The 57,671-nt window shown below is 64.8% G+C and carries 46 protein-coding genes (1 of these 46 running past the window's edge); 35 read left to right on the forward strand and 11 right to left on the reverse strand.

The features are described 5' to 3' along the window. Nucleotides 1-39: 39 nt before the first annotated feature. The 3 genes from aat (at nt 40) to infA (ending at nt 1,805) form a co-directional block, all read left to right on the forward strand. Complete coding sequence (aat, locus tag RAC97_RS19765; protein WP_379671503.1) at nt 40-720, forward strand: leucyl/phenylalanyl-tRNA--protein transferase; 681 nt, start codon at nt 40-42, stop codon at nt 718-720. 55 nt (nt 721-775) lie between these two features. Next, nucleotides 776-1,483 (forward strand): arginyltransferase, encoded by a 708-nt coding sequence (locus tag RAC97_RS19770; protein WP_375097610.1) that lies wholly within the window; start codon nt 776-778, stop codon nt 1,481-1,483. Between the two features lie 103 nt (nt 1,484-1,586). Continuing rightward, on the forward strand, nt 1,587-1,805 hold the full coding sequence (gene infA / locus RAC97_RS19775; protein WP_002553999.1) for a translation initiation factor IF-1: 219 nt from the start codon (nt 1,587-1,589) through the stop codon (nt 1,803-1,805). 85 nt (nt 1,806-1,890) lie between these two features. On the opposite strand, the gene clpA is transcribed toward infA, so the two are convergent. Together clpA and clpS are read right to left on the reverse strand one after the other, a co-directional pair. Further along, nucleotides 1,891-4,161: an ATP-dependent Clp protease ATP-binding subunit ClpA gene (clpA, locus tag RAC97_RS19780; RefSeq protein ID WP_375097609.1), complete on the reverse strand. Its 2,271-nt coding sequence runs from the start codon at nt 4,159-4,161 to the stop codon at nt 1,891-1,893. Between the two features lie 30 nt (nt 4,162-4,191). Further along, a complete protein-coding gene (gene clpS / locus RAC97_RS19785; protein ID WP_375097608.1) occupies nt 4,192-4,554 on the reverse strand; it encodes an ATP-dependent Clp protease adapter ClpS in 363 nt (120 codons plus the stop codon). A gap of 228 nt (nt 4,555-4,782) precedes the next feature. Between clpS and cspD the strand changes: the two genes are divergently transcribed. After that, entirely contained in the window at nt 4,783-5,034 is a 252-nt protein-coding gene (gene cspD / locus RAC97_RS19790) for a cold shock domain-containing protein CspD (protein WP_375097607.1), read from the forward strand. A 66-nt stretch (nt 5,035-5,100) separates the two neighbouring features. Here cspD and icd read toward each other — a convergent pair whose 3' ends face one another. Further along, entirely contained in the window at nt 5,101-6,357 is a 1,257-nt protein-coding gene (gene icd, locus RAC97_RS19795) for an NADP-dependent isocitrate dehydrogenase (RefSeq protein WP_375097606.1), read from the reverse strand. Nucleotides 6,358-6,806: 449 nt separating this feature from the next. On the opposite strand from icd, the gene RAC97_RS19800 reads away from it, so the two are divergent. The 10 genes from RAC97_RS19800 (at nt 6,807) to RAC97_RS19845 (ending at nt 18,920) form a co-directional block, all read left to right on the forward strand. Then, on the forward strand, nt 6,807-9,032 hold the full coding sequence (locus RAC97_RS19800; protein WP_375097605.1) for an NADP-dependent isocitrate dehydrogenase: 2,226 nt from the start codon (nt 6,807-6,809) through the stop codon (nt 9,030-9,032). A gap of 191 nt (nt 9,033-9,223) precedes the next feature. Then, nucleotides 9,224-9,664 carry an NUDIX hydrolase gene (locus RAC97_RS19805; RefSeq protein WP_375097604.1) on the forward strand — a complete coding sequence of 147 codons (441 nt, stop codon included), beginning with the start codon at nt 9,224-9,226 and terminating at the stop codon, nt 9,662-9,664. 58 nt (nt 9,665-9,722) lie between these two features. Next, on the forward strand, nt 9,723-10,847 hold the full coding sequence (gene mnmA / locus RAC97_RS19810) for a tRNA 2-thiouridine(34) synthase MnmA (RefSeq protein ID WP_375097603.1): 1,125 nt from the start codon (nt 9,723-9,725) through the stop codon (nt 10,845-10,847). Then, nucleotides 10,844-11,470, forward strand: coding sequence for a high frequency lysogenization protein HflD (hflD, locus tag RAC97_RS19815; RefSeq protein ID WP_375097602.1), 627 nt, complete (start codon nt 10,844-10,846; stop codon nt 11,468-11,470). Before mnmA ends, hflD begins: the two co-directional genes overlap by 4 nt. Before the next feature lie 197 nt (nt 11,471-11,667). Continuing rightward, a complete protein-coding gene (purB, locus tag RAC97_RS19820) occupies nt 11,668-13,038 on the forward strand; it encodes an adenylosuccinate lyase (RefSeq protein WP_375097601.1) in 1,371 nt (456 codons plus the stop codon). Nucleotides 13,039-13,120: 82 nt separating this feature from the next. Further along, the gene (locus tag RAC97_RS19825; RefSeq protein WP_375097600.1) at nt 13,121-14,287 is read left to right on the forward strand and encodes a JmjC domain-containing protein; all 1,167 of its coding nucleotides are present in this window, start codon (nt 13,121-13,123) and stop codon (nt 14,285-14,287) included. Beyond that, a complete protein-coding gene (locus RAC97_RS19830; RefSeq protein WP_375097599.1) occupies nt 14,280-14,705 on the forward strand; it encodes a GNAT family N-acetyltransferase in 426 nt (141 codons plus the stop codon). The genes RAC97_RS19825 and RAC97_RS19830 overlap by 8 nt, the downstream gene beginning before the upstream one ends. Nucleotides 14,706-15,013: 308 nt before the next feature. Next, entirely contained in the window at nt 15,014-16,966 is a 1,953-nt protein-coding gene (locus RAC97_RS19835; protein WP_375097598.1) for a DNA topoisomerase III, read from the forward strand. A 240-nt stretch (nt 16,967-17,206) separates the two neighbouring features. Further along, nucleotides 17,207-18,037: an alpha/beta fold hydrolase gene (locus RAC97_RS19840; RefSeq protein ID WP_375097597.1), complete on the forward strand. Its 831-nt coding sequence runs from the start codon at nt 17,207-17,209 to the stop codon at nt 18,035-18,037. Between the two features lie 103 nt (nt 18,038-18,140). After that, nucleotides 18,141-18,920 carry a TSUP family transporter gene (locus tag RAC97_RS19845; RefSeq protein ID WP_375097596.1) on the forward strand — a complete coding sequence of 260 codons (780 nt, stop codon included), beginning with the start codon at nt 18,141-18,143 and terminating at the stop codon, nt 18,918-18,920. On the opposite strand, the gene nudC is transcribed toward RAC97_RS19845, so the two are convergent. Then, nucleotides 18,888-19,718: an NAD(+) diphosphatase gene (gene nudC / locus RAC97_RS19850; protein WP_375097595.1), complete on the reverse strand. Its 831-nt coding sequence runs from the start codon at nt 19,716-19,718 to the stop codon at nt 18,888-18,890. The genes RAC97_RS19845 and nudC overlap by 33 nt on opposite strands. A gap of 28 nt (nt 19,719-19,746) precedes the next feature. After that, the gene (locus tag RAC97_RS19855) at nt 19,747-20,559 is read right to left on the reverse strand and encodes a crotonase/enoyl-CoA hydratase family protein (RefSeq protein WP_375097594.1); all 813 of its coding nucleotides are present in this window, start codon (nt 20,557-20,559) and stop codon (nt 19,747-19,749) included. Nucleotides 20,560-20,711: 152 nt separating this feature from the next. Here RAC97_RS19855 and nhaB point away from each other — a divergent pair, with 152 nt between their 5' ends. The 12 genes from nhaB to sodC all read left to right on the forward strand — a co-directional run bounded on the left by nhaB (nt 20,712) and on the right by sodC (nt 32,663). Further along, a complete protein-coding gene (nhaB, locus tag RAC97_RS19860) occupies nt 20,712-22,214 on the forward strand; it encodes a sodium/proton antiporter NhaB (protein ID WP_375097593.1) in 1,503 nt (500 codons plus the stop codon). Nucleotides 22,215-22,351: 137 nt separating this feature from the next. Then, a complete protein-coding gene (locus RAC97_RS19865) occupies nt 22,352-22,774 on the forward strand; it encodes a nuclear transport factor 2 family protein (RefSeq protein WP_375097592.1) in 423 nt (140 codons plus the stop codon). Next, nucleotides 22,771-23,523 carry an SDR family NAD(P)-dependent oxidoreductase gene (locus tag RAC97_RS19870; protein ID WP_375097591.1) on the forward strand — a complete coding sequence of 251 codons (753 nt, stop codon included), beginning with the start codon at nt 22,771-22,773 and terminating at the stop codon, nt 23,521-23,523. The genes RAC97_RS19865 and RAC97_RS19870 overlap by 4 nt, the downstream gene beginning before the upstream one ends. Nucleotides 23,524-23,530: 7 nt before the next feature. Beyond that, nucleotides 23,531-24,778: an NAD(P)/FAD-dependent oxidoreductase gene (locus RAC97_RS19875; RefSeq protein WP_375097590.1), complete on the forward strand. Its 1,248-nt coding sequence runs from the start codon at nt 23,531-23,533 to the stop codon at nt 24,776-24,778. Beyond that, nucleotides 24,775-25,590 (forward strand): DUF1365 domain-containing protein, encoded by an 816-nt coding sequence (locus RAC97_RS19880; RefSeq protein ID WP_375097589.1) that lies wholly within the window; start codon nt 24,775-24,777, stop codon nt 25,588-25,590. Before RAC97_RS19875 ends, RAC97_RS19880 begins: the two co-directional genes overlap by 4 nt. After that, nucleotides 25,562-26,815, forward strand: coding sequence for a class I SAM-dependent methyltransferase (locus tag RAC97_RS19885; RefSeq protein WP_375097588.1), 1,254 nt, complete (start codon nt 25,562-25,564; stop codon nt 26,813-26,815). Before RAC97_RS19880 ends, RAC97_RS19885 begins: the two co-directional genes overlap by 29 nt. Further along, the gene (locus RAC97_RS19890) at nt 26,812-27,321 is read left to right on the forward strand and encodes a DUF2878 domain-containing protein (protein WP_375097587.1); all 510 of its coding nucleotides are present in this window, start codon (nt 26,812-26,814) and stop codon (nt 27,319-27,321) included. Before RAC97_RS19885 ends, RAC97_RS19890 begins: the two co-directional genes overlap by 4 nt. A 19-nt stretch (nt 27,322-27,340) precedes the next feature. After that, on the forward strand, nt 27,341-28,303 hold the full coding sequence (locus RAC97_RS19895) for an MBL fold metallo-hydrolase (RefSeq protein ID WP_375097586.1): 963 nt from the start codon (nt 27,341-27,343) through the stop codon (nt 28,301-28,303). Between the two features lie 93 nt (nt 28,304-28,396). Then, nucleotides 28,397-28,825 carry a DUF2231 domain-containing protein gene (locus RAC97_RS19900; protein WP_375097585.1) on the forward strand — a complete coding sequence of 143 codons (429 nt, stop codon included), beginning with the start codon at nt 28,397-28,399 and terminating at the stop codon, nt 28,823-28,825. Further along, nucleotides 28,822-30,114, forward strand: a complete 1,293-nt coding sequence (locus tag RAC97_RS19905; protein ID WP_375097584.1) for a PQQ-dependent sugar dehydrogenase — start codon at nt 28,822-28,824, stop codon at nt 30,112-30,114. The genes RAC97_RS19900 and RAC97_RS19905 overlap by 4 nt, the downstream gene beginning before the upstream one ends. A gap of 146 nt (nt 30,115-30,260) precedes the next feature. After that, nucleotides 30,261-31,613 (forward strand): glycerol-3-phosphate transporter, encoded by a 1,353-nt coding sequence (gene glpT, locus RAC97_RS19910; RefSeq protein WP_375097583.1) that lies wholly within the window; start codon nt 30,261-30,263, stop codon nt 31,611-31,613. Nucleotides 31,614-32,144: 531 nt separating this feature from the next. Further along, a complete protein-coding gene (gene sodC / locus RAC97_RS19915; RefSeq protein ID WP_375097582.1) occupies nt 32,145-32,663 on the forward strand; it encodes a superoxide dismutase [Cu-Zn] SodC in 519 nt (172 codons plus the stop codon). Nucleotides 32,664-32,675: 12 nt separating this feature from the next. Here sodC and RAC97_RS19920 read toward each other — a convergent pair whose 3' ends face one another. The 3 genes from RAC97_RS19920 to gnd are packed head-to-tail and all read right to left on the reverse strand — an operon-like array spanning nt 32,676 to nt 36,999. Further along, a complete protein-coding gene (locus RAC97_RS19920) occupies nt 32,676-34,475 on the reverse strand; it encodes a glycoside hydrolase family 15 protein (RefSeq protein ID WP_375097581.1) in 1,800 nt (599 codons plus the stop codon). 38 nt (nt 34,476-34,513) lie between these two features. Then, nucleotides 34,514-36,019 (reverse strand): glucose-6-phosphate dehydrogenase, encoded by a 1,506-nt coding sequence (gene zwf / locus RAC97_RS19925; protein ID WP_375097580.1) that lies wholly within the window; start codon nt 36,017-36,019, stop codon nt 34,514-34,516. Beyond that, nucleotides 36,016-36,999, reverse strand: a complete 984-nt coding sequence (gene gnd / locus RAC97_RS19930) for a phosphogluconate dehydrogenase (NAD(+)-dependent, decarboxylating) (RefSeq protein WP_375097579.1) — start codon at nt 36,997-36,999, stop codon at nt 36,016-36,018. Before gnd ends, zwf begins: the two co-directional genes overlap by 4 nt. 199 nt (nt 37,000-37,198) lie before the next feature. On the opposite strand from gnd, the gene RAC97_RS19935 reads away from it, so the two are divergent. From RAC97_RS19935 to RAC97_RS19975, 9 genes are all read left to right on the forward strand, one after another. Then, nucleotides 37,199-37,366 carry a DUF6026 family protein gene (locus RAC97_RS19935; RefSeq protein ID WP_375097578.1) on the forward strand — a complete coding sequence of 56 codons (168 nt, stop codon included), beginning with the start codon at nt 37,199-37,201 and terminating at the stop codon, nt 37,364-37,366. A gap of 89 nt (nt 37,367-37,455) precedes the next feature. After that, nucleotides 37,456-37,911, forward strand: coding sequence for an SgcJ/EcaC family oxidoreductase (locus tag RAC97_RS19940; protein WP_375097577.1), 456 nt, complete (start codon nt 37,456-37,458; stop codon nt 37,909-37,911). 535 nt (nt 37,912-38,446) lie between these two features. After that, nucleotides 38,447-40,006: a glycogen synthase GlgA gene (glgA, locus tag RAC97_RS19945; protein ID WP_375097576.1), complete on the forward strand. Its 1,560-nt coding sequence runs from the start codon at nt 38,447-38,449 to the stop codon at nt 40,004-40,006. 15 nt (nt 40,007-40,021) lie between these two features. After that, nucleotides 40,022-41,764, forward strand: a complete 1,743-nt coding sequence (treZ, locus tag RAC97_RS19950) for a malto-oligosyltrehalose trehalohydrolase (RefSeq protein WP_375097575.1) — start codon at nt 40,022-40,024, stop codon at nt 41,762-41,764. Continuing rightward, nucleotides 41,761-43,830 (forward strand): 4-alpha-glucanotransferase, encoded by a 2,070-nt coding sequence (malQ, locus tag RAC97_RS19955; protein WP_375097574.1) that lies wholly within the window; start codon nt 41,761-41,763, stop codon nt 43,828-43,830. The genes treZ and malQ overlap by 4 nt, the downstream gene beginning before the upstream one ends. Next, nucleotides 43,827-46,622 (forward strand): malto-oligosyltrehalose synthase, encoded by a 2,796-nt coding sequence (locus RAC97_RS19960; protein ID WP_375097573.1) that lies wholly within the window; start codon nt 43,827-43,829, stop codon nt 46,620-46,622. Before malQ ends, RAC97_RS19960 begins: the two co-directional genes overlap by 4 nt. After that, on the forward strand, nt 46,619-46,909 hold the full coding sequence (locus tag RAC97_RS19965) for a DUF2934 domain-containing protein (RefSeq protein WP_375097572.1): 291 nt from the start codon (nt 46,619-46,621) through the stop codon (nt 46,907-46,909). The genes RAC97_RS19960 and RAC97_RS19965 overlap by 4 nt, the downstream gene beginning before the upstream one ends. Nucleotides 46,910-47,009: 100 nt before the next feature. Continuing rightward, complete coding sequence (gene glgX / locus RAC97_RS19970) at nt 47,010-49,163, forward strand: glycogen debranching protein GlgX (RefSeq protein ID WP_375097571.1); 2,154 nt, start codon at nt 47,010-47,012, stop codon at nt 49,161-49,163. A gap of 465 nt (nt 49,164-49,628) precedes the next feature. Beyond that, nucleotides 49,629-50,702: an autotransporter domain-containing protein gene (locus RAC97_RS19975; protein WP_375097570.1), complete on the forward strand. Its 1,074-nt coding sequence runs from the start codon at nt 49,629-49,631 to the stop codon at nt 50,700-50,702. 125 nt (nt 50,703-50,827) lie between these two features. On the opposite strand, the gene glgB is transcribed toward RAC97_RS19975, so the two are convergent. The 3 genes from glgB to RAC97_RS19990 all read right to left on the reverse strand — a co-directional run. Then, nucleotides 50,828-53,038, reverse strand: a complete 2,211-nt coding sequence (gene glgB, locus RAC97_RS19980; RefSeq protein ID WP_375097569.1) for a 1,4-alpha-glucan branching protein GlgB — start codon at nt 53,036-53,038, stop codon at nt 50,828-50,830. 162 nt (nt 53,039-53,200) lie between these two features. Continuing rightward, nucleotides 53,201-56,512, reverse strand: a complete 3,312-nt coding sequence (gene treS, locus RAC97_RS19985; RefSeq protein ID WP_375097568.1) for a maltose alpha-D-glucosyltransferase — start codon at nt 56,510-56,512, stop codon at nt 53,201-53,203. A 135-nt stretch (nt 56,513-56,647) separates the two neighbouring features. Further along, a protein-coding gene (locus tag RAC97_RS19990) for an alpha-1,4-glucan--maltose-1-phosphate maltosyltransferase (RefSeq protein ID WP_375097567.1) crosses the window boundary here: on the reverse strand, nt 56,648-57,671 show its 3' portion. 995 nt of this gene lie beyond the right edge of the window; only the last 1,024 of its 2,019 coding nucleotides appear in the window; its start codon lies off the right edge, out of view; the stop codon is at nt 56,648-56,650.

A 57,671-nucleotide genomic window follows, 5' to 3' on the forward strand; every position in this document is an offset into this window, starting at 1 on the left:
GCCATGCTCCCCCCCCCCCCCCACACCCGCCCGAAGACCATGCCCACCTGGCTGACCCGCGACTCACTGACCTTCCCTCCCCTGGAAAAAGCCCTGCACGACCCCAACGGCCTGCTCGCTGCGGGCGGCGACCTGAGCGCCGATCGCCTGGTGCAGGCTTATCGCCACGGCTGCTTCCCCTGGTACCAGGATGGCCAGCCGATCCTGTGGTGGTCGCCCGACCCGCGTACGGTGCTGTTCCCTCAGGAGCTGCACGTCTCGCGCTCGCTGGCCAAGCTGATGCGCCAGGGCCGCTACAAGGTGAGTTTCGACACCGACTTCGAAGGCGTGATCGCCGCCTGCGCCGCGCCACGCGACTATGCCGACGGCACCTGGATCACCGACAGCATGCGGGCCGCCTACTGCGAATTGCACCGACGCGGCATTGCCCATTCGGTGGAGGTACGTGAAGAGGGCGAGCTGGTTGGCGGGCTTTATGGCCTGGCCATGGGCCGCCTGTTCTTTGGCGAATCGATGTTCAGCCGTGCCGACAATGCCTCCAAGGTTGGCTTCGTGACGCTGGTACAGCACCTGCAGCAGGCCGGGTTCGAGCTGATTGACTGCCAGATGCCCACCAACCACCTGCACAGTTTTGGCGCCCGCGCCATCAGCCGCGCACGCTTTGCCGAGTACCTCGCCCGCCACCTCGACCAGCCTTGCAACGTCGCCTGGGTTCGCTAGGCGAGTTTCCGGAGCTGGCTTACACTTAAGGCAAAGTCTCACCGAGGGGTTGATCATGACAGAGCTGGCGCGGTTGAAGTTCTATGCCACTCAACCCCACTCCTGCAGCTACCTGCCGGACGAGCAGGCGACCACGCTGTTTCTCGACCCCAGCCAGCCGATGGATGTGCACGTGTACGCCGATCTCTCGGAAATGGGCTTTCGCCGCAGTGGCGACCACCTCTACCGCCCCCATTGCCAGAACTGCAATGCCTGTGTGCCTGCACGCATTCCGGCCGCACGCTTCATCCCCAACCGCCAGCAACGACGCATTCTCAAGCGCAATGCCGACATCACCGTGAGCGCCGTGCGCCCGGCATTCAAGGAAGAATACTTCGAGCTTTACCGCCGCTATATCGAACAGCGCCACGCGGACGGCGACATGTACCCTCCGAGCCGCGACCAGTTCTCCACCTTCCTGGTGCGCGACCTGCCCTTCTGCTGGTTCTACGAGTTCCGCCTCGAAGGCCGCCTGCTGGCAGTGGCGGTATGCGACCTGCTGCCCAACGGTCTGTCGGCGGTCTACACCTTTTACGAGCCTGACGAGGAACGTCGCAGCCTGGGCCGCTATGCCATTCTCTGGCAGATCACCGAGGCCCTGCGCCAGAACCTCGATGCCGTTTATCTCGGCTACTGGATCAAGAACTGCAAGAAGATGAACTACAAGACCCAGTACCGTCCCATCGAACTGTTGATCAACCAGCGCTGGGTCAGCCTCAATTGAAAGCATTGGCTTGAAACACAATTTTCGGGCATAATCCACGCCACTTTTTTTGCCCGGTGCAGTCGTGCGTCGGGTCATCACTGGATACCGAGGGCTTTACTGCATGTCGAAAGAAGACAGCTTCGAAATGGAAGGCACTGTCGTCGACACCCTGCCCAACACCATGTTCCGCGTGGAGTTGGAAAACGGGCACGTCGTTACCGCGCACATCTCCGGCAAGATGCGCAAGAACTACATCCGTATTCTCACTGGCGACAAGGTCCGCGTCGAACTGACGCCGTACGACCTGAGCAAGGGCCGCATCACCTACCGTGCGCGCTAAGCTCAAGCCATGAAAAAGCCCGGCCAATGTGCCGGGCTTTTTCATGTGAAGAAACAGCAAGGGCCGCAAAAGCGACCCTGCTTCTTCAAGCCACTTCTGCCGTGGTCTCGAAGTCGAACACCAGCTCGCCATCGCGCAGGTCGACGTGCACCACACCGCCATGCTCGGACAGCTCACCGAACAGGATCTCTTCGGCCAACGGCCGCTTGATCTTGTCCTGGATCAGCCGCGCCATTGGTCGCGCGCCCATCTGCACATCATAGCCCGAGCTCGCCAGCCAGCCGCGCGCGGCATCGCTGACTTCCAGCAGCACACGCTTGTCTTCCAGCTGCGCCTGCAGTTCGATAAGGAACTTGTCGACGATGCTCTTGATGGTTTCGTGGCTCAGGCGGCCGAACTGGATGATGGTATCCAGGCGGTTGCGGAACTCCGGCGTGAAGCTCTTGCGGATCACCTCCATGGCGTCCGAGGCGTGGTCCTGGTGGGTGAAACCGATCGAGGCCCGCGCGGCGGTTTCGGCACCGGCGTTGGTGGTCATGATCAGGATCACGTTGCGGAAGTCCGCCTTGCGCCCGTTGTTGTCGGTCAGGGTACCGTGGTCCATCACCTGCAGCAGTAGGTTGAAGACTTCCGGGTGGGCCTTCTCGATTTCATCGAGCAGCAACACGCAATGCGGCTGCTTGGTGATGGCCTCGGTCAGCAAGCCGCCCTGATCGAACCCGACGTAACCTGGAGGCGCACCGATCAGGCGCGAAACCGTGTGCCGCTCCATGTACTCGGACATGTCGAAGCGCACAAGCTCAACGCCCAGCGCCTTGGCCAACTGCCGCGCCGCCTCGGTCTTGCCCACCCCGGTAGGGCCGGCGAAGAGGAACGAACCGACTGGCTTGTCCGGCGCTTTCAGGCCTGCACGAGACAGCTTGATGGCCGTGGCCAGGGAATCGATCGCCTGGTCCTGACCGAACACGGTCAGCTTCAGGTCGCGCTCGAGGTTGCGCAGCAGTTCCTTGTCGGAGCTGGTGACGTGCTTGGGCGGAATACGCGCGATCTTGGCGACGATGTCCTCGACCTGCGGCACGTCGATACGCTTGACGCGATTGGCCTCCGGCTGCAGGCGCTGGTAGGCACCCGCCTCGTCGATCACATCGATGGCCTTGTCAGGCATGTGCCGGTCATTGATGTAGCGGGCTGCCAGCTCGGCGGCAGCGCGCAGGGCCTCATCGCTGTACTCGATATTGTGGTGGCTCTCGAAACGCCCCTTCAGGCCGCGCAGGATGCCAACGGTGTCCTCCACCGACGGCTCGGTGACGTCGACCTTCTGGAAACGCCGCGCCAATGCGCGATCTTTCTCGAAGATGCCGCGGAACTCCTGGAAGGTCGTTGAGCCGATGCAGCGAATATCCCCGGACGACAGCAGCGGCTTGAGCAGGTTGGACGCATCCATGACGCCGCCGGATGCCGCACCCGCACCGATGATGGTGTGGATCTCGTCGATGAACAGGATCGCCTGCGGGCGTTTTTTCAGCTCGCCGAGCAGCGCCTTGAAACGTTTCTCGAAGTCGCCGCGGTACTTGGTGCCGGCCAGCAGCGCCCCGAGGTCCAGGGAGTAGACCACGCTCTGGGCGAGCAAGTCCGGCACCTGCCCGTCGACGATGCGCTTGGCCAGGCCTTCAGCGATGGCGGTCTTGCCGACACCTGCCTCACCCACCAACAGCGGGTTGTTCTTGCGACGACGCGCCAGAATTTGCGCGACGCGCTCGACTTCCTGCTCGCGCCCGACCAACGGGTCGATACGCCCAGCACGGGCCAGCTCGTTCAGGTTGCTGGCATAGGCATCCAGCGGGTTGCTCGACGAGGACGCTTCTGCGCCTTCATCGTCCTGCATGTCCTGGTCGCTTTCACTGTGCGAGCCATGGCCCGGCACCTTGGAAATACCGTGGGCGATGTAGTTGACCACATCGATACGCGCCACGCTCTGCTGCTTGAGCAGGAACACGGCCTGGCTTTCCTGCTCGCTGAAGATCGCCACCAACACATTGGCGCCGGTCACTTCACGCTTGCCGGAACTCTGCACATGGAACACCGCACGCTGCAGAACCCGCTGGAAGCCCAGGGTTGGCTGGGTCTCGCGGTCCTCATCGTGCACGGGAATCAGGGGGGTGGTGGAATCGATGAACTCCTGCAGGTCATGCTTGAGTTTGTCGAGATTGGCGCCACAGGCGCGCAGAACGGTCGCGGCAGCCTCATTGTCAAGGAGTGCCAGCAGCAGATGCTCGACGGTCATGAACTCATGACGCTTCGAGCGGGCCTCCTTGAAGGCAAGATTGAGGGTGACTTCGAGCTCGCGGTTTAACATAGCTTCACCTCATACCCAAGTGGTCGGCGATTAACCGTCCTTCTCGATTTCACAGAGTAGCGGATGCTGGCTTTCCCTGGCGTATTGGTTGACCTGCATGGCCTTGGTCTCGGCGATGTCACGGGTAAACAATCCGCACACTGCCCGCCCTTCGGTATGGACGGTCAGCATGATCTTGGTCGCCAGCTCGCGGTTCAGATTGAAGAACGTCTCGAGCACTTCGACGACGAAATCCATCGGGGTGTAGTCATCGTTGAACAAAACCACCTTGTACATCGGTGGAGCCTGCAGGATCGGCTTGGCCTCCTGCACCGCCAGACCTGCGCCGTCGTCCTGATCGGACTGCGGGCGATCCTGATTGAATGTTAGACGAATCTGCCTGAGTGCATGCATGGAAAGAATTTCATCATATCGATAGGTTAAGGTTATGAGTTGGCCCCGAGGTCGCTATCGGCGCGACCGCCGCATGACCTTGACTATCGGCAAAACGGTGTTACAACCAATAAGAGCCCACCGTGGTCGATAAAGATCCGCGCAGTCAACCAGATTTTTCGCAAGGTTCGTATGCGGATGAAGTGGATGATACTCCAGTGATGGAGTCCTTTGCAGAGGGACATAAGGATGGCGAGCGGTAAAGTCAAGTGGTTCAACAATGCCAAGGGCTATGGATTCATCAACGAAGACGGTGATACCGAAGACCTTTTTGCCCACTACTCTGCCATTCAGATGGAGGGTTACAAGACCCTCAAGGCCGGCCAGCCCGTGACCTTCGAGATCATCCAGGGCCCGAAAGGCAAGCATGCGGTAAACATCAGCAATGCCGGCGCCGCACACACCCCGGCACGCACTGCGACCAGCACCGCGCAAGCCTGACACCGTCCCTCGACGGTATGAAAGCAACCGGCCAGCCCTTCGGGGCTGGCCGGTTTCGTTTTGACCCTACATATGCTTGATCATCTCGTCGCCAAAGCCCGAACTGCCCACAAGCTTCGCGCCCTCCATCAACCGCTCGAAGTCGTATGTCACGGTCTTGGCGGCAATCGCGCCATTGGTGCCCTTGATGATGAGGTCCGCCGCTTCGGTCCAACCCATGTGCCGCAGCATCATCTCGGCGGAGAGGATCACCGAGCCCGGGTTGACCTTGTCCTGCCCGGCGTACTTGGGCGCCGTGCCGTGGGTCGCCTCGAACATCGCCACGGTATCGGACAGGTTGGCCCCTGGCGCGATGCCGATGCCACCGACTTCCGCCGCCAGTGCGTCGGACAGATAGTCGCCGTTGAGGTTGAGCGTGGCAATCACGTCGTATTCGGCCGGGCGCAGCAGGATCTGCTGGAGCATGGCGTCGGCGATGGCGTCCTTGACGACGACCTCGCGGCCAGTCTTGGGGTTCTTGAAGGTCATCCAGGGCCCGCCGTCGAGCAACTGGGCACCGAACTCGTCGCGCGCCACCTCGTAGCCCCAGTCCTTGAAAGCTCCTTCGGTGAATTTCATGATGTTGCCCTTGTGCACCAGGGTCAGCGACTCGCGGTCGTTGTCCACCACGTACTGCAGGGCCTTGCGCACCAGGCGCTTGGTGCCCTCGCGGGACACCGGCTTGACGCCTATGCCACAGTCCTGGTCGAAGCGGATCTTGGTGACGCCCATTTCCTCCTTGAGGAACTTGATCACCTTGTTCGCCTCAGGCGAGCCGGCCTTCCACTCGATACCGGCATAGATGTCTTCCGAGTTTTCACGGAAGATCACCATGTCCACATCGCCTGGTTTCTTCACCGGGCTCGGCACACCCTGGAACCACAGCACCGGGCGCAGGCATACATAGAGGTCGAGCTGCTGGCGCAGGGCAACGTTCAGGGAGCGAATGCCACCGCCCACCGGCGTGGTCAGCGGCCCTTTGATCGACACGACATAGTCGCGCACCGCATCCAGGGTTTCCTGCGGCAGCCAAGTGTCCTGGTCATACACCTGGGTGGCCTTTTCCCCGGCGTACACCTCCATCCAGGCGATCTTGCGCTTGCCGCCGTAGGCTTTATGCACGGCCGCATCCACCACCTTGATCATCACAGGGGAGACATCCACGCCGATGCCGTCGCCCTCGATGTAGGGGATGATCGGGTTGTCGGGAACGTTGAGCGAATGGTCGGCATTGACGGTGATCTTGGCACCATCCGTCGGAACCTTGATTTTCTGGTATCCCATGCTTGCACTACTCCGCTTTCGGGTGTGGTTGGACATCATGCGATCCACTGAGCCTAAACCACATCCGCCGACCTGCAAGCCAGGCACTGCCCCAGCCGTGCCCCATAATGGCGCACCTGCGGCAACGCGCCGCATTGCAGCTAAATCTTTGGTCTTATAAGGGCCTCGATATCACTTGGCCTTGCTGATTAGCCCAAAGGGTTTGGTATACTCCGGCGCTGACCGCAGGGTCATCGGGGCGAACCCTTGGAAAATGCGGCTCGCCCTCGGCCACGAAGGCCACCAAGCCTGGTTTGTTACCGCACTCCAGCACTTTGACGCTCGACTGATGCATCCACCATCACCGCTCGCAGCCTCTCGACCATCCGCTCATGGCGTCGCCAGGGCGAAGCGCCTACCCTGCGCACCTCGAGACTCGAGTACGCTCAGCACATAGAGAGTTAACCCGCATGCCCACCCGTTCCAAGATCATCTACACCTTCACCGACGAAGCCCCCGCCCTCGCCACCTACTCGCTGCTGCCGATCATCGAAGCCTTCACCGCTTCGGCTGACATCGCCGTCGAAACCCGCGACATCTCCCTGGCTGGCCGTATCCTCGCGGCGTTCCCTGAGCAACTGGGCGCAGAGAAGCAGGTAGGCGATCACCTGGCGGAACTGGGCCAACTGGCCACCACTCCTGAAGCCAACATCATCAAGCTGCCGAACATCTCCGCTTCGGTTCCACAGCTGAAGGCGGCGATCAAGGAACTGCAAGGCAAGGGCTTCAATATCCCTGACTACGCCGACGAGCCGGCCACCGCCGACGAGAAAGAGTCCCGCGCTCGCTACGACCGCATCAAGGGCAGTGCCGTGAACCCGGTTCTGCGCGAAGGCAACTCCGACCGCCGCGCGCCGCTGTCGGTCAAGAACTACGCCCGCAAGCACCCGCACAAGATGGGCGCCTGGGCTGCCGACTCCAAGTCGCATGTCGCCCACATGACCCAAGGCGACTTCTACGGCAGCGAAAAGGCCGCGCTGATCGAGGCTGACGACAGCCTGCGCATCGAGCTGGTCGGCAAGGATGGCAGCACCACCGTCCTGAAAGAGAAAACCGCGGTCAAGGCCGCCGAAGTCATCGACTGCGCCACCATGAGCCGCAAGGCCCTGAAAGCCTTCATCGCCGAGCAGATCGCCGACGCCAAGGCCTCTGGCGTACTGCTGTCGGTACACCTGAAAGCCACCATGATGAAGGTTTCCGACCCGATCATGTTCGGCGTCATCGTCGAAGCGTTCTACAACGAGGTACTGGCCAAGCACGCCGCCGCCCTGGCCCAGGTTGGCTTCAACGCCAACAACGGCATCGGCGACCTGTACGCCCGCATCAAGGACCTGCCAGCCGAGCAGCAGGCCGAGATCGAAGCCGACATCCAGGCCCTGTACGCCGACCGTCCGGCCCTGGCCATGGTCAATTCCGACAAGGGCATCACCAACCTGCACGTGCCGAGCGACGTGATCGTCGACGCCTCGATGCCAGCGATGATCCGTGACTCGGGCAAGATGTGGAACACCGCAGGCGAGCTGCAAGACGCCAAGGCCATCATCCCGGACCGCTGCTACGCCGGCATCTACCAGGCCACCATCGAAGACTGCAAGGTCAACGGTGCCTTCGACCCGACCACCATGGGCAGCGTACCGAACGTCGGCCTGATGGCGCAGAAAGCCGAAGAATACGGCTCCCACGACAAGACCTTCCAGGTCAAGGCCGACGGCGTCGTGCGCGTGGTCGACAGCAAGGGCAAGGTCGTCCTGGAGCAGAGCGTCGAAGCCGGTGACATCTTCCGCATGTGCCAGACCAAGGACGCGCCGATCCAGGACTGGGTGAAGCTTGCCGTCAACCGCGCCCGCCTGAGCAACACCCCGGCGGTATTCTGGCTGGACCCGGCGCGCGCCCACGACGGCGTGATGATCGAGAAGGTACAGAAGTACCTGAAGGATCACGACACCACTGGCCTGGACATCCGCGTCCTGGCCCCGGTCGAGGCCATCAAGTTCTCCCTGGCACGCATCCGCGAAGGCAAGGACACCATCTCGGTGACCGGCAACGTACTGCGCGACTACCTGACCGACCTGTTCCCGATCATGGAACTGGGCACCAGCGCCAAGATGCTGTCCATCGTGCCGCTGATGAACGGTGGTGGCCTGTTCGAGACCGGCGCGGGCGGTTCGGCGCCCAAGCACGTTCAGCAGTTGGTGGAAGAGAACTTCCTGCGCTGGGACTCGCTGGGTGAATTCCTGGCCCTGGCCGCTTCCCTGGAGCACCTGGGCAACACCTACGACAACCCGCGCGCCAAGGTCCTGGCAGATACCCTCGACCAGGCCACCGGCAAGTTCCTCGACACCAACAAGTCGCCTTCGCGTAAAGTCGGCGGTATCGACAACCGTGGCAGCCACTTCTACCTGACCCTGTACTGGGCCCAGGCCCTGGCTGCCCAGAGCGACGACGCTGCCCTGCAGGCGCGCTTCGCCCCGCTGGCCAAGACCCTGACCGAGAACGAGCAGACTATCGTCGCCGAACTCAATGCAGTCCAGGGCAAACCAGCCGACATCGGTGGCTACTACGCCCCGGATGCCGAGCTGACCGCCAAGGTGATGCGCCCAAGCCAGACCCTGAACAGCGCCATCGCCGCACTGTAAGGTTCGCTTGACGTAACAGCACAAACCCCGGCCACGCACCGGGGTTTGTGTTTTCTGGACAAATCATATCTGGCGGCTAACACGGAACCTGTGGGAGCGGGTTTACCCGCGAATGCGTCATTGAATTCGCCATCGCATTCGCGGGTAAACCCGCTCTCACAGGGTTCGCGCCAGCCCCAACGGAGCCGCTCATGACCTGGCAACCGCACATCACCGTCGCCACCATCGTCGAGCACGAAGGCAAGTTTCTCTTCGTCGAGGAATTCAAGGCCGGCCAGCACGTGTTCAACCAACCCGCCGGTCACCTGGAGCCGGACGAAACCCTGCCCCAAGCCGCCCTGCGCGAAACCCTCGAGGAAACCGCCTGGGACGTCGAGCTCACCGGCGTGGTAGGCATCTACCTGTACACCGCCCCCAGCAACGGCGTGACCTACCAACGCATCTGCTTCGCCGCCCGCCCCCTGCGCCACCATCCCGAGCGCCCGCTGGACAGCGATATCACCCGCGCCGTGTGGCTGACCCGCGACGAACTGCTGGCCAATCCCGAGCGCTGGCGCAGCGAGCTGGTGCCGCGCTGCCTCGACGACTACCTCGCCGGGCCCCTGCACAGCCTGACCCTGCTACGTGACTGACGCGCGGCCAGCGTCCTGATAGAATCGGAATTTTTCCCCCAGAACCCCACCGGTAACCATGACCAGCCCAGCACTCAAAGACCCCGCCAAGACCCGCGTCATCGTCGGCATGTCCGGCGGCGTGGACTCTTCCGTCTCCGCCCTCCTGCTCCTGGAGCAGGGTTACCAGGTGGAAGGGCTGTTCATGAAGAACTGGGAAGAAGACGACGGCACCGAATACTGCACCGCCCGCGAAGACCTGGCCGACGCCCAGGCCGTGTGCGACCGCATCGGCATCAAGCTGCATACCGCCAACTTCGCCGCCGAGTACTGGGACAACGTGTTCGAGCATTTCCTCGAGGAATACAAGGCCGGCCGCACGCCGAACCCGGACATCCTCTGCAACCGCGAAATCAAGTTCAAGGCATTCCTCGACTACGCCCTGTCGCTGGGCGCCGACCTGATCGCCACCGGCCACTACGTGCGCCGCCGCGACACAGGTGAGCTCACCGAGCTGCTCAAGGGCCTGGACCCGAACAAGGACCAGAGCTACTTCCTGCACGCCGTGGGCGGTGCGGAAATCGCCCGCACCCTGTTTCCGGTGGGCGAGCTGGAAAAGCCCGAGGTGCGCGCCATTGCCGAGAAGCACGGCCTGGCCACCGCGAAGAAGAAGGACTCCACCGGCATCTGCTTCATCGGAGAGCGCCGCTTCAGCGACTTCCTCAAGCAGTACCTGCCGGCCCAGCCAGGCGAGATCCAGACCACCGAAGGCGAGGTGATCGGCCAGCACCACGGCCTGATGTACCACACCATCGGCCAGCGCCAGGGCCTGGGCATCGGCGGTTTGAAGGACGCGGGCGACGAGCCGTGGTACGTGCTGGAGAAGGACCTGTCGCGCAACGTGCTGGTGGTCGGCCAGGGCAACGAACACCCCTGGCTGTTCTCCCGCGCACTGCTGGCCTCGGAAATCTACTGGGTCAACGCCATCGACCTCGCCAGCCCGCGCCAGCTCACCGCCAAGGTGCGCTATCGCCAGGGCGACCAGGCGTGCACCCTGGAGCGCACCGAAAACGGCTACCGCGCCGTGTTCGACGAGCCGCAGCGCGCCGTGACCCCCGGCCAGTCGGTGGTGTTCTATGACGGCGAGGTATGCCTGGGCGGCGGCGTGATCGAGACCGCCGAACCGTGGAGCCCGCGCACATGAGCAACCTCAACGAACAACTGGTCGCCCTCGGCGCCGTGTTCCAGGCCGCCGTGCTGGTCGACCGCATCGCCCGCACCGGCCAGGCCAGCGAGGCCAACATCGGCTGCATGCTTGGCAGTTTGCTGGTACGCGACCCGAAGGACACCCTCGAGGTGTTCGGCGGCGACGACCTCAACCTGCGCGACGGCTACCGCGCACTGGTCGGCGCCCTTGAGCGCGACCCCAGCAGCCTGCAGCGCGAACCGCTGCGCTACGCCCTGTCGATGCTGGGCCTGGAACGCCAGTTGAACAAGCGCGGAGACCTGCTCGACACCATCGGCAACCGCCTGCCGCAAATCCAGTCCCAGGCCGAGCATTTCGGCCTGGTTCACGAAAACGTCATCGCTTCCAGCGGAGCCTTGTACCAGGACACCCTGAGCACCCTGCGCCAGCGTATCCAGGTGCATGGCGACATGCGCTTCCTGCAGCAGGCCAGCAATGCCTCGAAGATCCGCGCCCTGCTGCTGGCCGGTATCCGCGCCGCGCGCCTGTGGCGCCAACTGGGCGGGCATCGCTGGCAGCTGGTTTTCAGCCGTCGCAAATTGCTCAACGAACTGTACGACATGATGCGCGCGCCGTCGTAGGACGCGCCGCCTCCTTAGGAGCGGGCTTGCCCGCGAATGCGATGCCGATCCCACCGCCGCATTCGCGGGCAAGCCCGCTCCTACAGGAGGCCCCTAACGCTTGAACAGGCCCGACCTTTGGTCAGCCACCCGACTCGGGCGCAATTTTCATGTATGATATGCGCCCTTCCAAAAGCCTGACTGCCCGAGAACACCCCATGCAGCTTTCTTCGCTCACTGCGGTTTCCCCTGTAGACGGCCGCTATGCCGGCAAAACCCAGGCCCTGCGCCCTATCTTCAGCGAATACGGCTTGATCCGTTTCCGCGCCCTGGTCGAGGTTCGCTGGCTGCAGCGCCTGGCCGCTCACCCGCAGATCGGCGAAGTGCCGGCGTTCTCCGCCGAAGCCAACGCCGTGCTCGACGCCCTGGCGACCGACTTCAAGCTCGAGCATGCCGAACGCGTGAAAGAAATCGAGCGCACCACCAACCACGACGTCAAGGCCATCGAGTACCTGCTCAAGGAGCAGGCCGCCAAGCTGCCTGAACTGGCGAAGGTCAGCGAGTTCATCCACTTCGCCTGCACCAGCGAGGACATCAACAACCTGTCCCACGCCCTGATGCTGCGCGCGGGCCGTGACGACGTGCTGCTGCCACTGATGCGCCAGATCGCCCAGGCCATCCGCACCCTGGCCCACCAGCATGCCGAGGTGCCGATGCTGTCGCGCACCCATGGCCAGCCGGCTTCGCCGACCACCCTGGGCAAGGAACTGGCCAACGTCGTCTACCGCCTGGAGCGCCAGATCGCCCAGGTAGCCGCCGTGCCGCTGCTGGGCAAGATCAACGGTGCCGTGGGCAACTACAACGCCCACCTGTCGGCCTACTCGCAGATCGACTGGGAAGCCAACGCCCGCGCCTTCATCGAAGACGAGCTGGGCCTGCAGTTCAACCCGTACACCACGCAGATCGAACCGCACGACTACATCGCCGAGCTGTTCGACGCCATCGCCCGCTTCAACACCATCCTGATCGACTTCGACCGCGATGTGTGGGGCTACATTTCCCTGGGCTACTTCAAGCAGAAGACCGTCGCGGGCGAAATCGGCTCCTCGACCATGCCGCACAAGGTCAACCCGATCGACTTCGAGAACTCCGAAGGCAACCTGGGGATCGCCAACGCACTGTTCCAGCACCTGGCCAGCAAGCTGCCGATCTCCCGCTGGCAGCGCGACCTGACCGACTCCACCGTGCTGCGCAACCTGGGCGTGGGCTTCGCCCACAGCGTCATCGCCTATGAAGCCAGCCTCAAAGGCATCGGCAAGCTGGAAGTCAACGAAGCGCGCATCGCCGCCGACCTGGACGCCTGCTGGGAAGTGCTGGCCGAGCCCATCCAGACCGTCATGCGCCGCTTCAACATCGAGAACCCCTACGAGAAGCTCAAAGAGCTGACCCGCGGCAAGGGCATCACGCCAGAGGCGCTGCTGACCTTCATCGATGGACTGGACATGCCGGCCGAGGCCAAGGCCGAGCTCAAGCAGCTCACCCCTGCCACCTACATCGGTAACGCGGCTGCGCAGGCCAAGCGCATCTGAGCCTGACCCCGCGTGGAAACGCCCGGCTCAGCCGGGCGTTTTTATTCACGGATGAAAATTACATTTTTTCAATAGGTTGAACATGAATCCTGATATTCCACTGCAGCTGCTTGGCGGCCTGACGGCCCGTGAATTCCTGCGCGACTACTGGCAGAAGAAGCCCCTGCTGGTGCGCCAGGCCTTCACCGACTTCGAAAGCCCCATCGACCCCGACGAGCTGGCCGGCCTTGCCCTGGAAGAGGAAGTCGAGTCGCGCCTGATCCTCGAGCACGGCGAGCGCCCGTGGGAGCTGCGTCGCGGCCCGTTCGAGGAAGACGCCTTCGCCGAGTTGCCCGAGCGAGACTGGACCCTGCTGGTACAGGCGGTGGACCAGTTCGTACCAGAGGTGGCCGAGCTGTTGGAGCACTTCCGCTTCCTGCCCAGCTGGCGCATCGACGACGTGATGATCAGCTTCGCCGCCCCCGGTGGCAGCGTCGGCCCGCACTTCGACAACTACGATGTGTTCCTGCTGCAAGGCCACGGCCAGCGCAACTGGAAGGTCGGGCAGATGTGCGACAGTGAAAGCCCGCTGCTCGAACATGCCGACCTGCGCATTCTCGCCGACTTCCAGCAAAGCGACGAGTGGACCCTGGAACCAGGCGACATGCTCTACCTGCCGCCGCGCCTGGCCCACTACGGCGTCGCAGTGGACGATTGCCTGACCTACTCGGTGGGCTTCCGCGCGCCAAGCGCCGCCGAAGTGCTGACCCACTTCACCGACTTCCTCAGCCAGTTCCTGCCCGACGAAGAGCGCTACAGCGACGCCGACGCCCAGCCTGCCAGCGACCCGCACCAGATCCAGTACGACGCCCTGGACCGCCTCAAGGCCCTGCTCACCGAGCACATGGGCGACGAGCGCCTGCTGCTGACCTGGTTCGGCCAGTTCATGACCGAGCCACGCTACCCCGAGCAGGTGGCAGGCGAAGAACTGAGCGAAGAAGAGCTGGTCGACAGCCTCGAGCAAGGCGCGATCCTGATCCGCAACCCAAGTGCACGCATGGCCTGGTCGGAAGTCAACGACAACCTGCTGCTGTTCGCCAGCGGCCAGAGCCGTCTGCTGTCGGGCCACCTGCGTGATCTGTTGAAGTTGATCTGCGCTGCCGATGCCCTGCACATCGAGAACCTGGCGCAGTGGCTGGAAGACGAGGAAGCCCTGACCCTGGTGTGCCAGTTGGTCAAGCAGGGCAGCCTGGGGTTCGCCAATGAATAAGATCAGCGTGCGCCTGGCCGACTGGCACAAAGACAACGCCGATATCCACCGCATCCGCAGCGCCGTGTTCGTCGCCGAGCAGCACGTGCCGCCAGAGCTGGAGTTCGACGCTGAAGATCCGACCGCCGTGCACTTCCTGGCGCTGGAAGGCGAGTACCCGGTCGGCACCGCACGCCTGCTGCCCGATGGCACCATCGGCCGGGTGTCGGTGCTCAAGGACTGGCGCGGTCTGAACGTAGGCGATGCGCTGATGCGTGCGGTGATCCTCGAAGCGCAGAACCGCGACCTCAAGCAGCAGCGCCTCAGTGCCCAGGTACATGCCACGCCGTTCTATGAGCGCCTGGGCTTCCGGGTGGTCAGCGAGGAGTTCCTCGAGGCGGGTATTGCGCATGTGGACATGGTGCGCGACTCGCAGTAACTCCCCACCCCCTGCACGCCCCTGGTGTGCGGCCTTTGTGGGGCCACTGTCTTGAGGCCAGCGCTAAACCTGTGGGAGCGGCCTTGTGCCGCGAAAGGGCTGCGAAGCAGCCCCGGGATCTTTGCAACAGCGCGTTCGCTGGGGCTGCTTCGCAGCCCCTTCCGACCGGTCCGGCGCCCCGGCAAGGCCGCTCCCACGGGTGCAGCCACCGCGCAACAAAAAACTGTACATCCATACAGATAAGCCTTGCCTGAACGCCCAGGCTTGCGCATCCTAGCGCCACTCTCATTCAGAAAGCGTTCGCGGCCATGCGCCTGTTCCTCTGCGAAAAGCCCTCCCAGGCCAAAGACATCGCCAAAGTCCTCGGTGCCACGCGCAAGGCCGATGGCTGCTGGCAAGGGGCCGATGTCTGCGTGACCTGGTGCATCGGCCACCTGCTGGAAACCGCCCCGCCCGACAGCTACGACGCCCGCTACAAGCGCTGGAGCCTGGACGACCTGCCGATCATCCCGCAGCAATGGAAGATGCAGGTCAAACCCAAGACCGCCAGCCAGTTCAAGGCCGTCAAGCGCCTGCTTGGCCAGGCCCGGGAGCTGGTGATCGCCACCGACGCCGACCGCGAGGGCGAAATGATCGCCCGCGAGCTGCTCGAACACTGCCGCTACCGGGGTCCGGTGCAGCGCCTGTGGCTGTCGGCGCTGGACGACGCGTCCATCCGCAAGGCCCTGGCGCGCCTGCGGCCAGGCCACGAAACGTTCAGCCTGTATCACTCGGCCCTGGGCCGTTCTCGGGCCGACTGGCTGATCGGCATGAACATGAGCCGGCTGTTTACCCTTCTGGGCCGACAGTCCGGCTACCAGGGGGTGCTACCGGTAGGTCGGGTGCAAACCCCGACGCTGCGCCTGGTGGTGGATCGCGACCGCAGCATCGCCGATTTCGTGCCGGTGCCGTACTGGGCCATCGACGTCCAGCTCGAACACGCCGGCAGCGTCTTCAGCGCCCAGTGGCGCGCCCCGGAAGATGCCTGTGACGATCAAGGCCGCTGCACTCGCCAGGCGCTGGCGCGCCAGGCGGCGACAGACATGTCCCAGGCCGCCAGCGCCCGGGTGCTCAAGGTTCAGACCGAACGCATGCGCGAGGTCGCGCCGCTGCCGTTCGACCTGGGCACGTTGCAGGAGGTCTGTTCGAAGAAGCTCGGCCTTGGTGCCCAGGAAACCCTCGACATCGCCCAGGCCCTGTACGAAACCCACAAGCTCATCACCTACCCACGCAGCGACTGTGGCTACCTGCCGCTCAGCCAGCACGCCGAAGCCCCGGCGATTCTGTCTGCCCTGCAACGCGCCGACGCCAGCCTTGCGCCCCTGCAGCCGCACCTTGAGCCGCAGCGTCGCTCACGCGCCTGGAACGACGCCAAGGTCAGCGCCCACCACGGCATCATTCCCACCGCCGCCGCCAGCGACCCCACCCGCCTGCCACCCAAATACAAGGCGGTGTACACCTTGGTACGCGCGCGCTACCTGGCGCAGTTCCTGCCCAACCACGAGTACGACCGCACCCAGGCCGACTTCGACTGCGCCGGTCACGGCCTGCGCGCGGTGGGCAAGCAGATCGTCGAACCCGGCTGGCGCCGCGCCCTGCCCGAAGCCCTGGCCCCGGCCAAAGGCCGCGAAGCCCCTGCTCCACAGGTGCTGCCAGCATTGCGCGAGGGCCTGGACTGCGCCGTACGCGAGGTGCTGTTCAAGGACCTGTGGACCCAACCACCCAAGCCCTTCACCGAGGGCGACCTGATCAAGGCGATGAAGAACGTTGCCAAGCTGGTGGACGACCCGCGCCTGAAGCAGAAACTCAAGGAAACCACCGGCATCGGCACCGAGGCCACCCGCGCGAGCATCATCCAGGGCCTGCTCGACCGCGGTTACCTGGTGAAGAACGGCAAGGCCTTGTCCGCCACACCTGCGGCGTTCAGCCTGATCGACGCCGTGCCCCGCGCCATCGCCGACCCCGGCACCACGGCCATCTGGGAACAGGCACTGGACATGGTGCAAAGCGGTGAGATGACCCTGGAAGACTTCGTCGCCCGCCAGTCTGCCTGGATGGGCAAGCTGGTGCAGCGCTGCGCCGGCATGCGCATGACCATCAGCGGCCCGCCTGTGCCTGTCGGCGGCAAGGGCGCGCCGTGGAAGAAAAAACGCAGAACCACAGGGAAAGCCAAGGCCACCGCTGGCACGCCGCGCAAGGGCAAAGTGCGCAAACCTGCCTGATTCCATGCGGCCCTTTCGCGGGTAACCCCGCACAGGAACAACGTTGAACTCAGATGCAGCGGGGTGCCTGCGGGAGCGGGTTTACCCGCGAAAGGGCCACCACCGCGCCCCAGCGATAGACGAACACTAAAAGCCAGCGCCTTTCGCCATTTCTCCTATTCTCATAGCTCGCTTCGCCCAACCTACCTCCGCGGCAACACCTTCTCATTCCTCAACGCAAACCACCCAGGAGCAGCGAACATGGGATACGTCACAACGAAAGACGGTGTCGAAATCTTCTACAAAGACTGGGGCCCGCGTGATGCACCGGTCATCCACTTCCACCACGGCTGGCCCTTGAGCTCGGACGACTGGGACGCGCAAATGCTGTTCTTCCTCGCCCAGGGCTTTCGCGTGGTGGCCCACGACCGCCGTGGCCACGGGCGCTCCAGCCAGGTCTGGGACGGCCACGACATGGACCACTACGCCGACGACACCGCCGCGGTAGTGCAACACCTCGGCACCCAGGGCGCCGTGCATGTCGGCCACTCCACCGGCGGCGGCGAAGTGGTGCGCTACATCACCCGCCACCCCGAGGACAAGGTCGCCAAGGCGGTGCTGATCGCTGCCGTGCCACCCTTGATGGTGCAGACCGCTGCCAACCCCGGCGGCCTGCCCAAGTCGGTGTTCGACGGCTTCCAGGCCCAGGTGGCGAGCAACCGCGCGCAGTTCTACCGCGACGTACCGGCCGGGCCGTTCTACGGCTACAACCGTCCTGGCGTCGAGGCGGCGGAAGGGGTCATCGCCAACTGGTGGCGCCAGGGCATGATCGGCAGCGCCAAGGCCCATTACGACGGTATCGTCGCCTTCTCGCAGACCGACTTCACCGAGGACCTCAAGCAAATCCAGCAGCCAGTGCTGGTCATGCACGGCGATGACGACCAGATCGTGCCGTACGAGAACGCCGGGCCGCTGTCGGCGAAGCTGCTAGCCAATGGCGAGCTCAAGACCTACAAGGGCTTCCCCCATGGAATGCCGACCACTCATGCCGAGGTGATCAACAACGACCTGCTGGCCTTCATTCGCCAGTAACCGCCAGGCTCCAGGGTCTAATCCTGGCGGTCAACACCCCGCCAGGATTACCATGTGCAGCTCTCGCGTGGCCTTTTGCTGCGCCCTGCCTGCCCTGACTGCCATGCCTTTCGAACTCTCCGTAGAACCCCATGTCCTGCTGATTCTCGCTACCGTTGCCTTCGTCGCCGGTTTCATCGATGCCATCGCCGGGGGCGGTGGGCTGCTCACCACCCCCGCCCTGCTGACCGCCGGCATGCCGCCGCACCTGGTGCTGGGCACCAACAAACTCAGCTCGACCTTCGGCTCGGCCACCGCCAGCTTCGCCTACTACCGGCGCAAGCTGTTCCAGCCTGTGAAATGGCGCCGCGCGTTGTGGGGCACCTTGGTCGGCGCGTTGCTGGGCGCGACCATCGCCCACTACCTGCCCGCCGAATGGCTGAACCGCATGCTGCCGGTGATCGTCTTCGCCTGCGGCCTGTACCTTCTGTTCGGTGGCACACCCAAGGCGCCGCTGGATACCGATGTGCCGATCAAGAAGAAATGGCAATTGCCCCAGGGCTTCACCCTGGGCTTCTACGATGGCGTGGCCGGCCCCGGCACCGGTGCGTTCTGGACCGTCAGCACACTGCTGCTGTACCCCATCGACCTGGTACGCGCCAGCGGCGTGGCGCGCAGCATGAACTTCGTCAGCAACGTCGCGGCGCTGACGGTGTTCATCGTTTCCGGGCAGGTGGACTACGTGGTCGGCCTGGCCATGGGCCTGTCGGTGATGGTTGGAGCGTTCTTCGGCGCACGCACGGCCATCAGCGGCGGCAGCAAGTTCATCCGCCCGGTGTTCATCACCGTGGTGCTGGCCTTGACCGTGCGCCTAGCGTGGCAGCACTGGTTCGGGCAGGCCTAGCCGACGCGCTACGTAGAGGTCGATCAGGTAGCGGGCGATCGACCTGCCGGCTGGCAGCGGCGGCAGGTCGTGCACGTTGAACCACTGTGCATCCTCGATCTCGTCCGGCTGCATGACGATCTCGCCGCCGGCGTACTCGGCATGGAAACCCAGCATCATCGAATGCGGGAATGGCCAGCACTGGCTGCCGACGTACTGGATATTCTTGACCTCCACCGCCACTTCCTCGCGCACTTCGCGTGCCAGGCAGTCCTCGGCCGACTCGCCCGGCTCGGCGAAGCCTGCCAGGGTGCTGTATACCCCGGTAACGAAGCGTGGCGAGCGCGCCAGCAGGATCTCGTCGCCGCGGGTGACCAGCACGATCATGCTCGGTGAAATGCGCGGGTAGCTGCGCAGGTCGCAAGGCTGGCAGTACATCGCCCGCTCCCAGCGAATCTGCGTCATCGGCTGACCGCAGCTGCCGCAGAAACGGTGCTCGCGCGCCCAGGTGCCGATCTGCGCGGCGTAGCCGAGCAGCTTGTAGGTGTCGAAGTCGCCTTCGAGCATGAACTGGCGCAGCCCGCGCCAGCTGCAACCGTTCACCTCGCCGGCCCCACGCAGCTCCAGCAGGAACACCGGCTGGCCATCGAAGTGGCCAATGCCATGCTCGCACAAGACATCCAGGTCCTGGCGCTTGAGCCAGTCACGGGGGAACAACGCGCCGTTGTCGTCCAACAGGAAACCTGCTGGGCTGCGGGCGACGGCCCAGCCGCCGGCGATCTGCGGGTCGAGTACTGCGGTAGTCCAGCGTGACGACATGTTCCGGTCCTGTCAGGCGCGTTCGCCGTCAGTCGGCGAACGTTGGTTTCTGTTTGCTCATATGGGCCGCCACGGCGACGCGCAGGTCTTCGGACTGCAGCATCGCGGCGTTCCAGGTGGCGATGTATTCCAGCCCATCGTCGATGCGATGGTCGCGCATGTAGCTAAGCATCTCTTTGGTGCCCGCCACGGCAATGGGCGATTTTCCGGCAATGTCCCGGGCGATGGCAAAGACCCCGTCGAGCAATGCCCCCTGGTCCTCGAAGACCCGGTTGACCAGCCCGATGCGCAGCGCCTCCTCGGCCTCGACAACGCGCCCGGTGAACGCCAGTTCACGCATCATGCCGTCGCCGATGATACGCGGCAAACGTTGCAGCGTGCCGACATCGGCGGCCATGCCCATGTCGATCTCCTTGATCGAGAACTGCGCGTCACGGCTGCAATAGCGCATGTCGCAGGCCGACACCAGGTCGATGGCACCACCGATGCAATAGCCCTGGATCGCCGCCAGCACCGGCTTGCGGCAGTTGTCCACGGCGGTGAACGAGCCTTGCAGGCGCAGGATGGTCTTGCGCAGCAGGCGCGCGTTGCGACCCACGTCCTTGCCCATCTGCCCGGCCAGGGAGGCCAGCATCATCAGGTCGATGCCGGAGGAAAAATGCTTGCCCGCGCCACTGAGCACCACGACCCGCACCGCGTCGGTGTCCTCGACCCACTGGAAGATGTCGATGATCTCCTCCCAGAAGGCTGCGTTCATCGCGTTGATCTTTTCCGGGCGGTTGATCTGAACGTGGGCGATGTTGTCGGTCAATTCGACCTTGAACGCGGTGTACTCGGTCACGGGCGGCACTCCTGTGGGAAAAAGGTTCACAGCGCCGGACTATAGCGCACCCGCCAGGCCGTACTTGTGCCAAAAGCGGGACTGCACGCCTTGCGCGGTGGGCCACGATGGGGCACCTTTCGCCGGTGCTTGAAAAATAAGGAAACAATTTCATGTCCCGCACCCTTGGCGGCACCCTCGCCCACAGCTTTCTGGGCCAGTCGCCCCGCTGGTACAAAGCTGTCATCTGCCTGTTCCTGCTGCTCAACCCCCTGCTGCTGTTCACCCTCGGCCCGGTCGTCACCGGCTGGGTACTGGTGATCGAATTCATCTTCACCTTGGGCATGGCACTCAAGTGCTACCCGCTGATGCCCGGTGGCCTGCTGCTGGTCGAGGCCCTGTTGCTCGGCATGACCACGCCCGAGGCGCTGTACGAGGAGTTGCAGCACAACTTCCCGGTGATCCTGCTGCTGATGTTCATGGTCGCCGGTATCTATTTCATGAAGGAACTGCTGCTGTTCCTGTTCTCGCGGATCTTGCTCGGCGTGCGTTCCAAGGCCGTACTGGCCCTGCTGTTCTGCGTGCTGTCGGCGTTTCTCTCGGCGTTTCTCGATGCCCTGACCGTCACCGCGGTGATCATCAGCGCAGCAGTCGGCTTCTACGCCGTGTACCACCGCGTCGCCTCCGGCGCCCAGCCCCACGAGCAGACGCTGCTGGACAGCGACCAGGACATTGGCCACCTGCACCGCGACGACCTCGACCAGTTCCGCGCCTTCCTGCGCAGCCTGCTGATGCACGGTGCGGTCGGCACTGCGCTGGGCGGTGTCTGCACCCTGGTAGGCGAACCGCAGAACCTGTTGATCGGCCATGAAATGGGGTGGCATTTCGCAGACTTCTTCTTCAAGGTCGCCCCGGTGTCGATGCCGGTACTGGCCGCAGGCCTGGCGACCTGCGTGCTGCTGGAGAAGCTGCGCCTGTTCGGCTACGGCACGCTGCTGCCCGAGGCCGTGCGCGAGGTGCTGGCGACGGCTGCGCGCAAGGACGATGCCGCACGCACCCCGGCGCAACGCCTGGCCCTGGTGGTGCAAGGCCTCTGCGCGTTGATCCTGATCGTCTGCCTCGGCCTGCACGTGGCCGAGGTGGGCCTGGTAGGGCTGCTGGTGATCGTGTTGATCACCGCGTTCACCGGTATCACCGACGAGCACCGGCTGGGCCGCGCCTTCCAAGACGCCATGCCGTTCACCGCACTGCTGGTGGTGTTCTTCGCGGTGGTGGCGGTGATCCACCAGCAGCAGCTGTTCAGCCCGCTGATCGCCTCGGTGCTGGCGCTGCCTGCGCAGCAGCAGCCGGGCATGCTGTACCTGGCCAACGGGCTGCTCTCGGCCATCAGCGACAATGTGTTCGTGGCCACCATCTACATCACCGAGGTCAAGCAGGCGTTTCTTGATGGCGCCATGAGTCGCGAACACTTCGAGACCCTGGCCGTGGCGATCAATACCGGCACCAACCTGCCCAGCGTCGCCACCCCGAATGGCCAGGCGGCGTTCCTGTTCCTGCTGACTTCGGCCGTGGCGCCGCTGATCCGCCTGTCGTACGGGCGCATGGTGTGGATGGCGCTGCCATACACCGTGGTCATGGGCGGGCTGGGCTGGTGGGCGGTGACTTACTGGCTGTAGAGATCGCGTCGAGCTTGCCGGTGTTGGCAAGCTCGACAAAAGCTGTACAAGAAATTTGACTTGTATAATTTTGAGCATAATCTTCAAGCATACCTGTACAGAAAATAACTCTTGTACAAGATTGCCTGGAGCCGCTCATGTCTGCGTTTCTCACCCGCTTCGCCAACGGTTTCGCAACGCTGGACGCCCATTGCCTGGACCGCCTGGCAGAGTTGTACAGCGCCGATGTGCAGTTTCGCGACCCCCTGCACCAGGTGGACGGCCTGCCAGCCTTGCGGGGCTACTTCGAGCAGTTGTACGCCAATGTGCATGACATTCGCTACGACATCCACGCCACCGACGAAACCTCCCCCGGTGAAGGCTACCTGCGCTGGACCCTGTACTTTCGCCACCCACGGCTGAACGGCGGGCGCCTGATCAGCCTCGACGGCTGCAGCCACCTGCGCTGGGAAACCCATGTGTACCGGCACCAGGACTACTTCGATGCAGGCGCCCTGCTCTACGAACACATCCCCGTGCTTGGCGGCATCGTCGGCTGGCTGAAGGGTCGCCTGGCATGAGCCGCTGCTGGCTGACCGGCGCCAGCAGCGGCATCGGTGCCGCCCTGGCCGAGCTTTTGCTGGAACAGGGCCACCAGGTGGCACTGGGCGGGCGCCGGGCCGTCCCCCTGCAGGCGCTGGCCAGCCGCTACCCCGGCCTGGCCCTGATCACCGTCGGCGACGTCGACGACCCAGCCCAGGTCAGGGCCATGCTCGCCACCGTCGAGCAGGCCTGGGGCGCGCTCGACCAAGTGATTCTCAACGCTGGCAACTGCGAGTACCTGGAGCCTGGCAGGTTCGACGCGGCAACGGTGGAGCGCATGTTGCGCACCAACGTGCTGGGCGTCAGCCACTGCCTGGAAGCCGCGCTACCGTTGCTGCGCCGAGGCAACCAGCCGCACCTGGTGGTGGTCGCCAGTGCCGTAACCTGGCTGGCTCTGCCGCGGGCAGGTGCCTACGGCGCCTCCAAGGCTGCGGTGCGCTACCTGGTCGAGTCGCTGCGTATCGACCTGCATGCCGAGGGCATCGACGCCACCTTGGTCAGCCCGGGTTTCGTCGACACGCCCCTGACCCAGCGCAACGACTTCCCTATGCCCGCGATGTGGAGCGCCGAACGCGCCGCCCGCCACATCGCCAGCCGCTTGCCGAAACGCCCGCTGGAAATCCGCTTTCCGGCCCTGTTCACCCTCACCCTGCGCCTGCTCGGCGCCCTGCCCGCGCGCTGGCGCCTGGCGCTGGGCCGACGGCTGGCGCGCCCTGCCCAGGATTGAAAAAAGCATGCGTATCGCCATTATCGGCAGCGGTATTTCCGGCCTCACCTGTGCGTGGCTGTTGTCGCGTAGCCATGCAGTCACGGTGTTCGAAGCCGACGACCGGGTCGGCGGCCACACCCACACCGTGGACGTGGACTGGCAAGGCCAGCGCTACGCCGTGGACACCGGTTTCATCGTGTTCAACGACTGGACCTACCCGCATTTCATCCGCTTGCTCGACCAGCTAGGGGTTGCTTCGCGCCCCACCCAGATGAGCTTTTCGGTGCACGACCCGGCCAGGGGACTGGAATACAACGGCCATGACCTCGACAGCCTGTTCGCCCAGCGCAGCAACCTGCTGTCGCCCGGCTTCTGGGGCATGCTGCGCGATATCCTGCGCTTCAACCGCCAGGCCCCGGCCGACCTCGAACGACACCACATCGACAGCCACATGACCCTGGGCGACTACCTTCACGCACGGGGCTATGGCCAGCGCTTCATCGACCACTACATCGTGCCCATGGGCGCGGCAATCTGGTCGATGTCGCGTGCCGACATGCTGCGTTTTCCCCTGCCCTTCTTCGTGCGTTTCTTTGCCAATCACGGCCTGCTGTCGGTGAGCAATCGCCCACAGTGGCGTGTGATCGAAGGCGGCTCGCGCAGCTACCTGGCGCCGCTGTGCAAACCGTTCGCAGACAGCATTCGCCTCAATTGCCCGGTAACGCGCGTGGCCCGCGACGAGGCAGGCGTGATGATCACCAGCCCCGCTGGTCACGAACGCTTCGACCGCGTGGTGTTCGCCTGCCACAGCGACCAGGCCCTGGCGTTGCTGCAAACGCCGAGCGAGGCCGAGCGCCAGGTGCTCGGCGCCATCGGCTATGCCAGCAACGATGTGCTGCTGCACACCGACACCCGCCTGCTGCCGCGGCGGCGCAAGGCCTGGGCCAGCTGGAACTACCGCTTGGGCGGGCCGCAGCAGGCGCCTGCGGCGCTGACCTACGACATGAACATCCTGCAGGGGCTCGATGCCCCGGTCACCTTCTGCGTGAGCCTGAACCAGAACGAACAGGTCGACCCTGAGAAGATACTGGCGCGCTTTAGCTACGCCCATCCGCAATACAGCCTGGCCGCGGTCGCCGCCCAGGCACGCCAGGGCGAACTGCAGGGCCAGCAGCACAGCTACTTCTGCGGCGCCTACTGGGCCAATGGTTTCCATGAAGACGGCGTGGTCAGCGCGTTGCGTGTAGCAGAACTGTTCGGGGAACGGCCATGAACAGCCGCCTGTGCCAGGGCTGGGTCAGCCACAGGCGCTGGGCTCCACGCCCCCATGCCTTCCGCTACCCCATCGGCATGATGTACCTGGACCTGGACGAGCAAGCCCAGCTTGCAAGCCTGTCGCCCCTGTTCAAGGCCTCGCGCTTCGCGCCCCTGTGCTGGCGCCCCAGCGACTACCTTCCCGCCTGGACCCGCCACGGCCAGGGTCTCAAGGAAGCGGTACGCACCGTGCTCGGTAAAGTGCTGGACGACGTTCCGCAAGGCGCGGTGTATCTACTGACCCAGCCGCGCAGTTGGGGGCTGTCGTTCAACCCGGTGAGTTTCTACTTCTGCCATGACGACGACGGCCGACTGGCAGCGATCCTGCTGGAAGTGCGCAATACCCCCTGGCGCGAGCGCTTCCATTACGTGCTGCCGGTACAACCGAACACACCGGGTGAGTTCGTCGTGGCCAAGGCTTTCCATGTCTCGCCGTTCCTGCCCGCCGACATGCACTACCGCATGCGTTTTTCCATACAGGCCGAGCACCTGCGCATCCACATGGAGAACCACCGCGACGGCCAGAAAGTGTTTGAAGCCGACCTCGCCCTGCGCTGCCAGGCCTTGACGGCAAAGACTCTGCGTCAGCACCTGCTGGCGTTCCCGTGGATGAGCCTGCGCACCGTCAGCGCCATCTATTGGCAAGCCCTGCGCCTGCTGCTCAAGCGCACCCCACTGCACGACCACTATCCAAGCCAAGGCGAGCCGCGCCTGGGCCGTCACCTAATCGAGGAGTCCGAGCATGCCGAACATCACCCTGGGCGTCAGTAAAGCCAGCGCCTTGAGGCCGCTGCTGGGCAGCCTGGCGCGCAGTGCGGTAATGGCGCAACTGCGGGGCCTGCGCCATGGCCACCTGCGGCTGTGCTGGCAAGGCCAGCAGTGGAGCTTCGGCGACAGCACCAGTGCCTTGCAGGCCGAAGTCGAGATACTCGACGAAGCCGCCTGGAGCCTGGTCGCCAGCAACGGTTCGATCGGCTCCGGCGAGGCCTATATCCAGGGCTATTGGCGCAGCCCGGACCTGGCCGCCGTCACCCGCCTGTTCGTCGCGAACCTCGAGGTGCTCGATGCCCTCGAAGGCGGCCTGGCACGCCTCGGGCGCCCGGCCCTGCACCTGCTGCACCAGCTCAACCGCAACAGTCGGCGCGGCGCGCGGCGCAATATCCTGGCCCACTACGACCTGGGCAACGCATTGTTCGAACGCCTGCTCGACCCCACCCTGATGTACTCGGCGGCGCGCTTCGAAAGCCCCGAGCAGACGCTGGAGCAGGCCCAACTGAACAAGCTGGAACTGATCTGTCGCAAGCTCGAACTGCAACCGGACGACCACCTACTGGAGATCGGCACCGGCTGGGGCAGCCTGGCAATCTACGCGGCCACCCATTTCGGCTGTCGGGTCACCACCACTACCTTGTCCGAGGCGCAGTACAGCCACACCCAGGCACGGGTCCAGGCCCTGGGCCTGGGCGCCCAGGTCACGGTGCTGCGCCAGGACTACCGCGACCTGCGCGGACGCTTCGACAAACTGGTGTCGATCGAGATGATCGAGGCGGTCGGCCATCGCTACCTGCCCACCTACTTCCGCCAATGCGCCGCACTGCTCAAGGATGATGGCTTGATGCTGCTGCAAGCCATCACCATCCGCGACCAGCGCTACGCCCAGGCGCGCCGCTCGGTGGACTTCATCCAGCGCTATATCTTCCCCGGCGGCGCACTGCCATCGCTGAGCGTGCTGCTGGACACCGCCAGCCGCCAGACCGAGCTTAACCTGGTGCACATGGAAGACTTTGGCCAGGACTACGCGCGCACCCTCGCTCACTGGCGCGACAACCTGCGCCAGGAGCGCACGGCCCTGCTGGAGCTGGGTTACGACGAGGCCTTCCAGCGGCTCTGGGAGTTCTACCTGTGCTACTGCCAGGGCGGCTTCGAGGAGCGTGCCATCGGTGTCGCGCAATTGCTCTGGGCCGCGCCTGCAGCAGGCCGTGCACCGCTACGATGAGCCGGGCCTGGTTGCTGGGCAATGCGCTCTGGCTACAGCTCGGCTGGTGGGCGTGCGTATTCGGTGCGCGCCAACCGTGGTTGCTGCTGGTGGTGCTGGCCGGGCTGGTGCTGCACCTGGCGCTTGTTGGCGGACGACGTGCGGAACTGGGCGTGCTGCTGCGCGTAGGTGTGGCGGGCAGCCTGCTGGACGCCTGCCTTGGCGCGCTCGGCGTGTTCGACTTCGACCAGACCCCATTGCCGATGTGGCTTGCGTTGTTGTGGCTGGTGCTGGCCAGCGGCATGCGCCATAGCCTAGCCTGGGTACGTCAGCCGGCCTGGCGCGGCGCCTTGCTCGGGCTGTTCGGCGGGCCAGCGGCTTATCTGGCCGGTGCGCCATTGGCCGGTGTCGGCCTGCCCTTGGGCAACCTGGCCACCGCGTTGCTGCTGGCGCCGCTTTGGGCACTCTGGCTACCGCTTTGCCTGCGCCTGGCGACACCACGGCACACCGTGCATTCCCCCACCTGACCCGCAAGGAATTCTCTTCATGGACCTGCTGTTCCTGGGCACCAGCGCCGGCACCCCTACCAAGGCCCGCAACGTCAGCGCCACTGCGGTGATCGAAGCAAACGGCAGTGGCTGGTACCTGGTCGATTGCGGCGAGGGCACCCAGCACCAATTGCTGCGCACGCCGCTGTCGGTGCGCGACCTGCGCGCCATTTTCATCACCCATGTACATGGCGACCACTGCTTCGGCCTGCCGGGCCTGCTGGCCAGCGCCGGGATGTCTGGGCGTAGCGCGCCGCTGGAGCTGATTCTGCCTGCTGCCCTGCACGAGTGGCTGCGCCTGAGCCTGGCGGTCAGCCACAGCCACCTGCCGTTCGAGCTGCGTCTGCACGCGGTGGAAACCCTGCAAGGCTGGCAGGACAAAACGCTCAGGGTCGACACCGTGGCCCTGTCGCACCGGGTGCCCAGCCACGCTTTCGTGTTCAGCGAATGCAACCCCGATCCACGCCTGGATACCCTGCGCCTCGAGGCCGACGGCATTCCTCGGGGGCCGCTGTGGGGCGAGTTGGCCCACGGCCGCGCCGTGCGTCACGACGGGCGCCTGCTGGAGCCCAGCGACTACCTGCGAGCCTCGCGCCCGTCACGCCGCATCGTGGTGTGTGGCGACAACGACGACCCCGGGCTGCTGGCCGATGCCGCACGGGGCGCGAACGTGCTGGTGCACGAGGCGACCTTCACCGAGCCGGTACTGGCACGCAGCGGCAACGGCTACGGCCACAGCACCGCCGCCGCGGTCGCGCGCTTCGCCGAGCGGGCAGGCGTGGCGAACCTGGTGCTGACCCATTTCAGCGCGCGCTACCAGGCCGACCCACGGCTCACCCCCTCGATCGACGATGTGCGCCAGGAAGCCCAGGCGTTCTACCGCGGCGGCCTGGTACTGGCCGAAGACCTCAAACGCTATCGCTTAGGACGTGATGGCCGCTTGATAGCAATTCAGGGTTGATCGGGCTGAACTATTACGAGCCGACGATGATCCCTTTTTAAGCGTGGCCAGCTTGCAGGCTGGTCTCTCATTGCCGAACGAAAGGAAGCCGACATGAGTACCGTCATCCACCCCACTTACCGCTGCACACCCGGCCCACTGCACGCCACCCTGCTGGCCGGCAGCGTGCCGCTGTTCCTGGGGGCGCTGCTGAGCGATATCGCCTATCACCAGAGCTACCAGATCCAATGGGCCAACTTCGCTGCCTGGTTGATCGCCGGCGGCTTGCTGTTCTGCGGCCTGGCACTGCTGTTCGGGTTGGCCAACCTGGTCCGGGCGCGCCATCGGGCCGGACGCCCGACCCTGTACTTCCTGCTGTTGCTGGTGACGTGGCTGCTGGGCCTGCTCAACGCCTTCGAGCATGCCAAGGACGCCTGGGCAATGATGCCAACCGGCCTTGTGCTATCGGTGATCGTCACGGTGCTGGCCTGCGTGGCCACCTGGGTCGGCCTGACCAACCTGCGCTCGGAGGTGACGGCATGAAGACCCTCCGTACCCTGCCCCTGCTGGGCCTGACCCTGCTGCTCGGCGCCTGTGGCGGCGAAGGCGACGCCACCCAGGCACGCGGTCCTGACCCGAAGCTGCCGACGCCCGAGCGCAGCCTGCTGCCGAGCATGAAGATCGCCGAGCCCGCCGAATGGGGCCAGGGCAAGCCCAGTGTGCCGGAGGGCTACAGCATCACTGCCATCGCCACCGACCTGCGCATTCCGCGCCAGACGCTGGTGTTGCCCAACGGTGACATCCTGGTGGCCGAAGGTCGCGGCGGCAATGCCGCCAAGCTCAAGCCCAAGGATGTGATCGCCAGCCAGATCAAGGCCAAGGGCAACACCCAGGTCAAGGGCGGCAACCGCCTGACCTTGCTGCGCGATGCCGACGGCGACGGCACCTACGAGCTCAATACGGTGTTCGCCGAGAACCTCAATGCGCCCTACGGCCTGGCCTACAACGCCGGCAAGCTGTACGTGGCCAACCAGGACGCACTGGTGGTGTTCGACTATCAGGATGGCCAGACCAAGGCCACCAGCGCCCCGACCACCCTCGCCGCCCTGCCCTCGGCGATCAACCACCACTGGACCAAGGCGTTGACCATCAGTGCCGACGGCCGCTACCTGTACGTGGGCATCGGCTCCAACAGCAACGTCACCGAACGCGGCATGGAGGTGGAGATCGATCGCGCGATGATCTGGCAAATCGACGCCCGCACCGGCGCCCACAAGCCCTACGCCACCGGCATCCGCAACCCCACGGCGCTGACCATCCAGCCAGGCAGCGGGCAGTTGTGGACGGTGGTGAACGAGCGCGACGAGCTGGGGCCGGACCTGGTACCGGACTACCTCACCTCGGTGCGCGAAGGTGGCTTCTACGGCTGGCCCTGGAGCTACTGGGGGCAGAACGTCGACACCCGCGCCCAGCCGCAGAACCCGGAGAAGGTCGCCAGCGCCATCAAGCCCGACTACAGCCTGGGCTCGCACGTGGCGGCCCTGGGCGTGGACTTCTCCGAAGCGTCGATGGGCGAGCGCTTCGCCGATGGCGTGTTCGTGGGCGAGCACGGCAGTTGGAACCGCCCCAACCCGGTGGGCTACAAGGTGATCTTCGTACCGTTCCGCGACGGTCGCCCAGCGGGCGAGCCGATCGACTTCGCCACCGGCTTCCGCGGCGAAGATGGCAAGACCCGGGGGCGCCCGGTGGGGGTCACGGTCGACCCGAAAGGTGCGCTGCTGATCGCCGATGACCTGGCCAATACCCTCTGGCGGGTCACGCCCACGCGCTGAACGCAAGGGCCAGTGCCGGCTTGAAAGGGTCGCACTGGCCCCAGGTTCGATAAACAACACCGTCTCCGACAAAAAGCGATATTTTTTCTGTAATGAAAATGTAATATTCGCTTTCGCATACCTACAACAACGTCGGAGCTTCACCCATGCTTGCCTTCTTCCGCCCTGCCGCACACCGCGCGCCCCTGCCCAAGGAGCGCGTAGACAGCACCTACCGCCGCCTGCGCTGGCAAATCTTCGCCGGTATCTTCATCGGCTACGCCGGTTACTACCTGCTGCGCAAGAACTTCTCCCTGGCCATGCCCTACCTGATCGAGGAAGAAGGCTATACCCGCGGGCAACTGGGCGTTGCCATGTCCGCCATCGCCATTGCCTACGGCCTGTCGAAGTTCCTCATGGGCCTGGTCTCGGACCGCTCCAACCCGCGCTACTTCCTGCCCTTCGGCCTGCTGGTGTCGGCGGCGGTGATGTTCGTGTTCGGTTTCGCACATTGGGCCACCTCCAGCGTGGCGATCATGTTCACCCTGCTGTTCATCAACGGCTGGGCCCAGGGCATGGGCTGGCCGCCGAGCGGGCGGACCATGGTGCACTGGTGGTCGCAGAAAGAGCGCGGCGGCGTGGTGTCGGTGTGGAACGTGGCCCACAACGTCGGCGGCGGGCTGATCGGCCCGCTGTTCCTGCTGGGCCTGGGCTGGACAAACGACTGGCACGCCGCCTTCTACGTGCCCGCCGCCGTGGCCGTGGCAGTGGCGGTGTTCGCCTTCGCCACCATGCGCGATACCCCGCAGTCGGTGGGCTTGCCGCCGATCGAGCAGTACAAGAACGATTACCCGGAAGGCTATGACGAAAGCCACGAGAAGGAGTTCTCGGCCAAGCAGATCTTCGTGCAGTACGTACTGCGCAACAAAATGCTGTGGTATATCGCCCTGGCAAACGTTTTCGTCTACCTGCTGCGCTACGGCGTGCTCGACTGGGCACCGACCTACCTGAAGGAGGCCAAGCACTTCACCGTCGACACCACCTCCTGGGCCTATTTCTTCTACGAGTGGGCGGGCATCCCCGGCACCCTGCTGTGCGGCTGGATGTCGGACAAGATCTTCCGTGGCAACCGCGGCCTGACCGGCGTGGTGTTCATGGCCCTGGTCACCGTCGCCACCCTGGTGTACTGGCTCAACCCACCGGGCAACCCGACCGTCGACATGATCGCGCTGTTCTCCATCGGTTTCCTGATCTACGGCCCGGTCATGCTGATCGGCCTGCAAGCGTTGGAGTTGGCGCCGAAGAAGGCTGCCGGTACTGCCGCCGGGTTCACTGGCCTGTTCGGCTACCTGGGCGGCTCGGTCGCAGCCAGCGCGGCCATGGGCTACACCGTCGACCACTTTGGCTGGGACGGTGGCTTCGTGTTGCTGATCGGCGCCTGCCTGCTGGCGATTGCCTTCCTGTTGCCGACCCTGCGCCATACCCAGGTGGCCAGCAAGACGCGCGAGGCCGTCGCTTGACCTGACCCGCTTGCCTGCCTCTGCACATACAACAATGCCGGTGCTTTATTCACCGGCATTGTTGTTTTCAGCAGGCGCAAGTTCACCGGGTACCCACGGTTAATTATGAAAATAGCCACTCGCCACCCACTGTTTTTCTGCACGCCAAAAAAAAGCCGCCTGAGAGCAGGCGGCTAAAAAACCAAAGGGTGATGAAGCGGAGCCAAGCCAGGAAATCGCTCAACGATGAGGGCCCTGGCCACGCGAATTCTTCATCGGGGACGATTCTAGCCCTGCGCCCCGAAAATACTTCAATTAAAAACCGTGATTTCGACTATCAACGAAAGGCAATAGTGCGTATTGCGTTGGGTTTGTTACTCGCGCAACGTTGTCATTAACTGTTACATCACTACACTAAATAGTTGAACACGCGCTATTGACACCGGTCTAACAACTTCAGCTGCATGAAGTCGATATGACCGATGGCCGCCGGGCCAATCGCTACCTGTTTTCACTTCGGCAACCCATTCCCGACCCCTGAAAGAGGTAACCATGAAACATCATCTCTGGCTTGCACTGGCTGGCACGCTGTCCGTGGGCGCCCATGCCGCTTCGCTCGATGTGCCTGTCAACCTGGTCGACGCCGAAGGCAAGGCAACGCCGATCGGTCAGGTCAACATCAACGAAACCGAGTACGGCCTGGTCTTCACCCCCAAGCTGAGCAACCTGCCCGCTGGCATCCACGGCTTCCACGTGCACGAAAACGGCAGCTGTGCACCGGCCGCGAAAGATGGCAAGAACGTCGCGGCACTGGCCGCGGGCGGGCACTTCGACCCGGGCAAGACCGGCAAGCACCTGGGCCCTTATGGCAACGGCCACCTCGGCGACCTGCCGGCACTGTACGTGGCTGCCGACGGCACGGCCAGCTACCCGGTGCTGGCACCGCGCTTGAAGAAAGTGTCCGAGATCAAGGGCCACGCGCTGATGGTGCATGCCGGTGGCGATAACCATTCGGACATGCCGATGCCCCTGGGCGGTGGCGGTGACCGCATGGCCTGCGGCGTGATCTGAGGTTTCCCCGCTCTAGAAGCAGCCCTCGACCCTGTCCCGCGCCGGGCACTGCGCCCGGTGCAGGTTCAGGGCCGTGTTGATGATGCCGATGTGGCTGAACGCTTGGGGAAAGTTGCCAAGCATGCGCTGATTGTCCGGGTCGTACTGCTCGGCCAGTAGCCCGACGTCATTGCACAGCCCAAGCAAACGCGCGTACAGCGTCTCGGCCTGCTGCTGGCGTCCGAGCAGCACATACACATCCGCCAGCCAGAACGAACATACCAGGAATGTTCCTTCCCCCGCTGACAAGCCGTCACCACAGCGGTCGGTGTCGTAGCGCAGCAGCAAGCCCTTGCGCAGCAGCCGGTTCTCGATCTGCTCGAGCGTGCGCAAGAAGCGCGGGTCGTCCGCCGGCAGGAACCCGGTCAAGGCGATGTGCAGCAGGCTGGCGTCCACTTCCTTGCCGCCATAGGCCTGGACAAAGAACTGGCCGTCGGCATCCAGCCCCTGCTCGCAGACCTCGCAGTGAATCTCGTCGGCAACCTGGCGGTAATGCCGAGCCCGCTCGCGATCTTCCTCGGTGTCGTCGGCCAGGCTCGCGGCGCGGTCGAAGGCCACCCAGGCCATGACCTTGGAATGCACGAAATGCTGGCTCCCGCCACGCACCTCCCAGATTCCTTCGTCCGGCTCCCGCCAGATGCCCTCGACGTAAGGCATGATCAACCGGGCAATAGCCGAGCTACGCGGGTGTCGCGCCAAGCCGCCCTTGATCGCCTGGCTCATGGCATCGGCCACCTCGCCGTAGATATCCAGCTGCCGCTGGCCGGCTGCGGCATTGCCGACCCGCACCGGCTGGGAGCCCTCATAGCCTGCCAACCAGGGCAAGGTGTACTCCTGCAGGTCGCGCTCCCCGGCCAGTCCATACATGATCTGCATCTGCTCGGGGTTGCCCGCCACCGAGCGCATCAGCCATTCGCGCCAGGCCTGGGCCTCGTCGAAATACCCCAGGTTCATGAAGGCCAGCAAGGTCATGGTGGCGTCACGCAGCCAGCAGTAGCGGTAGTCCCAGTTACGCTCGCCGCCCAGGCGCTCGGGCAGCGACGTGGTGGCAGCCGCGGCGATGCCCCCGGTAGGCGCATAGGTCAGTGCCTTGAGCGTCAGCAGGGAGCGACGCACCGCTTGGGTATAGGGGCCGACCTCCGGGCAGTTGCCGACGAAGGCCTGCCATTGCTCGATGGTCTGCGCCAACGCCTGCTCGGCGTCGAAACCGGGCTGGTCGGGCAGGTGCGACGGCTGGTGGCTCAGGGCGAATACATGACGTTCACCGGCACCTACACGAAAGCGACAGACACTGTGGTGATCACGAGCGTGCAGACCGACGGTACTGCGCAGCAGCAGGCGATCAGGGCCGGCCACCGCACTCAGGGTCAGCGGGTCGAGCTTTTCCACCCAGGGCACGCTGCGGCCATAATCGAAACGCAACACCAGGTCCATCTCGAAGGCGGTGTCCCCAACCAGGCCCTCGACGATGCGCAATACCGCGTTTCGCTCGCCCAAGGGCATGCAGTCGAGCACACGGGCCTGGCCCTGGTCGGTGGTCCAGGTGGTTTCCAGCACCAGGGTGTCGTCGATGTAACGGCGCTCGCTGCGCAGGACCGAGTCGCTGGGCGCCAGGCGCCAGCGGCCGTTTTCCTCGCTGCCCAGCAAGGCGGCGAACACCGCCGGGGCGTCGAAGCGTGGCAGGCACAGCCAGTCCAGCGAGCCGTCACGGCTGACCAGGGCGGCGCTGCGACAGTTGCCGAGCAGAGCGTAGTCTTCGATATGGGCTGGCATCAGGGCTCCTTGGTATTGGCGTGGCTGGCCTGAAGGACTTACCCCAGGTCGTGCCACTCGCGCTTGTCACGGCTGAGCAGCTCGTTGCCGGCCTCAGGCCCATCCTCACCCGCCGGGTATTCATGCACCTCGCCCCCCGCCGCCCAGGCATCGAGGAATGGCTGCACCGCACGCCAGCCGTTCTCGATGTTGTCGGCGCGCTGGAACAGGGTCTGGTCGCCGGTCAGGCAGTCGTAGATCAGCGTTTCGTAGCCGGTCGCCGGGGTCATCTTGAAGAAGTCCTTGTAGGCAAAACCCATCTCGACATTCTCCATCACCAGCTCCGGGCCGGGGCGCTTGGCCTGAAGGTCGAACCACATGCCTTCGTTGGGCTGGATCTGGATCTTCAAATAGTTGGGCTTGGGCCGCTCCAGCTCGCTCTCGCGAAATTGCGCGTAGGGCGCGGGCTTGAAGCAGATGGCGATCTCGGTGTCGCGCACGCTCATGCGCTTGCCGGTGCGCAGGTAGAACGGCACCCCGGCCCAGCGCCAGTTGTCGATCATGACCTTCAGCGCCACGTAGGTTTCGGTCTGGCTGTTTTTGCCGACCTTGTCTTCCTCGCGGTAGCCCGGCACGCGCTTGCGGCCTTGCTTGCCGGCCACATACTGGCCGCGCACCGAGTTTTTCAAGGCCATCTTCGCCGACCACGGGCGGATCGCACCGACCACCTTGGCCTTCTCGCTGCGCACGGCATCGGCGCCGAAGGCCGCCGGGGGCTCCATGGCGACCATCGCCAGCAATTGGAACAGGTGGTTGGGCACCATGTCGCGCAAGGCCCCGGTGCTGTCGTAGAACGCGCCGCGGGTTTCCACGCCAACGGTTTCGGCGGCAGTGATCTGCACGTGGTCGATGTAGTGGTTGTTCCAGAACGACTCGAACAGGCCATTGGAGAAGCGGCTGACCAGGATGTTCTGCACCGTCTCCTTGCCCAGGTAATGGTCGATGCGGTAGATCTGCCGCTCGCTCATCACCTTGAGCAGGCAGGCGTTGAGCGCCTCGGCGCTGGCAAGGTCGGTACCGAAGGGCTTCTCCACCACCACCCGGCGAAAACCACCGGCGCTTTCATCGAGCAACCCAGCCTCGCCCAGACGCTGCGCCACCTCGGGGAAGAAACGCGGCGAGGTGGCCAAGTAGAAGATGGCGTTGCCGTGGCGGGTCTTGTCGATGCGCTTGCCGATGGCCTCATAGGTGGCCGGGTCGAGGAAGTCGCCGGTCAGGTAGTCGATACGCTTGGCCAGGCGCGTCCACAGGCCTTCGTCCAGGCATTTGGTGGCGCCCTCCTTGCCTTGGTCGCGCTCGGCCATGAAGGCGTGCAGCTGCTCGGCGAACTGCTCGCCGCTGCGCGTGTTGTGGTCGACACCGACGATTTTCAGGTTGCGGTCCAGCAGGCCGTCGCGGCTGAGGTTGTACAGCGCCGGCATCAGCAGGCGCTTGACCAGGTCGCCGTTGGCGCCGAACAGGAACAGGGTGCAGGGAGGAGCGGCGGGAGTGGTCTGTTTAGTCATTGGCCCTTCTTCTCGACGTGGCCACCAAAGCCCAGGCGCATGGCGGAGAGGATCTTGTCACCGTAGGTGCCTTGCTGTTGGCGCGAACGGAAGCGGGCGAACAATGCGCTGGACAGCACCGGCACCGGCACCGCCTGCTCGACGGCGGCATCGATGGTCCAACGCCCCTCCCCGCTGTCGGACACCGAGCCGCTGAACTGCGCCAACTGCGGGTCGGCCACCAAGGCATCGGCGGTGAGGTCGAGCAGCCAGGAGGTGACCACGCTGCCACGGCGCCACACCTCGGCGATCTCGGCCACGTTCAGGTCGAAGCGCTGGTCTTCGGGCAACTCATCGCCACCTTTGCTGCGCAGCAGGTCGAAGCCTTCGGCGTAAGCCTGCATCAGGCCGTATTCGATGCCGTTGTGCACCATCTTCACGTAGTGCCCGGCGCCGGGGGGGCCGGCGTGGATGTAGCCGTGCTCGGCGCGCTGGTGCTCGCCTTCGCGGCCCTGGGTGCGGGGGATGTCGCCGACCCCGGGGGCCAGGGCCTTGAACAGCGGCTCGAGACGCTCGAAGACGTCTTTCTCGCCACCGATCATCATGCAGTAGCCGCGCTCCAGCCCCCACACCCCGCCAGAGGTGCCCACGTCCAGGTAGTGCAGGCCACGCGTGGCCAGCTCGCTGGCGCGGCGCATGTCGTCCTTGTAGAAGGTGTTGCCACCGTCGATGATCGCATCGCCCGGCTCCAGCAGGTCGGCCAACTGCGCGATGGTCTGCTCGGTGGGCTCGCCTGCCGGCAGCATCACCCACACCGCACGCGGCGCCTTCAGTTTCTGCACCAGCGCGCCCAAGTCATGGGCCCCCTGGGCACCCTCGCCCTCCAGGCCGGTGACTGCCTCGCGATTGCGATCGTGAACCACGGTGCGGTGGCCCGCGCGCATCAGCCGCCTTGCAATATTGCCGCCCATGCGGCCCAGCCCGACGATTCCCAATTGCATGTGCGGACGCTCCCCTTAGAAATGAATGACTACGCGATTGCGGTTTTCAGATTAGTCCAGCACTTGGCCCGAGGGTTCAGCGACGAACGGCACGACCACGATAAACAAAAAAGTTCCCAAGCATCGCGAAAGAATTCAGAATGCGCGCCGCAAGCGACTATGCTTAAGCCTGTCACCAGCCAAACCGCGAGGTGTGCTCATGGGTACCGTAATGCCAGCCACTCCCACCCAGACCCTCTACGTCACCATTCGTCGTGACGAACTGCGCCAGTTGAAAGACGAACGCGACCAGCTGCGCCTCCAGGTCGCCCAACTGAACCTGCTGCTGCAACAATCGCGCGACGTCGAAAAGTCCCTTAGCGCATAAGCATTCGCTGATACTTGGCGTTTCTTGCCGTCCCTAACCTGAGCCACGCCGCAGGCACCCCTCTGGTGCCTGCCCTGCTGGAGCTCACCATGCCCCGCCTGAAGTATCTCCTCCCGTTCGCCCTGCTCGCCTGCACCTTGCAAGCCCAAGCCGCGCCAGCCCATTGCCAGGCCCTCGACCAGGCCCAGGCCCTGGACTTGTTCAAGCAATGGAACGACAGCCTGCAAACCCGCGATGCCGCCAAGGTAGCGGCGCTGTACAGCGATGACGCCGTGCTGCTGCCCACCGTCTCGAAGACCCCACGGCTGACACCCGCCGCGCGAGTCGACTACTTCGAGCACTTCTTGAGTGAAGGCCCATCGGGTCAGCTCGACAGCCATCACCTGCAAGCGGGCTGCAACGTGGCCACCCTGGCCGGGCTGTACACGTTCCAGTTCGCCGACACCGGCAAGCAGGTAGCCGCCCGCTACACCTTCACCTACCAGTTCGACGGCCAGCAGTGGCTGATCAGCCAGCACCACTCGTCGCTGCTGCCCAGCAGTTGACCCTTGGCCCGCCCGTTCTGCGGGCGGGCACGTCGCACCTGCCGACCCTACGCACCAAAACAACGCACCAAAACGATGCATTTTCGCACCGGTGCGAGGCACGCTTACGCCCCCTGCAAGCCCTTGCTATCCCACCGCCCAAGCCTTTTCACATCTTGTGACATCCGCCAACGTTTGCGTCTAACTCGCCTCATAACAAAAGTGACCAGTGGGTCACTTTTTTAGCTCCGCCTCTCCTACACTCGAAATTCGGCTCGCTAATTGCTCGTAAGAAATCACGGAAAAAAAGTCGAACTTTCCGAAAAGCGGGCAGGTCAGGAAGTAAGTAGGCCAGGCAAAGGGAAATCCCAGACCTCGGCTCACCCACCCCCACCCGTCCAGGTGCCTTCGGCCGGAATGCCGATAGCACGGTGCGTGCGCGCACGACCCAGGGGCAAGGAAAGCATCACGCAGTACAGACCAGAAAATCAGAGAGAACCAACACCAGATAACACGATGGGTGGCCCGCCACCCGTGCGTAAGGACGGAGAGAAGTATGATCAGTGCCGCTGTCGAACCTCATGTAGATGCATTCAAACCGGAACACCGCGAGCCGCTCCTGCCAGGCTTCGCCCCGACAGCCAAGGCCCCCAGCAAACCGCGTCGCGATAACCCGAACGCCCGCAAGATCCTGTTCGTCACCTCGGAAATTGCCGACCTGGTCAAGACCGGCGGCCTGGGCGATGTGTCCGCCGCGCTGCCGCGCGCCCTGGCTCATCGGCACGACGTGCGGGTGCTGATTCCCGGTTATCGCCAGGTGATGGAAAGCGACAACCCGATCCATATCGTCGGCGAACTGGGCGGCCACGCCGCGTTGCCACCGTGCAAGATCGGCCGCATGGACCTCGCCGACGGCCTGGTCATCTACGTGCTGATCTGCCCTGAGCTTTACCTGCGCGACGGCACCCCATATGGCGCCAACAATGGCCGCGACTGGCCGGACAACCATATCCGCTTCGCCCGCCTGGGCCTGGCTGCCGCGGAAATCGCCGCTGGCGAAGGCATGATTCACTGGAAGCCGGACCTGGTCCACGCCCACGATTGGCCTGCCGGCCTTGCCCCGGCCTACATGCACTGGCGCGGCCTGAAGACCCCAACCCTGTTCACCATTCACAACCTGGCCTACCAGGGCGTGTACAACCGCGGGTGCAGCCCGGAGCTGGCCATTCCCGAGCACGCCATGCAGCAGGAAGGCATGGAGTTCTACGGCAAACTGTCGTTCCTCAAGGCCGGCCTTGCCTACTCCAGCCACATCACCACGGTCAGCGCCACCTATGCCCGGGAAATCACCACCCCCGAGTTCGGCTGCGGCCTCGACGGTTTCCTGGCCAGCAAGGCCGAACAAGGGCTGCTCGGCGGTATTCCCAACGGCATCGACGAGAGCTGGGACTCGGCCACCGACCAGCATCTGCAACACAACTTCAGCCTCAACGACTGGGAAGGCAAGGCCCGCAACAGCGACGAAGTCCGCGCCCTGTTCGGCCTCGACCCGTCCGAAGGCCCGCTGTTCGCCGTGGTCTCGCGCCTGGTCTACCAGAAGGGCCTGGACCTGACCCTGGGAGTGGCCGACTACATCGTCGAACAAGGCGGCCAGATCGCCATTATCGGCCGTGGCGAACCCGAGGAAGAGCAGGCCATGCGCGAGCTGGCCCAGCGTCACCCAGGGCGCATCGGGGTGAACATCGGTTTCAACGAGACCGATGCCCGGCGCATGTTCGCTGGCAGCGACTTCCTGCTCATGCCGTCGCGTTACGAGCCTTGCGGGCTGAGCCAGATGTACGCGCAGCGTTTCGGCTCGCTGCCGGTAGCGCGCAATACCGGCGGGTTGGCCGACACCATCGAGAACGGCGTGACCGGTTTCCTGTTCGACGAATCCACTGTCGAGAGCTATCGCGAAGCGCTGAGCCGAGCCTTCTATGTCTATGAGAAGAAGGACCTGCTGCACGCCATGCGCTGCCTGTCGATGACCCAACCCTTCAACTGGTGCCAGGCGGTGGAACCCTACGCCCGGCTGTACGAGGAGCTGGTGCACCAGGTTCGCGTCGGCCACTACTGAACGAGGGGCCGAACAATGCACAAGCATGGCGCACACTCGCTGGACGCCACGTCGGCGCGCTTCGCCCTTTGGGCACCGGATGCGCACCGCGTGAGCGTGCACTTGCACCAACACGCAGCGATCGAGATGCAGCCCGATGGCACTGGCTGGTTCAGCGCCATCGCGGCCTGCCCGCCCGGCACGCGCTACCACTACCGTGTCGATGAGCAACACGATGTGCCCGACCCGGCCTCGCGCTACCAGCCCGAAGGCGTCCACGGCCCCAGCGAACTGGTGAGCCTGGCCGACTTCAACTGGCGTCACCCCTGGCGCGGACGCCCCTGGCACGAGGCGGTGATCCTGGAGCTGCACGCTGGGCTGCTCGGCGGCTACACAGGTATCGCCAAGCACCTGCCACGCCTGGCCGCGCTGGGCATCACGGCGATCGAGCTGATGCCCCTCGCGCAGTTTCCCGGACAGCGCAACTGGGGCTATGACGGCGTGCTGCCGTTCGCCGCGCACAACAGCTATGGCCGCCCCCACGAACTCTGCCAACTGGTCGACCAGGCCCACGGCCACGGCCTGATGGTGCTCGTGGACGTGGTCTACAACCACTTCGGTCCGGACGGCAACTTCCTGCACCAGTACGCCGGGCCATTCTTTCGCGAAGATCGCCAGACCCCTTGGGGCGCCGCCATCGATTTTCGCCGCGCCGAGGTGCGCGAGTTCTTCATCCAGAACGCCCTGATGTGGTTGTGCGACTACCGTATCGACGGCCTGCGCCTGGACGCGGTGCACGCCATCGACCAACCGGATTTCCTGGTGGAACTGGCCGAGCGCGTGCGCGCCGCGGTCGAGCCCGGACGCCAGGTGTGGCTGGTGCTGGAAAACGAGCACAACCAGGCTGGGCTGCTGGAACAGGGCTTCGACGCCCAATGGAACGACGACGGACACAACGCCCTGCACGTGCTGCTGACCGGGGAGACCGAGGGCTACTACGCCGACTACCAGCACCGCCCCATCGACCAGTTGGCCCGCTGCCTGGGCGAAGGTTTCGTATTCCAGGGCCAGCCCAACCGGCATGGCACGCCGCGCGGCGAACCCAGCGCGCACCTGCCGCCCACCTCATTCGTCCTGTTCTTGCAGAACCACGATCAGATCGGCAACCGCGCCCTGGGCGAACGCTTGAGCCGCCTGTGCCCGCCCCAGGCGTTGCGCGCGGCCACCGGGCTGTTGCTGCTGGCGCCCATGATCCCGTTGCTGTTCATGGGCGATGAAGAAGGCAGTCGCCAACCGTTCCTGTTCTTCACCGATTTCCACGATGAGCTGGCCGATGCCGTGCGCGAAGGCCGTCGTGGCGAGTTCGCCCATTTCGCCGCATTCAACGACCCAGCGCAGCGCGCCCGCATTCCCGACCCCAACGCCTACGAAACCTTCGAGGCCTCGCGCCCCGGTGCCGAGGATGTACTGGCCGGCTGGCACGGCCTGTACCAGCAACTGCTCCAGCTGCGCCAGCGCTACATCACCCCGCACCTGCCCGGCGCCCAGGCCTTGGGCTGCGAGGTGCTGGGCGAACAAGCGCTGACCGCACGCTGGCGCCTGGGCGATGGCAGCGAGCTGCGTATCGACCTGAACCTGGCCCCGCACCCGCAGCCAGCGACCCTGCCCGACACCCGCTGGCGCCTGTTCGACAGCAGCGACAACGCCCACCCCGATTGCACCCTGGCCGCCTACAGCTGCGTGGCCAGCCTGCTTGCCCCTGGCCTGGAGACTCCATGAGCGAACTGCCGCTGCACCAACTGGCCGCCCGCGCAGGCTTGGCCCGCGACTGGGTCGATGCCAACAACCGCCCGCAACAGGTCAATGACGATGTACTGCGCCGGGTGCTCGAAGCCCTCGGCCACGCCGCCCACGACGACCGCGCCATCGCCAGTAGCCTCGCGGCGCTGGAACAGGCCGACGACAGCGAGCACCTGCCGCCACTCCTGACCACCGAAGTGGGCACGCCGCTGGCGTTGTCACACTGGTTCGCCGCCAACAGCGCGGTGGACTGCACCCTGGAAGACGGCAGCCACCTGGCCATCCGGCTCGATGCCCAGGCACAACTACCTGGCGAACTGCCCCTGGGCTACCACCAACTGCTGATCGATGGCCGCACCTTCACCGTCGCCGTGGCGCCAGCGCGCTGCTTCAGCCTGGATGACAGCGTGGAACAGCCCCCGGCACGGCGCTGGGGCCTGGCCGTGCAGCTGTACAGCCTGCGACGCCCCGGTGACGGCGGCTATGGCGACTGCCTGGCCCTGGAGCAACTGGCGCGCAGTGCTGCCGAGCGCGGCGCCGATGCGCTGGCCATTAGCCCGATCCATGCCCTTTCGGTCTTCGACCAACAGCACTACAGCCCCTACTCGCCCTCCAGCCGCCTACTGCTCAACACCCTGTACGCCAGCCCTGCGGCGATCCTCGGCGAACGTGCAGTGCGCATGGCCATCGAGGCCTGCGACCTGTCGCAAACCCTTGAAGACCTCGAGCAACAGCCGCTGGTCGACTGGCCCCGCGCCGCCTATGCCCGGCAACAGTTACTGCAAGCGCTGTACAAGGACTTCAGCCACGGCGAGCACCCGCTGCGCGAAGACTTCGAACGGTTTCGCGCCGCAGGCGGCCAGGCCCTGGAGCACCACTGCCGCTTCGAGGTGCTGCAGGCCGAAGCCGTCGAGCAAGGCCTGGGCGCCGACTGGCGACGCTGGCCCGCCGCCTGGCACGACCCCTATCACCCCGAAGTCGAGGCGTTCGCCGATACGTACCCGGCGCGGATCGAATTCCAGGCGTTCTGCCAATGGCTGACCGAACGCGGCCTGCAACGTGCCCAGCAGGCGGCACGCAGCAACGGCATGGCCATCGGCCTGGTGGCGGACCTGGCGGTCGGTGCCGATGGTGCCGGAAGCCAGGCCTGGAGTCGCCAGGACGAGCTGCTGGCCGACCTCAAGGTCGGCGCACCGCCGGATATCCTCAACCGCGCCGGCCAGGACTGGGGGATCTGCGCTTTCTCGCCACAAGGCCTCAAGCGCCATGGCTACCGCGCGTTCATCGAAATGCTGCGGGCCAACCTGGCCCATGCCGGTGGCCTGCGCATCGACCATGTCATGGGCCTGCGTCGGCTATGGCTGATTCCCCGGGGCGCCAAGCCCAGCGAGGGCGCCTACCTGCATTACCCGCTCGAAGACCTGCTGCGCCTGCTGGCACTGGAGTCGGTGCGCCACCAGGCGGTGATCCTTGGCGAAGACCTGGGCACGGTCCCCGAAGGCCTGCGCGAACAGCTGGCGGAAAAGGCCGTGCTGGGCATGCGCGTACTGCCCTTCGAGCAGAGCGCACCCGGGCATTTCAAGGCGATCCTCGACTGGCCCGACAACGCCCTGGCCACCACCGGCACCCACGACCTGGCGCCGCTGGCCGGCTGGCTGCAAGACCGCGATATCGACTGGCAACACCGCTTGAAACTGATCGACGCAGCAACCGAACTGCATTGGCGCCACGAGCGCCAGGCCGAGCGTGCTGGCCTGCGGCGCACCCTGGAAAGCAACTACGGCGTGCTGGCCGACGACGACGCCCTGATCGACGCCGCCATCCGCTACGTCGGCCATACCCGCGCGCCACTGGTGCTGGTCCCTCTGGAAGACCTGTTGGGCAACGATGAGCAACCCAACCTGCCCGGCACCACCGATGGCCACCCGAACTGGCGCCGGCGCTTCGCCCAGCCGGTGCGCGAATTACTCGACGACACGCACGCCGCCCGGCGCCTGGAGCTGCTGGCCCAGGCCCGCGAACAAGCCTGGGAGCGTGACCGATGAAGCCCTTGACCGCGACATTGCGCCTGCAATTGCACAGCGATTTCACTCTGGATGACGCAATCCCCCTGGTGCCCTACTTTGCCCGGCTGGGCATCAGCCACCTGTACGCCTCGCCGATCCTCAAGGCCCGTGCCGGTTCCCGACATGGCTATGACGTGGTCGACCCCACCCAGGTCAACCCGGAGCTTGGCGGCGAAGCGGCGTTGCTGCGCCTGGTGAACACGCTGCGCCAGCATGATATGGGCCTGATCCTCGACACCGTGTCCAACCACATGGCCGTGGGCGGTGCCGACAACCCCTGGTGGCAGAGCTTGCTGGCCTGGGGCCGACGCAGCCCTTATGCAGAGTTCTTCGACATCCAGTGGCACTCCAGCGACCCGCTGCTGGCCGGCCAGTTGCTGCTGCCGTTCCTGGGCAGCGACTACGGCGTGGCGTTGCAGGAAGGCACGATCCCGCTGAGCTTCGACAGCGGCCAGGGCGTGCTGGAAATCGCCCACTACGAACACCGTTTCCCCATCTGCCCGCTGGACTACGGGCGCATCCTCGGGCATGCCGAGGACCCGCGCCTGCGCGCCCTGGCCCAGCAGTTCGCGACCTTGCACGAAGCCGCCGAGCCATTGGCCGAGGCCCAGCCCCTGCACGCAGAGCTGGCACGCCTGGTGAACGCCGGCGCCAGCCTGGAACCTGCGCTTGCCGCCTTCGACAGCCGCACCGAGCCGGGCTTCAAGCGCCTGCACGTGCTGTTGGAGCGCCAAACCTACCGCCTGGCCAGCTGGCGCACCGCCGCCGACGACATCAACTGGCGGCGCTTCTTCGACATCAACGAACTCGGCGGCTTGCGGGTGGAGCGTGCCGTGGTGTTCGAAGCTACCCACGCCAAGCTGTTCGAGCTGATAGAGCGCGGCCTGGTCGACGGCCTGCGTATCGACCATATCGACGGGCTGGCCGACCCACGCCGCTACTGCCGCAACCTGCGCCGACGGGTCGACGGCTTGCTGGCCCGCAGGCCACAAGCGGCGGCGCTGGAACACTTCCCGATCTACGTCGAAAAGATCCTCGGCGAAGGTGAAACCCTGCACCGCGACTGGCTCACCGACGGCACCACCGGCTACGAATTCATGAACCAGGTGTCGCTGCTGCAGCACGACCCGCTCGGCGAAGCGCCGCTGACCGAGCTGTGGACCGCCGTCAGCGAACGCCCGCCCTTCGACGAGGAAGTGCGCAACGCCCGCCGCCTGGTGCTCAACGCCAGCCTGGCCGGCGACTGCGAATCGGTGGCCCAGGCCCTGTTGCAGGTGGCCCGCGACGACCTCATGACCCGCGACCTCACCCTGGGCGCGATCCGCCGTGCCTTGCAGGCGCTGGTCGAGCACTATCCGGTGTACCGTACCTACATCAATGCCTGCGGGCGCCCCGCCGAAGACGAGGCGTTCTTCCAGCAGGCCCTGGCCGGTGCCCGGCAGTCCCTGGGCGAAGCCGACTGGCCACTGCTCGATCACCTGCAACGCTGGCTGGGCGGGCAACCCTGGCGCCAACTGCCGCCGGGCCGCCCGCGCAAGCACCTGCGCCACGCCTGCGTGCGCTTCCAGCAACTGACTGCCCCTAGCGCCGCGAAGGCTGTGGAGGACACCGCCTTCTACCGCAGCGCACGCTTGCTGTCGCGCAACGACGTCGGTTTCGAGCCCGGGCGATTCAGCAGCACGCCCGAGCAGTTTCACAGCGAATGCCAGCGCCGCCTGCACGATTTCCCAGACAGCCTGCTGGCCACCGCCACCCACGACCACAAGCGCGGCGAGGACTGCCGTGCGCGCCTGGCAGTGCTGAGCGAACGCGCCGACTGGCTGGCCAGCCGCGTGGCGCATTGGCAGGCGTTGGCCGCGCCGCTGCGCGAGACGCTGGAGGATGGCCCCGCGCCGAGCGCCGGGGACGAGTTGATGCTGTACCAGACCCTGCTCGCCAGCTGGCCGCTGAACCTCGGCGAACACGACCCGCAGGGTTTGCAACAGTTCGCCGAGCGCGTGCGCCAATGGCAGCAGAAGGCCCTGCGCGAGGCCAAGCTGCGCAGCAGTTGGAGCGCGCCGAACGAAGGTTACGAACAAAGCTGCGCAGCCTTCGTCGACGGCCTGCTGCTTGAGGCAGACCACCAGCAATTGCGCCATTCGCTGGCCACGGCTGCGCAGCGTATCGCCTGCGCCGGTGCGCTCAACGGCTTGGTCCAATGCCTGTTGCGCATGACCGTCCCAGGGGTGCCCGACCTGTACCAAGGCAACGAATACTGGGACCTGAGCCTGGTCGACCCGGACAATCGCCGCCCGGTGGACTACGCTTGCCGACGGGCCAGTCTGGATGACTCCGCGCCACTGGGCGAGCTGCTCGGCCACTGGCAAGACGGACGCATCAAGCAGGCGCTGGTGGCCCGGGTGCTGAACCTGCGCCAGGCCCACCCTGCCCTGTTCCAGCGCGGCGCCTACCTGCCGCTGAACGTGCGTGGTCGTCATGCCGACAAGGTGCTGGCCTTCGCCCGCCTCGGCGAAGGCGAACGCGCCATCGTCGTGGTACCTCGGTTGGCAAGCCGCCTGCTGGGCGATGCCACCATCCCGTTGATCCCGGCACAGAACTGGGACGATACCCGGCTGGTTCTGCCGTTTGACGTGTCACCTGCCAACTGCACGGGACTTTTCCCGCACACCGCTGTCAGCCCTTCTAGAGAGATGTTGTTAAGCGATGTGCTGGAGGTTTTTCCGGTCAATTTGTTGCTTGAAACTGCATGTACATCAGGAGCGTCGAGATGAGTGTCGAAGAAAAGCGTGTTCGTGAATTCGCCTATCAGATCTGGGAGTCGGAAGGTAAGCCCGAAGGCCAGGAGGAACGCCATTGGGAAATGGCTCGCAAACTGGCCGAGGCCGAGGCGCTAGCGCCGAAGGCGGCGCCGCGCAAGAAGGCCGTCGCCAAGCCGAAAACGGCTGACGAGCCGAAGGTGGCCGCCGCGCCCAAGGCGCCGGTCGCTGCCAAGCCTGTCGCCACCAAGCCTGCGGCCGAGAAAAAGCCGCGGGCGGCCAGGAAGCCCGCAGCGGGCTGACCAGCCTCTTCGCGGGCAAGCCCGCTCCTGCAGAGACACCGCTGCCGCTGTAGGAGCGGGCTCGACATATTCCCCATTTCCAGGCTGACAGAGGACCGCCATGAGCCCCCGCACCCCAAAGAAAACCCGCGCCATCGCACCCTCCCGCCTGCGCGAAGGCCTGCCCTTCCCCCTCGGTGCCACCTGGGATGGCCTGGGCGTCAACTTCGCCCTGTTCTCGGCCAACGCCACCAAGGTCGAGCTGTGCCTGTTCGACCCCAGCGGCGAGCAGGAAATCGAACGCATCGAACTGCCCGAGTACACCGACGAAATCTTCCATGGCTATTTGCCCGATGCCCACCCCGGCCTGGTCTATGGCTATCGCGTGCATGGCCCGTACGAGCCCGAGAACGGCCACCGCTTCAACCCTAACAAGCTGTTGATCGACCCCTACGCCAAGCAACTGGTGGGCACGCTGAAATGGTCCGAAGCGCTGTTCGGCTACACCATCGGCCACCCCGATGGCGACCTCTCGTTCGATGAGCGCGACAGCGCGCCATTCGTGCCCAAGTGCAAGGTGATCGACCCGGCGTTCACCTGGGGCCGCGACCAGCGCGTGCAGATTCCCTGGGAACGCACCATCGTCTACGAAGCCCACACCCGCGGCATCAGCATGCGCCACCCGGCGGTGCCCGAGCACCTGCGCGGCACCTTCGCGGGCCTGGCCAACGACGAGCTGCTGGGGCATATCAAGGCGCTCGGCGTGTCCAGCATCGAGCTGCTGCCGATCCATGCCTTCGTCAATGACCAGCACCTGCTGCAAAAGGGCCTGAACAATTACTGGGGCTACAACAGCATCGCCTTCTTCGCACCGCACCCCAAGTACCTGGCCAGCGGCAAGATCGCCGAGTTCAAGGAGATGGTCGCGCACCTGCATGACGCGGGCCTGGAGGTGATTCTCGATGTGGTCTACAACCACACCGCCGAGGGCAACGAGCTGGGTCCGACTCTGTCGATGCGTGGGATCGACAATGCCTCCTATTACCGCCTGATGCCCGACGACAAGCGCTTCTACATCAACGATTCCGGCACCGGCAACACCCTCGACCTCAGCCACCCCTGCGTGCTGCAACTGGTCACCGACTCGCTGCGCTACTGGGCCGGCGAAATGCACGTGGACGGTTTCCGCTTCGACCTGGCGACCATCCTCGGCCGCTATCACGATGGCTACAACGAGCGCCACAGCTTCCTCGTGGCCTGCCGCCAGGACCCCCTGCTCAGCCAGGTCAAGCTGATCGCCGAGCCCTGGGACTGCGGCCCAGGAGGCTACCAGGTGGGCAACTTCGCACCGGGCTGGGCGGAGTGGAACGACCGTTTCCGCGACACCGTGCGCGCCTTCTGGAAAGGCGACGAAGGCCAGCTGGCCGACTTCGCCTCGCGCATGACCGCCTCGGGCGACCTGTTCAACAACCGGGGCCGGCGCCCCTATGCCTCGGTGAACTTCATCACCGCGCATGACGGCTTCACCCTGCGCGACCTGGTGTCGTACAACGAGAAGCACAACGAGGACAACGACGAAAACAACCAGGACGGCACCAGCAACAACCTGTCGTGGAACTGCGGCGCCGAAGGCCCCACCGACGACCCTGAGATCAATGCACTGCGCATGCGCCAGATGCGCAATTTCTTCGCCACCCTGCTGTTCGCCCAGGGCACGCCGATGATCGTCGCGGGCGATGAGTTCAGCCGCACCCAACATGGCAACAACAATGCCTACTGCCAGGACAGCGAGATCGGCTGGGTCAACTGGGACCTGGACGAGGACGGCACGCAGTTGCTGGCCTTCGTCAAGCGCCTGACCAAGCTGCGCCTGGCCTACCCGGTGCTGCGCCGCTCGCGTTTCCTGGTGGGCGACTACAACGAGGCGATCGGGGTCAAGGACGTCACCTGGCTGGCCCCCGATGGCAGCGAGATGGGCGTGGAGCAATGGCACGACCCCCATGGCCGCTGCCTGGGCATGCTCATGGATGGCCGCGCCCAGGTCAGCGGCATCGCCCGCCCCGGCGCGGAGGCGACCTTGCTGCTGATCGTCAACGCCCACCACGACACCGTGCCCTTCCTGCTGCCGACGGTGCCGGAGGGCGACTACTGGAGCTGCCTGGTCGACACCGATCGGCCGCAATTGCGAAAGCCGCAGCACCTGGCGTTCGAAACCCAGTTCGAGGTGCAGGGCCGCTCATTGCTGCTGATGGCGTTGCAGCGCGAAGAAGACTGAGCCGCTCGACGCGGACCCTGTAGGCGCGAGCGTGCCCGCGAACACTGGCGCAGCCGGTGCCATGCGCTGCGGTGTATGGCCAGGGCTTGTGCCCTGGTTCGCAGGCAAGCCCGCACCTCCACCTGCCGAGCACCCGCAGGGTTCTAGCAACGTTTCGATATAGCAGATGCCGGGCAAAGAACCTTCCCCGCTATAGCCCAATCAAATTTCAGCCTATTCAATGAATTAGCACCCTCGATGGCGCTATCACGTTCTTTTCACCGTTTCTTGACGCAAGCCTCGCCGTCTCCTTAGCTGAACATATCGCCCACTGCGAAAATTTCGCGCCGAGCCTCTAGCACGCGCCTTTGCGCGCGCGCCTGAAGGCCCCGCGCGCTGGTTTGGGTCGCCCACTGTTTTTGTGTCGTACAGCTCGTGACATCACGCCAGGCCTTGGCTGTTACTCATAAAAACAGGAGATCCGCCATGAAACGAGCATCGATTCCATCCCGTTTCGAGTGTCTGTTCTGTGCGGTTTCCACGTCGCTGCTTCTGGCAACCCCGGTGGAAACCTACGCCTTCGACCTCAACGACGCCCCACCCTTGGGCAACTTGCTGGCGCAACCGCGGATGCCGCAGCTGTCGCTTGACCCGGTCAATGCCAGCGGGCTAGGCCTCGGCACCTTGCAGGCGTTCTCCGAGCGCATGGCCGAGCGCCACGGGCCACTGCCCAGCAATCTCACCGCCAGCCAGTGGGCGCAGTTCTTTCCGGGCGTGGGCAGCCGCCAGAACGCCCCTGCCCAGCTGGAAGCACCCAGCCAGCAGCTGTTGATCGGCCCGGACCTGTTCGTGCGCGAAACCGCTGCCGGCAACGTGCACCGCGCCGGGATCTTCGTCGGCCACAACAACCTGCAAAGCAGCTTCAACGGCATGCGTCCGCTGCTGGGCGACAAGCAGCGCAATGCGGTAAACCTTAGCGGCGAGAGCCTCGGCGTGTACTGGAGCATGACCCATGACCAAGGCTGGCACCTGGACGCAGTGGCCATGGGCACGCGCATCGACGTCAATGGCCGTGGCGAGAACGGCAAGCGCCTGGACGACAGTGGCCATGCGATGACCTTCTCGGTAGAGGGCGGCTACCCCATCGGGCTGGGCGGCGGGTGGGTGATCGAGCCCCAGGCGCAGTTGATCAACCAACAGTTCTTCCCCGGCAGCCAGGCCCAGGCCGAGACCCTGCAGGCATTCGACAGCCAGCCGAGCTGGAGCGGCCGAGTGGGGGCCAAGCTGTCAGCGCGCTACGAGGTGCGCGGCATGCCCATCGAACCCTACGTACGTACCAACGTGTGGTACGACTTCAGCAATGCCGAGGCGGTCAAGCTGGACCAGGTAGACAAGATCTCCAGTTCGCGCAGCTCGGCCACCGTGGAATTGGGATTGGGACTGGTGGCACGGGTCACGCCGAAGGTGGCGCTGTTCGTCAGTGCCGACTACAGCAGCGATGTGGACGACAACGACTTGAATGGGCTGATCGGTAGCCTTGGGGTGCGGATGCGTTGGTGACCGCCCACAACAATGGCACGCGCCCTGTAGGAACCGTTGCCCGCGAACCAGGGCCAAGCCCTGGCCATGCAACGCGGTGAATGCTTCGCGGGCAGGCCCGCTCCTACAGGTAGCGATATCGCCGATTAGCTCGGTTTCATCACCAATACCCCGAGCGGCGGCAGGTTCAGCGCCAGCGACAACGGCTGCCCGTGGCTGGGCAACGCCTCACTGGTCACCGCCCCGAGGTTGCCGAGATTGCTGCCGGCATACAGCTCGGCATCGCTATTGAGCAGCTCCTGCCACTGCTCACCGAACGGCACGCCGATGCGATACCCCTCGCGCGGCACCGGGGTGAAGTTGGCCACCACCAGCAGCGGCTCTCCATTGCTGCTCCAGCGCAACCAGGCATACACGCTGTTTTGCGCGTCATCGCCGATCAGCCACTGGAAGCCCTGGGGCAGGCAGTCCTGCTCGTGCAACGCAGGTTGCTCGCGGTACAGGCGGTTCAAGTCGCCGACCAGCTTCTGTACGCCTTGGTGTTCCGAATACTGGAGCAAGTACCAGTCCAACTGCTGATCGTGGTTCCATTCGCGCCACTGGCCGAACTCACAACCCATGAACAGCAGCTTCTTGCCAGGGTGCATCCACATGAAGGTCAGGTAGGCCCGCAGGTTGGCGAACTTCTGCCAACGGTCACCCGGCATCTTGTCGATCAGCGAATGCTTGCCGTGCACCACTTCGTCGTGGGAGATCGGCAGGATGAAATGCTCGGAATAGGCGTAGATCAGCCCGAAGCTCATCTCGTTGTGATGGTAGGTGCGGTGGATAGGGTCGTTCTGGATGTAGTGCAGGGTGTCGTGCATCCAACCCATGTTCCACTTGTAGGCAAAGCCCAGGCCGCCCTGCTGGGTCGGCTGGCTGACGCCGGGCCAGGCCGTGGATTCCTCGGCGATCACCAACGCGCCAGGCACCTCGAAGGCAGCGATGTCGTTGAGCTGGCGGATGAAGTCGATGGCCTCGAGGTTCTCGCGCCCGCCGTGGCGGTTGGGCACCCATTCGCCGGCCTTGCGCGAGTAGTCGCGGTAAAGCATCGAGGCCACCGCATCGACGCGCAGGCCATCGATGTGGAAATGCTTGAGCCAGTGCAGCGCCGAGGCCAGCATGAAGCCGCGCACCTCGTTACGGCCGAGGTTGTAGATCAGCGTGTTCCAATCCTGGTGGAAGCCTTCGTGAGGGTTGTCGTATTCATACAGCGCAGTACCGTCGAAACGTGCCAGGCCGTGTTCGTCGGTGGGGAAATGCGCCGGCACCCAGTCGAGGATCACCCCGATGCCACCCTGGTGGCAGGCATCGATAAAGGCGGCAAAGTCCTCGGCGCTGCCATAGCGCGAGGTGGGCGCGAACAGCGACAGCGGCTGGTAGCCCCAGGAGCCGCCGAACGGATGCTCCATGATCGGCAGCAACTCGATGTGGGTGAAGCCCAGCTCCTGCACATAGGGCACCAGGCGCTCGGCCAGCTCGTGCCAGTTGTAGAAGCGCACCAACTCACCGCCGTCGTCCAGCTCACAGCGCCAGGAGCCGGCGTGCAGTTCGTAGATCGACAGCGGCGCGTTGTAGGCATGGCGCTGGGCGCGCTGCTGCATCCAGTCGTGGTCGCGCCATTGATGCTGCAATGGCCCCGCGACCTTTGACGCGGTGCTCGGCGGCAGCTCGGTGGCGCGAGCCAGGGGGTCGGCCTTGAGCGGCAGCACGCCGTCGCGGCCCAGCACCTCGAACTTGTAGGTTTCGCCCACCGCCAGGCGCGGCACGAACAGCTCCCATACCCCGGCGTTGTGGCGCAGGCGCATGGGGTGGCGGCGGCCGTCCCAGTTGTTGAAGTCACCTACCACCGACACGCGCCGGGCATTCGGCGCCCACACCGAGAACAGCACCCCGTCGATGCCCTCGACCTGGGTGGGCTGCGCGCCGAAGCGCCCAGACAGGTCGCGGTGGTTGCCCTCGGCGAACAGGTACAGGTCCATCTCGCCCAGTTGCGGGCCGAAGCTGTAGGGGTCTTCGGTGACTTGCTCGCCGCCGGGCCAACTGACCTGCAATTGGTAGGGCTGGGCCTCGTCCAGGTGCAAGGTGAACAGGCCGGGGAGACTACCCTGTTGCATCTCGCCCAGCAGACGCCCGTCCTGGCGTGCAAGAACCCGTACGCTCAAGGCGTTGGGCAGGAAGGCGCGCACGAACACGCCACCGGCGCCATCGCCGTGGGTTCCCAGTACCGCGAAGGGGTCGGCGTGCTCGGCGCGGGCCAGGGCGTCGATGTCCCGTTGCCGAAGGCCACCGTTATCACGCGTTGTTGCATTCATTTCACTGCCCCTTTCCATGTGTGCTCATAAGTCGTACCTGCAGGAGCGGGCTTGTCGGAACGCCGAACCGCCGCGAACCGGGGCACAGCCCTGGCCATACACTGCGTGTGCCGGTGTTCGCGGCCAAGCCCGCTTCTGCAGGGGTCGTGTGAAATTCGCCAGTCACGACTCACCCCAGGTGCTGATCAACCCATGCAGACCATGCAAAGGCACGGCCAGCCAGCTGGGACGGTTCTCGGCCTCGTAGGCGATCTCGTAGGCCGCCTTCTCCAGGCAGAACAGCTCCAGCGCGGCGCGCTCGCCATCGGCCTTCGCCCAGGCGTGGGGCATGGCCGCCGTGGCCAGGCCATAGGCTTCGACGAAGGCATGCCGCGACTGGTGCAGGTAGTGCCGGGCGACCCGTTGCCGGGCCTGGCGCGCCGCCTCCGAAAGGTCGACGCTAGAGGCGCTGCGCAGGATCATCGCAGCAGCATAGTCGAAGGAACGCAGCACGCCGCTGACATCCTTGTAGGGGCTGTGCTTGGCCCGGCGTTCCTCCAGCGGGCGCGCCGGCTCGCCTTCGAAATCGATCAGGTAGGCGTCGCCCTGTACCACCAGTACCTGGCCCAGGTGCAGGTCACCGTGCACACGCATCAGCAACCCACCCTCGGCCTGGCGCGCCAGGTTGTCGATGTGCTGGGCCAGGCCTTCGCGCTGTTGTTGCAGGTCGGCGACCAGCGCCTGACTTTCGGCGTCGAGGCTGTCGCGGTGCTGGACCAGCAGGTCGAGGGCGCGGCTTAGCTCGGCACCGATCTGGCTGCTCCAGCGCTCGCTGTCGGCGGCGCCGCTCGCTTGAGGTGCAAAGGCAGGGTCATCGCTGGGCGCTGCCAGCAACAGGTGCATCTCGCCCAGGCGCTGGCCAAGCAAGGCAGCAAAACCCGTCAACTCGACCAACGCATTGGTATGCGCTTCGGTCTCGCTGCCAGCGGGCTCCATTTCATCGCGGATCGCCCGCTCCAAGGTGTTCTGGGTCCAGTCCCAGGCATCGCCCTGGTTGCTCAGGTAGCCCTGGGCGATCATCAGAAGGTGCGGCTGGTCTTGCTCATCCACCCGGCTGACCCAAGCCAGGAGCGGCGAGATATTGGCAAAGCCGGCGGCGGTCAGGTAGGCACTCATTTCCAGTTCCGGGTGAACGCCCGGGTTGACCCGGCGGATCAGCTTGAGCACCACGCTTTCGCCTACCACCACCGAGCTATTGGATTGCTCGGCGCTCAGGTAGCGCACCTCGCTGTGCTCATCCAGCCCCAGGGCAGCCAGTTGCTCGGTGTGCTCGAACCGCAGCTCGCCGCGCGTGGTCGCCAGGCGCAGTTGCTCCTTGCAGCCGGCCAGCACCGCGCGCACGAACGACTCCTGCACGAAGGCATCGGTGATCAGCCCGACCTGACGACCGCGGCGCACCCGCGACAGCGCCAGTTGCTGGGGCAAGGCGCTGTTGATCTGCTCTTCGGGCAGCAGGCCGAAAGGCAGTTGGTAGACACTGTCGACGCCGTCGCTGTGTACCGTGAACTCGCTCAGCAGCACGGGGTTGCTTGGGCTGCCGAAGCGCACACCATAGTCGATCCGCACCGAATCGATCGGTCCTTCCTTGCCGGCGAACCAGCGCCGCTTGGGCAGGTACTGCGGCAGGATGGTGCTTTGCAGCGTGTCGCTGGACGGCGCTTCCAGCAGCTCTTCCATGCGCTTGCGCAGCACCAGGGTAGTCAGCTCCGGCAGACCCTCGGCAGGCTGGATATGCCAGCTCGGCATGCGGTCGCGGCTTGCCAGGAGGAACCAGTAGAAGCCATAGGGTGGCAAGGTGAGCAGGAACGGCAGTTGGCCGATGGGCGGGAAGGCGCTGCCGCCGAGCATCTCCACCGGCACCATTTCGGCATACTGCGACAGCTCCAGCTCCGCAGCCTGGGCGGCACGCGAGACGTTGGCGACGCACAGCACGATTTCCGTGTGGCCGCTTTCGTCGGTGTATTCGCGCACATAGGCGAGGATGCGCCGGTTGCTGGGTGTGAGCATCTTCAACGTGCCGCGGCCAAAGGCCTTCTGCTGCTTGCGCACCGCCAGCAGGCGGCGGTTCCAGTTGAGCAGCGAGTGCGGGTCGTGGGCCTGGGCTTCGACGTTGACGGTCTGGTAGCCGTAGAGTGGGTCCATGATCGGCGGCAGCACCAGGCGCTGCGGGTCGGCGCGGGAGAAACCGCCGTTGCGGTCCGGCGACCACTGCATGGGCGTGCGCACGCCGTCGCGATCGCCCAGGTAGATGTTGTCGCCCATGCCCAGCTCATCGCCGTAGTACAGCGTGGGCGTGCCGGGCATCGACAGCAGCAGGCTGGTGAGCAGCTCGATGCGCCGGCGGTCACGTTGCAACAGCGGCGCCAGGCGCCGGCGAATGCCGAGGTTGATGCGTGCGCGGCGGTCTTCGGCGTAGTAGTTCCACAGGTAGTCGCGCTCGCGATCAGTGACCATCTCGAGGGTCAGCTCATCGTGGTTGCGCAGGAAGATCGCCCACTGGCAATTGGCCGGGATCTCCGGGGTCTGGCGCAGGATGTCGGTGATCGGGAAACGGTCTTCCATGGCCAGGGCCATGTACATGCGCGGCATCAACGGGAAGTGGAAGGCCATATGGCATTCGTCGCCGTCGCCTTCGCCAAAGTACGGGCGGGTGTCCTCGGGCCACTGGTTGGCCTCGGCCAGCAGCATGCGGTCGGGGTAGTTGGCGTCGATCTCGGCGCGCACCGCCTTGAGCACATCGTGTGTTTCCGGGAGGTTTTCGTTGTTGGTGCCATCACGCTCGATCAGGTAAGGGATGGCGTCCAGGCGCAGGCCATCGACGCCGATGTCGAGCCAGAAGCGCATGACCTCGATCACCGCCTTCATCACCTGGGGGTTGTCGAAGTTCAGGTCCGGCTGGTGGGAGTAGAAGCGGTGCCAGAAGTATTGGCCGGCGACCGGGTCCCAGGTCCAGTTGGATTTCTCGGTATCGAGGAAGATGATCCGCGTGCCATCGTACTTCTGGTCGTCGTCCGACCACACGTAGAAGTCCCGTGCCTTGCTGCCGCGCTTGGCGTGGCGGGCGCGCTGGAACCAGGGATGCTGGTCGGAGGTGTGGTTGATCACCAGCTCCGTGATGACCCGCAACCCGCGCTTGTGCGCCTCGGCGATGAAGCGCTTGGCATCGGCCATGCTGCCGTAGTCGGGGTGCACGGCCTTGTACTCGGCGATGTCGTAGCCGTCGTCACGCCGGGGCGAGGGGTAGAACGGCAGCAGCCAGAGGGTATTCACGCCAAGGTCGGCAATGTAGTCGAGCTTGCTGATAAGCCCGGCGAAATCACCGATGCCGTCGTTGTTCGAGTCGAAGAACGACTTGATGTGCAACTGGTAGATCACCGCATCCTTGTACCAGAGCGGGTCGTCGATGAACGCTGCCGGGCGAGAACGCTTGGCCATGTGCGACTCCTTTCAATTCTTGGTTTGGCGCGTGCCTGTGGGAGCGGGTTTACCCGCGCACCAGGGCGAAGCCCTGGCCACACACCGCGGTGTACTGTTCGCGGTGAACCCGCTCCCACAGGTCATGTATGAGGGCTACCGGGTCTTTTCTATCCGCCAGATACCAAACGGCTGGTGCCAGGGCTCGATACGCATCCACTGGGTCTTGCCATGCCAGGTCCAGCGATGGCCATTCATCAGGTCTTCACCCTGGGTATCGGCGTTGTCGTCCAGCCCCAGCTCCCACAACGGCAGCTCGAAGTGCGCTTCCTGGGCGTTGAACGGGTCGAGGCTGATGGCCACCAGGATGAAGTTGTCGCGCTCGGGCGTGCGCTTGGCGAAGTACAGGATGTTGTCGTTCCAGCAGTTGAGGAACTGCACGCCCAGGTGGGTCTGCAAGGCGCGATTCTGTCGGCGGATGCGGTTCAGCTGGGCGATCTCGCCGACGATGTTGCCGGCCTGGGTGTAGTCGCGCGGGCGGATCTCGTACTTCTCCGAGTCAAGGTATTCCTCCTTGCCCGGCAGCGGCGCGCCTTCGCACAGCTCGAAGCCCGAATACATGCCCCACAGGCCTGAGCCCATGGTGGCCAGCGCGGCACGAATCAGAAAACCTGCGCGGCCGGAGGTTTGCAGGAAGTAAGGGTTGATGTCCGGCGTATTGACGAAGAAATTGGGCCGGTAGCACAGGCTCCACGGCGGCTGGTTGAGCTGTTCGAAGTACTCGCGCAGCTCCTGCTTGTTGTTGCGCCAGGTGAAGTAGGTATAGCTCTGCGCATAGCCGACCTTGCCCAGGCGCGCCATCATCGCCGGGCGGGTGAAGGCCTCGGCAAGAAAGATCACCTCCGGGTGCTGGCTGCGCACATTGGCGATCAGCCACTGCCAGAACGGCAGCGGCTTGGTGTGGGGGTTGTCGACCCGGAAGGTCTTCACGCCCTCCTCGACCCAGCCCACCACCACGTCACGCAGCGCCAGCCAAAGGCCAGGCACTGCATCCGGGGCGTAGAAGTCGACGTTGACGATGTCCTGGTACTTCTTCGGCGGGTTCTCGGCATAGCGAATGGTGCCGTCGGGGCGCCAACTGAACCAGCCGGGGTGCTCGGTCAGCCAGGGGTGGTCCTGG

Source organism: Pseudomonas sp. LS_2, assembly GCF_042709235.1.
Lineage (GTDB): Bacteria > Pseudomonadota > Gammaproteobacteria > Pseudomonadales > Pseudomonadaceae > Aquipseudomonas.

What these genes read in the sequence shown, in the direction of transcription:
- RAC97_RS19905 (WP_375097584.1), top strand. Translation starts at nt 28,822, where the DNA reads ATGAAGACCCTCCGTACCCTGCCCCTGCTGGGCCTGACCCTGCTGCTC.
- RAC97_RS19875 (WP_375097590.1), top strand. Translation starts at nt 23,531, where the DNA reads ATGCGTATCGCCATTATCGGCAGCGGTATTTCCGGCCTCACCTGTGCG.
- RAC97_RS19865 (WP_375097592.1), top strand. Translation starts at nt 22,352, where the DNA reads ATGTCTGCGTTTCTCACCCGCTTCGCCAACGGTTTCGCAACGCTGGAC.
- nhaB (WP_375097593.1), top strand. Translation starts at nt 20,712, where the DNA reads ATGTCCCGCACCCTTGGCGGCACCCTCGCCCACAGCTTTCTGGGCCAG.
- RAC97_RS19965 (WP_375097572.1), top strand. Translation starts at nt 46,619, where the DNA reads ATGAGTGTCGAAGAAAAGCGTGTTCGTGAATTCGCCTATCAGATCTGG.
- RAC97_RS19870 (WP_375097591.1), top strand. Translation starts at nt 22,771, where the DNA reads ATGAGCCGCTGCTGGCTGACCGGCGCCAGCAGCGGCATCGGTGCCGCC.
- gnd (WP_375097579.1), bottom strand. Translation starts at nt 36,999, where the DNA reads ATGCAATTGGGAATCGTCGGGCTGGGCCGCATGGGCGGCAATATTGCA.
- RAC97_RS19835 (WP_375097598.1), top strand. Translation starts at nt 15,014, where the DNA reads ATGCGCCTGTTCCTCTGCGAAAAGCCCTCCCAGGCCAAAGACATCGCC.
- glgB (WP_375097569.1), bottom strand. Translation starts at nt 53,038, where the DNA reads ATGAATGCAACAACGCGTGATAACGGTGGCCTTCGGCAACGGGACATC.
- malQ (WP_375097574.1), top strand. Translation starts at nt 41,761, where the DNA reads ATGAGCGAACTGCCGCTGCACCAACTGGCCGCCCGCGCAGGCTTGGCC.
- RAC97_RS19880 (WP_375097589.1), top strand. Translation starts at nt 24,775, where the DNA reads ATGAACAGCCGCCTGTGCCAGGGCTGGGTCAGCCACAGGCGCTGGGCT.
- icd (WP_375097606.1), bottom strand. Translation starts at nt 6,357, where the DNA reads ATGGGATACCAGAAAATCAAGGTTCCGACGGATGGTGCCAAGATCACC.
- RAC97_RS19845 (WP_375097596.1), top strand. Translation starts at nt 18,141, where the DNA reads ATGCCTTTCGAACTCTCCGTAGAACCCCATGTCCTGCTGATTCTCGCT.
- cspD (WP_375097607.1), top strand. Translation starts at nt 4,783, where the DNA reads ATGGCGAGCGGTAAAGTCAAGTGGTTCAACAATGCCAAGGGCTATGGA.
- glgX (WP_375097571.1), top strand. Translation starts at nt 47,010, where the DNA reads ATGAGCCCCCGCACCCCAAAGAAAACCCGCGCCATCGCACCCTCCCGC.
- RAC97_RS19825 (WP_375097600.1), top strand. Translation starts at nt 13,121, where the DNA reads ATGAATCCTGATATTCCACTGCAGCTGCTTGGCGGCCTGACGGCCCGT.
- sodC (WP_375097582.1), top strand. Translation starts at nt 32,145, where the DNA reads ATGAAACATCATCTCTGGCTTGCACTGGCTGGCACGCTGTCCGTGGGC.
- hflD (WP_375097602.1), top strand. Translation starts at nt 10,844, where the DNA reads ATGAGCAACCTCAACGAACAACTGGTCGCCCTCGGCGCCGTGTTCCAG.
- RAC97_RS19770 (WP_375097610.1), top strand. Translation starts at nt 776, where the DNA reads ATGACAGAGCTGGCGCGGTTGAAGTTCTATGCCACTCAACCCCACTCC.
- RAC97_RS19885 (WP_375097588.1), top strand. Translation starts at nt 25,562, where the DNA reads ATGCCGAACATCACCCTGGGCGTCAGTAAAGCCAGCGCCTTGAGGCCG.
- RAC97_RS19960 (WP_375097573.1), top strand. Translation starts at nt 43,827, where the DNA reads ATGAAGCCCTTGACCGCGACATTGCGCCTGCAATTGCACAGCGATTTC.
- zwf (WP_375097580.1), bottom strand. Translation starts at nt 36,019, where the DNA reads ATGACTAAACAGACCACTCCCGCCGCTCCTCCCTGCACCCTGTTCCTG.
- clpA (WP_375097609.1), bottom strand. Translation starts at nt 4,161, where the DNA reads ATGTTAAACCGCGAGCTCGAAGTCACCCTCAATCTTGCCTTCAAGGAG.
- purB (WP_375097601.1), top strand. Translation starts at nt 11,668, where the DNA reads ATGCAGCTTTCTTCGCTCACTGCGGTTTCCCCTGTAGACGGCCGCTAT.
- clpS (WP_375097608.1), bottom strand. Translation starts at nt 4,554, where the DNA reads ATGCATGCACTCAGGCAGATTCGTCTAACATTCAATCAGGATCGCCCG.
- treS (WP_375097568.1), bottom strand. Translation starts at nt 56,512, where the DNA reads ATGGCCAAGCGTTCTCGCCCGGCAGCGTTCATCGACGACCCGCTCTGG.
- RAC97_RS19940 (WP_375097577.1), top strand. Translation starts at nt 37,456, where the DNA reads ATGCCCCGCCTGAAGTATCTCCTCCCGTTCGCCCTGCTCGCCTGCACC.
- RAC97_RS19975 (WP_375097570.1), top strand. Translation starts at nt 49,629, where the DNA reads ATGAAACGAGCATCGATTCCATCCCGTTTCGAGTGTCTGTTCTGTGCG.
- RAC97_RS19935 (WP_375097578.1), top strand. Translation starts at nt 37,199, where the DNA reads ATGGGTACCGTAATGCCAGCCACTCCCACCCAGACCCTCTACGTCACC.
- glpT (WP_375097583.1), top strand. Translation starts at nt 30,261, where the DNA reads ATGCTTGCCTTCTTCCGCCCTGCCGCACACCGCGCGCCCCTGCCCAAG.
- aat (WP_379671503.1), top strand. Translation starts at nt 40, where the DNA reads ATGCCCACCTGGCTGACCCGCGACTCACTGACCTTCCCTCCCCTGGAA.
- RAC97_RS19900 (WP_375097585.1), top strand. Translation starts at nt 28,397, where the DNA reads ATGAGTACCGTCATCCACCCCACTTACCGCTGCACACCCGGCCCACTG.
- RAC97_RS19920 (WP_375097581.1), bottom strand. Translation starts at nt 34,475, where the DNA reads ATGCCAGCCCATATCGAAGACTACGCTCTGCTCGGCAACTGTCGCAGC.
- RAC97_RS19840 (WP_375097597.1), top strand. Translation starts at nt 17,207, where the DNA reads ATGGGATACGTCACAACGAAAGACGGTGTCGAAATCTTCTACAAAGAC.
- mnmA (WP_375097603.1), top strand. Translation starts at nt 9,723, where the DNA reads ATGACCAGCCCAGCACTCAAAGACCCCGCCAAGACCCGCGTCATCGTC.
- RAC97_RS19800 (WP_375097605.1), top strand. Translation starts at nt 6,807, where the DNA reads ATGCCCACCCGTTCCAAGATCATCTACACCTTCACCGACGAAGCCCCC.
- RAC97_RS19890 (WP_375097587.1), top strand. Translation starts at nt 26,812, where the DNA reads ATGAGCCGGGCCTGGTTGCTGGGCAATGCGCTCTGGCTACAGCTCGGC.
- RAC97_RS19805 (WP_375097604.1), top strand. Translation starts at nt 9,224, where the DNA reads ATGACCTGGCAACCGCACATCACCGTCGCCACCATCGTCGAGCACGAA.
- RAC97_RS19830 (WP_375097599.1), top strand. Translation starts at nt 14,280, where the DNA reads ATGAATAAGATCAGCGTGCGCCTGGCCGACTGGCACAAAGACAACGCC.
- nudC (WP_375097595.1), bottom strand. Translation starts at nt 19,718, where the DNA reads ATGTCGTCACGCTGGACTACCGCAGTACTCGACCCGCAGATCGCCGGC.
- treZ (WP_375097575.1), top strand. Translation starts at nt 40,022, where the DNA reads ATGCACAAGCATGGCGCACACTCGCTGGACGCCACGTCGGCGCGCTTC.
- infA (WP_002553999.1), top strand. Translation starts at nt 1,587, where the DNA reads ATGTCGAAAGAAGACAGCTTCGAAATGGAAGGCACTGTCGTCGACACC.
- RAC97_RS19895 (WP_375097586.1), top strand. Translation starts at nt 27,341, where the DNA reads ATGGACCTGCTGTTCCTGGGCACCAGCGCCGGCACCCCTACCAAGGCC.
- glgA (WP_375097576.1), top strand. Translation starts at nt 38,447, where the DNA reads ATGATCAGTGCCGCTGTCGAACCTCATGTAGATGCATTCAAACCGGAA.